The sequence below is a fragment of the Nocardia pseudobrasiliensis NBRC 108224 genome (assembly GCF_001613105.1).
Lineage (GTDB): Bacteria > Actinomycetota > Actinomycetes > Mycobacteriales > Mycobacteriaceae > Nocardia > Nocardia pseudobrasiliensis.
The window spans coordinates 1-56,665 of the sequence record NZ_BDBS01000023.1 but is presented as its reverse complement, the minus strand read 5'-3'; the positions used below and the strand labels follow the sequence as shown (position 1 = coordinate 56,665).

General features: G+C 66.5%; 56 protein-coding genes and 4 tRNA genes (1 of these 60 cut by a window edge). 36 read left to right on the top strand and 24 right to left on the bottom strand.

Annotated elements, in window-relative coordinates; all coding sequences use genetic code 11:
- The 7 genes from NP4_RS18970 to NP4_RS18940 form a co-directional block, all read right to left on the bottom strand.
- Positions 1-929, bottom strand: partial view of an ATP-binding cassette domain-containing protein gene (locus NP4_RS18970; protein WP_067999536.1) — the 5' portion only. The gene continues 82 nt to the left of window position 1, outside the view; only the first 929 of its 1,011 coding nucleotides appear in the window; its start codon is at positions 927-929; its stop codon lies beyond the left edge, outside the window.
- Between the two features lie 100 nt (positions 930-1,029).
- Positions 1,030-2,163 (bottom strand): o-succinylbenzoate--CoA ligase, encoded by a 1,134-nt coding sequence (gene menE, locus NP4_RS18965; RefSeq protein WP_067999535.1) that lies wholly within the window; start codon positions 2,161-2,163, stop codon positions 1,030-1,032.
- Positions 2,164-2,265: 102 nt separating this feature from the next.
- Positions 2,266-2,616, bottom strand: coding sequence for a DUF3349 domain-containing protein (locus NP4_RS18960; protein ID WP_067999533.1), 351 nt, complete (start codon positions 2,614-2,616; stop codon positions 2,266-2,268).
- 18 nt (positions 2,617-2,634) lie between these two features.
- Positions 2,635-2,910: a hypothetical protein gene (locus tag NP4_RS18955; RefSeq protein WP_067999531.1), complete on the bottom strand. Its 276-nt coding sequence runs from the start codon at positions 2,908-2,910 to the stop codon at positions 2,635-2,637.
- On the bottom strand, positions 2,910-4,115 hold the full coding sequence (locus NP4_RS18950) for an inorganic phosphate transporter (protein WP_067999529.1): 1,206 nt from the start codon (positions 4,113-4,115) through the stop codon (positions 2,910-2,912). The genes NP4_RS18955 and NP4_RS18950 overlap by 1 nt, the downstream gene beginning before the upstream one ends.
- A 105-nt stretch (positions 4,116-4,220) precedes the next feature.
- On the bottom strand, positions 4,221-4,619 hold the full coding sequence (locus NP4_RS18945; RefSeq protein WP_067999526.1) for a VOC family protein: 399 nt from the start codon (positions 4,617-4,619) through the stop codon (positions 4,221-4,223).
- A gap of 4 nt (positions 4,620-4,623) precedes the next feature.
- Positions 4,624-5,517, bottom strand: coding sequence for a 1,4-dihydroxy-2-naphthoyl-CoA synthase (locus NP4_RS18940; RefSeq protein WP_067999524.1), 894 nt, complete (start codon positions 5,515-5,517; stop codon positions 4,624-4,626).
- Between the two features lie 147 nt (positions 5,518-5,664).
- On the opposite strand from NP4_RS18940, the gene NP4_RS18935 reads away from it, so the two are divergent.
- Both NP4_RS18935 and NP4_RS18930 read left to right on the top strand, forming a co-directional pair.
- Positions 5,665-6,321, top strand: a complete 657-nt coding sequence (locus NP4_RS18935) for a PaaI family thioesterase (protein ID WP_067999522.1) — start codon at positions 5,665-5,667, stop codon at positions 6,319-6,321.
- Positions 6,322-6,406: 85 nt separating this feature from the next.
- Positions 6,407-6,853 (top strand): DUF6918 family protein, encoded by a 447-nt coding sequence (locus tag NP4_RS18930; protein ID WP_067999520.1) that lies wholly within the window; start codon positions 6,407-6,409, stop codon positions 6,851-6,853.
- 54 nt (positions 6,854-6,907) lie between these two features.
- On the opposite strand, the gene NP4_RS18925 is transcribed toward NP4_RS18930, so the two are convergent.
- Positions 6,908-7,729 (bottom strand): siderophore-interacting protein, encoded by an 822-nt coding sequence (locus NP4_RS18925; protein WP_067999518.1) that lies wholly within the window; start codon positions 7,727-7,729, stop codon positions 6,908-6,910.
- An 89-nt stretch (positions 7,730-7,818) separates the two neighbouring features.
- Between NP4_RS18925 and menD the strand changes: the two genes are divergently transcribed.
- The gene (gene menD, locus NP4_RS18920; RefSeq protein WP_067999516.1) at positions 7,819-9,450 is read left to right on the top strand and encodes a 2-succinyl-5-enolpyruvyl-6-hydroxy-3-cyclohexene-1-carboxylic-acid synthase; all 1,632 of its coding nucleotides are present in this window, start codon (positions 7,819-7,821) and stop codon (positions 9,448-9,450) included.
- On the opposite strand, the gene NP4_RS18915 is transcribed toward menD, so the two are convergent.
- Complete coding sequence (locus NP4_RS18915; protein ID WP_067999515.1) at positions 9,447-9,656, bottom strand: Rv3202a family protein; 210 nt, start codon at positions 9,654-9,656, stop codon at positions 9,447-9,449. The genes menD and NP4_RS18915 overlap by 4 nt on opposite strands.
- Positions 9,657-9,758: 102 nt before the next feature.
- The gene (locus tag NP4_RS18910; protein ID WP_067999513.1) at positions 9,759-9,992 is read right to left on the bottom strand and encodes a DUF8836 family protein; all 234 of its coding nucleotides are present in this window, start codon (positions 9,990-9,992) and stop codon (positions 9,759-9,761) included.
- 120 nt (positions 9,993-10,112) lie between these two features.
- Here NP4_RS18910 and NP4_RS18905 point away from each other — a divergent pair, with 120 nt between their 5' ends.
- The gene (locus NP4_RS18905; RefSeq protein ID WP_067999511.1) at positions 10,113-10,679 is read left to right on the top strand and encodes a TIGR03086 family metal-binding protein; all 567 of its coding nucleotides are present in this window, start codon (positions 10,113-10,115) and stop codon (positions 10,677-10,679) included.
- Here NP4_RS18905 and NP4_RS18900 read toward each other — a convergent pair.
- The gene (locus tag NP4_RS18900) at positions 10,648-11,274 is read right to left on the bottom strand and encodes a TetR/AcrR family transcriptional regulator (protein WP_067999509.1); all 627 of its coding nucleotides are present in this window, start codon (positions 11,272-11,274) and stop codon (positions 10,648-10,650) included. The genes NP4_RS18905 and NP4_RS18900 overlap by 32 nt on opposite strands.
- Positions 11,275-11,357: 83 nt before the next feature.
- Here NP4_RS18900 and NP4_RS18895 point away from each other — a divergent pair, with 83 nt between their 5' ends.
- Positions 11,358-12,392 (top strand): aldo/keto reductase, encoded by a 1,035-nt coding sequence (locus NP4_RS18895; protein WP_067999507.1) that lies wholly within the window; start codon positions 11,358-11,360, stop codon positions 12,390-12,392.
- A gap of 1 nt (position 12,393) precedes the next feature.
- On the opposite strand, the gene NP4_RS18890 is transcribed toward NP4_RS18895, so the two are convergent.
- From NP4_RS18890 to NP4_RS18875, 4 genes are all read right to left on the bottom strand, one after another.
- Positions 12,394-16,479 carry a bifunctional nitrate reductase/sulfite reductase flavoprotein subunit alpha gene (locus tag NP4_RS18890; RefSeq protein WP_067999506.1) on the bottom strand — a complete coding sequence of 1,362 codons (4,086 nt, stop codon included), beginning with the start codon at positions 16,477-16,479 and terminating at the stop codon, positions 12,394-12,396.
- A 111-nt stretch (positions 16,480-16,590) separates the two neighbouring features.
- Positions 16,591-17,295 carry a demethylmenaquinone methyltransferase gene (locus NP4_RS18885; RefSeq protein WP_067999504.1) on the bottom strand — a complete coding sequence of 235 codons (705 nt, stop codon included), beginning with the start codon at positions 17,293-17,295 and terminating at the stop codon, positions 16,591-16,593.
- A gap of 49 nt (positions 17,296-17,344) precedes the next feature.
- Entirely contained in the window at positions 17,345-18,487 is a 1,143-nt protein-coding gene (locus NP4_RS18880; protein ID WP_174556155.1) for a glycosyltransferase family 4 protein, read from the bottom strand.
- A 51-nt stretch (positions 18,488-18,538) separates the two neighbouring features.
- Positions 18,539-18,976, bottom strand: a complete 438-nt coding sequence (locus tag NP4_RS18875; protein ID WP_174556158.1) for a DUF3592 domain-containing protein — start codon at positions 18,974-18,976, stop codon at positions 18,539-18,541.
- Between the two features lie 82 nt (positions 18,977-19,058).
- Between NP4_RS18875 and NP4_RS18870 the strand changes: the two genes are divergently transcribed.
- A complete protein-coding gene (locus NP4_RS18870; RefSeq protein WP_067999502.1) occupies positions 19,059-19,562 on the top strand; it encodes a DUF2505 domain-containing protein in 504 nt (167 codons plus the stop codon).
- A gap of 48 nt (positions 19,563-19,610) precedes the next feature.
- Here NP4_RS18870 and NP4_RS18865 read toward each other — a convergent pair whose 3' ends face one another.
- The 3 genes from NP4_RS18865 to NP4_RS18855 are packed head-to-tail and all read right to left on the bottom strand — an operon-like array spanning position 19,611 to position 21,817.
- Positions 19,611-20,069 carry a VOC family protein gene (locus NP4_RS18865; RefSeq protein WP_067999500.1) on the bottom strand — a complete coding sequence of 153 codons (459 nt, stop codon included), beginning with the start codon at positions 20,067-20,069 and terminating at the stop codon, positions 19,611-19,613.
- 57 nt (positions 20,070-20,126) lie between these two features.
- Entirely contained in the window at positions 20,127-20,543 is a 417-nt protein-coding gene (locus NP4_RS18860) for a helix-turn-helix transcriptional regulator (protein ID WP_067999498.1), read from the bottom strand.
- Complete coding sequence (locus tag NP4_RS18855) at positions 20,543-21,817, bottom strand: geranylgeranyl reductase family protein (protein ID WP_067999496.1); 1,275 nt, start codon at positions 21,815-21,817, stop codon at positions 20,543-20,545. The genes NP4_RS18860 and NP4_RS18855 overlap by 1 nt, the downstream gene beginning before the upstream one ends.
- 138 nt (positions 21,818-21,955) lie before the next feature.
- Between NP4_RS18855 and NP4_RS18850 the strand changes: the two genes are divergently transcribed.
- From NP4_RS18850 to NP4_RS18835, 4 genes are all read left to right on the top strand, one after another.
- Positions 21,956-22,978 carry a polyprenyl synthetase family protein gene (locus tag NP4_RS18850; protein ID WP_067999495.1) on the top strand — a complete coding sequence of 341 codons (1,023 nt, stop codon included), beginning with the start codon at positions 21,956-21,958 and terminating at the stop codon, positions 22,976-22,978.
- Positions 22,979-23,201: 223 nt separating this feature from the next.
- Positions 23,202-24,074, top strand: a complete 873-nt coding sequence (gene htpX, locus NP4_RS18845) for a zinc metalloprotease HtpX (RefSeq protein ID WP_067999493.1) — start codon at positions 23,202-23,204, stop codon at positions 24,072-24,074.
- 114 nt (positions 24,075-24,188) lie between these two features.
- Entirely contained in the window at positions 24,189-25,292 is a 1,104-nt protein-coding gene (locus NP4_RS18840; RefSeq protein ID WP_147287926.1) for a thiopeptide maturation pyridine synthase, read from the top strand.
- Entirely contained in the window at positions 25,293-27,143 is a 1,851-nt protein-coding gene (locus tag NP4_RS18835) for a hypothetical protein (RefSeq protein WP_067999487.1), read from the top strand. It abuts the gene before it with no gap.
- A gap of 20 nt (positions 27,144-27,163) precedes the next feature.
- Here NP4_RS18835 and NP4_RS18830 read toward each other — a convergent pair whose 3' ends face one another.
- The 5 genes from NP4_RS18830 to NP4_RS18810 form a co-directional block, all read right to left on the bottom strand.
- Positions 27,164-27,763 carry a class I SAM-dependent methyltransferase gene (locus NP4_RS18830; protein WP_255285523.1) on the bottom strand — a complete coding sequence of 200 codons (600 nt, stop codon included), beginning with the start codon at positions 27,761-27,763 and terminating at the stop codon, positions 27,164-27,166.
- 48 nt (positions 27,764-27,811) lie between these two features.
- Complete coding sequence (locus NP4_RS41665; protein ID WP_067999484.1) at positions 27,812-28,309, bottom strand: response regulator transcription factor; 498 nt, start codon at positions 28,307-28,309, stop codon at positions 27,812-27,814.
- 242 nt (positions 28,310-28,551) lie between these two features.
- Complete coding sequence (locus NP4_RS18820; protein ID WP_067999483.1) at positions 28,552-29,478, bottom strand: class I SAM-dependent methyltransferase; 927 nt, start codon at positions 29,476-29,478, stop codon at positions 28,552-28,554.
- Complete coding sequence (locus NP4_RS18815; RefSeq protein ID WP_169813766.1) at positions 29,447-30,532, bottom strand: cytochrome P450; 1,086 nt, start codon at positions 30,530-30,532, stop codon at positions 29,447-29,449. The genes NP4_RS18820 and NP4_RS18815 overlap by 32 nt, the downstream gene beginning before the upstream one ends.
- A 215-nt stretch (positions 30,533-30,747) precedes the next feature.
- Positions 30,748-30,927: a thiomuracin/GE37468 family thiazolyl RiPP peptide gene (locus NP4_RS18810; protein ID WP_067999479.1), complete on the bottom strand. Its 180-nt coding sequence runs from the start codon at positions 30,925-30,927 to the stop codon at positions 30,748-30,750.
- A 257-nt stretch (positions 30,928-31,184) separates the two neighbouring features.
- On the opposite strand from NP4_RS18810, the gene NP4_RS18805 reads away from it, so the two are divergent.
- From NP4_RS18805 to NP4_RS18785, 5 genes are read left to right on the top strand one after another with little or no spacing between them, the layout of a single operon-like run.
- Positions 31,185-32,432: a cytochrome P450 gene (locus NP4_RS18805; protein ID WP_211335851.1), complete on the top strand. Its 1,248-nt coding sequence runs from the start codon at positions 31,185-31,187 to the stop codon at positions 32,430-32,432.
- A gap of 3 nt (positions 32,433-32,435) precedes the next feature.
- Positions 32,436-35,087, top strand: a complete 2,652-nt coding sequence (locus NP4_RS18800) for a lantibiotic dehydratase (protein WP_067999477.1) — start codon at positions 32,436-32,438, stop codon at positions 35,085-35,087.
- On the top strand, positions 35,077-36,039 hold the full coding sequence (locus NP4_RS18795) for a lantibiotic dehydratase C-terminal domain-containing protein (protein WP_067999475.1): 963 nt from the start codon (positions 35,077-35,079) through the stop codon (positions 36,037-36,039). Before NP4_RS18800 ends, NP4_RS18795 begins: the two co-directional genes overlap by 11 nt.
- Positions 36,036-37,481, top strand: coding sequence for a SagB family peptide dehydrogenase (locus tag NP4_RS18790; protein ID WP_067999473.1), 1,446 nt, complete (start codon positions 36,036-36,038; stop codon positions 37,479-37,481). The genes NP4_RS18795 and NP4_RS18790 overlap by 4 nt, the downstream gene beginning before the upstream one ends.
- Entirely contained in the window at positions 37,478-39,397 is a 1,920-nt protein-coding gene (locus tag NP4_RS18785) for a TOMM precursor leader peptide-binding protein (protein WP_067999472.1), read from the top strand. The genes NP4_RS18790 and NP4_RS18785 overlap by 4 nt, the downstream gene beginning before the upstream one ends.
- A gap of 8 nt (positions 39,398-39,405) precedes the next feature.
- Here the strand turns inward: NP4_RS18785 and NP4_RS18780 are convergent, their stop codons facing one another.
- The gene (locus NP4_RS18780; RefSeq protein ID WP_067999813.1) at positions 39,406-39,897 is read right to left on the bottom strand and encodes a YajQ family cyclic di-GMP-binding protein; all 492 of its coding nucleotides are present in this window, start codon (positions 39,895-39,897) and stop codon (positions 39,406-39,408) included.
- A 206-nt stretch (positions 39,898-40,103) separates the two neighbouring features.
- On the opposite strand from NP4_RS18780, the gene NP4_RS18775 reads away from it, so the two are divergent.
- The 21 genes from NP4_RS18775 to NP4_RS18675 all read left to right on the top strand — a co-directional run bounded on the left by NP4_RS18775 (position 40,104) and on the right by NP4_RS18675 (position 56,522).
- Positions 40,104-40,184 (top strand) — tRNA-Tyr (locus NP4_RS18775).
- A gap of 165 nt (positions 40,185-40,349) precedes the next feature.
- Positions 40,350-40,422: transfer RNA gene (locus tag NP4_RS18770), tRNA-Thr, on the top strand.
- A 74-nt stretch (positions 40,423-40,496) separates the two neighbouring features.
- Positions 40,497-40,569 (top strand) — tRNA-Met (locus NP4_RS18765).
- A gap of 45 nt (positions 40,570-40,614) precedes the next feature.
- Positions 40,615-40,785 (top strand): 50S ribosomal protein L33, encoded by a 171-nt coding sequence (gene rpmG, locus NP4_RS18760; RefSeq protein WP_011211653.1) that lies wholly within the window; start codon positions 40,615-40,617, stop codon positions 40,783-40,785.
- A 135-nt stretch (positions 40,786-40,920) separates the two neighbouring features.
- Complete coding sequence (locus NP4_RS18755; RefSeq protein ID WP_114755599.1) at positions 40,921-42,000, top strand: fused (3R)-hydroxyacyl-ACP dehydratase subunits HadA/HadB; 1,080 nt, start codon at positions 40,921-40,923, stop codon at positions 41,998-42,000.
- Between the two features lie 161 nt (positions 42,001-42,161).
- Positions 42,162-42,234 (top strand) — tRNA-Trp (locus NP4_RS18750).
- 108 nt (positions 42,235-42,342) lie between these two features.
- The gene (gene secE, locus NP4_RS18745; protein WP_067999809.1) at positions 42,343-42,735 is read left to right on the top strand and encodes a preprotein translocase subunit SecE; all 393 of its coding nucleotides are present in this window, start codon (positions 42,343-42,345) and stop codon (positions 42,733-42,735) included.
- A gap of 157 nt (positions 42,736-42,892) precedes the next feature.
- Positions 42,893-43,585 carry a transcription termination/antitermination protein NusG gene (nusG, locus tag NP4_RS18740; protein ID WP_245997837.1) on the top strand — a complete coding sequence of 231 codons (693 nt, stop codon included), beginning with the start codon at positions 42,893-42,895 and terminating at the stop codon, positions 43,583-43,585.
- A 39-nt stretch (positions 43,586-43,624) separates the two neighbouring features.
- Positions 43,625-44,059, top strand: a complete 435-nt coding sequence (gene rplK / locus NP4_RS18735) for a 50S ribosomal protein L11 (protein WP_067999467.1) — start codon at positions 43,625-43,627, stop codon at positions 44,057-44,059.
- A 132-nt stretch (positions 44,060-44,191) separates the two neighbouring features.
- On the top strand, positions 44,192-44,905 hold the full coding sequence (rplA, locus tag NP4_RS18730) for a 50S ribosomal protein L1 (RefSeq protein ID WP_067999465.1): 714 nt from the start codon (positions 44,192-44,194) through the stop codon (positions 44,903-44,905).
- A 424-nt stretch (positions 44,906-45,329) separates the two neighbouring features.
- On the top strand, positions 45,330-45,884 hold the full coding sequence (rplJ, locus tag NP4_RS18725; protein ID WP_067999463.1) for a 50S ribosomal protein L10: 555 nt from the start codon (positions 45,330-45,332) through the stop codon (positions 45,882-45,884).
- A gap of 62 nt (positions 45,885-45,946) precedes the next feature.
- Positions 45,947-46,327, top strand: a complete 381-nt coding sequence (rplL, locus tag NP4_RS18720; RefSeq protein ID WP_067999461.1) for a 50S ribosomal protein L7/L12 — start codon at positions 45,947-45,949, stop codon at positions 46,325-46,327.
- A gap of 220 nt (positions 46,328-46,547) precedes the next feature.
- Complete coding sequence (locus NP4_RS18715; RefSeq protein ID WP_174556154.1) at positions 46,548-47,624, top strand: ABC transporter ATP-binding protein; 1,077 nt, start codon at positions 46,548-46,550, stop codon at positions 47,622-47,624.
- An 11-nt stretch (positions 47,625-47,635) separates the two neighbouring features.
- Positions 47,636-48,430: an MlaE family ABC transporter permease gene (locus NP4_RS18710; protein WP_067999456.1), complete on the top strand. Its 795-nt coding sequence runs from the start codon at positions 47,636-47,638 to the stop codon at positions 48,428-48,430.
- Positions 48,431-48,432: 2 nt separating this feature from the next.
- A complete protein-coding gene (locus tag NP4_RS18705) occupies positions 48,433-49,287 on the top strand; it encodes an MlaE family ABC transporter permease (RefSeq protein ID WP_067999455.1) in 855 nt (284 codons plus the stop codon).
- 70 nt (positions 49,288-49,357) lie between these two features.
- A complete protein-coding gene (locus NP4_RS18700) occupies positions 49,358-50,710 on the top strand; it encodes an MCE family protein (RefSeq protein ID WP_114755600.1) in 1,353 nt (450 codons plus the stop codon).
- Positions 50,707-51,789 (top strand): MCE family protein, encoded by a 1,083-nt coding sequence (locus tag NP4_RS18695; protein ID WP_174556153.1) that lies wholly within the window; start codon positions 50,707-50,709, stop codon positions 51,787-51,789. The genes NP4_RS18700 and NP4_RS18695 overlap by 4 nt, the downstream gene beginning before the upstream one ends.
- Positions 51,789-52,799 carry an MCE family protein gene (locus NP4_RS18690; RefSeq protein ID WP_067999452.1) on the top strand — a complete coding sequence of 337 codons (1,011 nt, stop codon included), beginning with the start codon at positions 51,789-51,791 and terminating at the stop codon, positions 52,797-52,799. Before NP4_RS18695 ends, NP4_RS18690 begins: the two co-directional genes overlap by 1 nt.
- On the top strand, positions 52,799-54,070 hold the full coding sequence (locus NP4_RS18685) for an MCE family protein (protein ID WP_067999451.1): 1,272 nt from the start codon (positions 52,799-52,801) through the stop codon (positions 54,068-54,070). Before NP4_RS18690 ends, NP4_RS18685 begins: the two co-directional genes overlap by 1 nt.
- Positions 54,067-55,284 (top strand): MCE family protein, encoded by a 1,218-nt coding sequence (locus NP4_RS18680; RefSeq protein ID WP_067999449.1) that lies wholly within the window; start codon positions 54,067-54,069, stop codon positions 55,282-55,284. The genes NP4_RS18685 and NP4_RS18680 overlap by 4 nt, the downstream gene beginning before the upstream one ends.
- Positions 55,281-56,522: an MCE family protein gene (locus NP4_RS18675; protein WP_067999447.1), complete on the top strand. Its 1,242-nt coding sequence runs from the start codon at positions 55,281-55,283 to the stop codon at positions 56,520-56,522. Before NP4_RS18680 ends, NP4_RS18675 begins: the two co-directional genes overlap by 4 nt.
- Positions 56,523-56,665: the final 143 nt, after the last annotated feature.

Genomic DNA, 56,665 nt, shown 5'->3' with positions numbered 1-56,665 from the left:
GGTTTGCTGACGGTGATCTCGTCGACGCGAATATCGTTGTCGCGCAGTCGGATCAGGAGATCCGCGGTCACGCCGGGATCGTCGAGCGGGGCGGTGATCCGCCCGGCCTCGGGGGTGATGGTCGCCTCGACGAACTTCCCGCTCGCCCGGGAGAGGAATTCGCCGATGATTGTGCGGGCCTGTTCGATTCGGCCCGGATCGGCCAGCGTGATCTGGAGCGCGGACATTCCCACCGACGCCTTGAGCTGGTCGGAGGTGCCGTCGGCGATGACCCTGCCGCGGTCGATCACCGCGATCCGGTCGGCCAGCTGGTCGGCCTCGTCCAGGTACTGCGTGGTGAGCAGCACGGTCGCGCCCTCGCGGACCAGTCGCCGGATGGTCTCCCACATCTGGGCCCGCGTGCGCGGATCCAGCCCGGTGGTCGGCTCGTCGAGGAACAGCAGCGGCGGGGTCGCGATCAGGCTGGCGGCCAGATCGAGTCGGCGTCGCATACCGCCGGAGAAGTTCTCCAGGGCCTTGTTCGCGGCCTCGGTCAGCCCGAACTCCTCGAGCAGATCATTGGCCCGCCGACGCGCGTCGGCCCGGCTCAGCCCGAGCAGGCGGGAGAAGATGATCAGATTCTCGGTGGCCGACAGCTTCTCGTCCACGGAGGCGTACTGCCCCGTGACCCCGATCAGCTGCCGGACCGCCGTGGGCTCGCTCACCACGTCGTGCCCGAAGATGCGGGCACTGCCGCCGTCCGGGCGCAGCAGTGTGGCGAGCATGCGAATGGTGGTGGTCTTCCCGGCTCCGTTGGGTCCGAGCACGCCGTAGACAGCGCCCTGCGGCACCGTCAGGCTCACGCCATCGACCGCTCGCTGCTCCCCGAAGACTTTGACCAGCCCGTCCGCCTCGATAGCGAGAGCATCAGCAGGTGCGTAAGAAGTCATGCTCCTACTGTGCCGAGCAGGTCTTGCACCACCCTTGCACGAACATTGCGCCCACCCCCCAAGCCGTCTTGCACACGAGCGGTTACCTCTATAACCAGGGTCAGCGCGCCGATTCGGAGATCAGCAGATCGCGCAGCCTGATCCGGTCCGGCTTGCCCGGACCTCGCATCGGGATCTCATCGATGATGGCCAATTCGCGTGGGGCGGCGATGGCGTCGAGTTCGGCGTTCACATGGTCGCGAAGTTCGTCCAGGGTGGGGACCGTGCCGGGAGTGGGCACCACGGCTACGGCCACGCGCTGGCCCAGGCGATCGTCGGGCAGGCCGAGGACGACCACCTCGCTGACGGAGGGGTGGGTGGCCAGGACGGCCTCGACCACCTGCGGGATCACCAGCAGGCCACCGGTCATGATGGCCTCGTCCAGGCGACCCGTGATGCGTAATCGGCCGTCCTCGAGGATTCCCGCGTCGTCGGTGCGGAACCAGCCGGGTTCGGCGAAGGCGGGATGGTCGGGCAGGCCGCGATAGCCCTTGGCGAGCATCGCGCCGCCGAGTAGCACCCGGCCGTCCTCGATCCGGACCTCGCCGCCCGCGAGCGGAATACCGTCGTAGACGCAGCCGCCGCAGGTCTCGCTCATACCGTAGGTGCGAACCACATTGACTCCGGCCAAGCGCGCCCGCTCGAGTACGGGGGCGGGCGTGGCGGCGCCGCCGACCAGCACCGCGTCCAGGGCGGCCAGGGCCGCCACCCCGGCGGGCTCGTCGAGTGTCTTGATCAACTGCGTGGGCACCAGCGAGGTGTAGCGGCGCGGACCGGTCATTCCGGCCACAGCCGAGGCCAGTCCGCTGGGCAGAAATCCGTCGGAGACATCGAGGACCGCCGGTTCGGTTCCGGCGAGAATGCTGCGCAGCAGCACCTGGATTCCGGCGATGTGATGCGTGGGCAGCGCCAGCAACCACTGGCCGGGTCCGCCCAGCCGCTCGTGGGTGGCCTCGCCGCTGGCCCGCAGCGCGTCGTGGGTGAGCATCGCGCCCTTGGGGATTCCGGTCGTCCCGGAGGTGGTGACCACCAGGGCCACCTCGTCCTCGATCGGCTCGCCCGGGCGCAGCGCGCTCGACAGCCGGTGTGATTCTCGACGGTCACCGGTCGGGATCGGCAGCCAGGCCGGACCGTTGCCGTCCAACGCTTCCCGGAGGTGCGGCAGAACGTCGCCCACCGCGGCACCGGTGGGCATGGGAAGGGTCCGCAGGGTACTGCTCACGTTCGCGATCGTGTCATGTCGAGGTCGGCGACCCGCGCACGGGTCCGTCTCCCTTCGTCGGTCGGGGGATCGGGATCAATCGGACGTCGGTGTCGCCAGCGGCCATCCACCGGCTGCGAGCCGGGAGGCCACCCGAGCGATATCGTCCTCGCCGGGCTGTTCCTTGGCAACTCGGGAGATGGCGTCGGCGATCTCGTGCCGGGCGATCTCGTCGTCGCCGTCGCGCTCGCTGACCAATTCCTCGACGATGATCCGCACCTCGTAGTCGGTGAGGCGGCGATGCAGCACCGCCAGCAGCGCCACATAGTCCGAGCGTGGAATGCCCTGTGGATAACCCGCTTTCAACCAGCCGAGCACCTTGGCCAGCACCGACTGCGACGCCTCGGAGCTGTCGTCGCGCTGGGGTCGATCACGATCGTCGGTCACGGGTAATCCTTTCGGCGGTCACTGTCCGAACAGATGGATGCCGAGCCGGCTCGCCAGAAAGGCCTTGGCGACGAACAGCACTCCCGCGATCACGGCGGCCAGCACCACCGCATAGCAGGCTACGGCGAGGGCGGCGGCCGAGCGACGGCGTACGACCGTACCGTCGGCGAGCTGCTCGCTGCGGGACTGGAAGCGCACGCCCAGCGCGAAGATCGCGGGCAGCCCGGCCCCGAACAGCAGCGCCGCCAGGGTGACCCGCAGCAGTTCCTTCAGATCCGTGACGAGCGTCTGCATCAGGCCCTCCCCGCCGATTCGGTTTCCGGCAGCACCGCGGCCGTGGTGCCGGCCGCGGCGTCCGACGGTTCGGTCCACTCGGCGTTGACATTGGCGGCGTGCACCGGGGTGCGCCGCGAACGCAGATACATCAGGCCCGACAGCACGATCAGCAGCGCGAATACCACCAGCACGCCCGGGAATCCGCCGATGCCGTGGGCCAGCGCCCAGCAGATCGCGCCGACCAGACCGGCCAGCGGCAGCGTGAGCACCCACGCCACGACCATCCGCCCGAGCACGGTCCAGCGCACCTCCGCGCCGGGCCGCCCGAGTCCGGTGCCGAGGATCGCGCCGGTCACGGTCTGGGTGGTCGACAGCGGCAGACCGAAATGCGCCGAGGTGAGAATGATCGCGGCACTGGTCGATTCGGCGGCCAGGCCCTGCGGCGGGGTGATGTCGACCAGGCCCTTGCCCAGCGTGCGGATGATCCGCCAGCCGCCCAGCGAGGTGCCGGCGGCGATCGCGATCGCACAGGCCACGATGACCCACAGCGGCAGCGGATCGGTCGGCTGCCGCGAACCGTAGGCGATCAGGGCCAGGAAGATGATTCCCATGGTCTTCTGGGCGTCGTTGGTGCCGTGCGCGAGCGAGACCAGCGAGGCCGAACCGATCTGACCCCAGCGGAAGCCGCGATCGACCACGCGCTGCTCACTGCCGCGGGTGAGCCGATAGACCAACCAGGTGCCGACCGAGGCGACCAGCGCGGCCACCACCGGCGCCAGCAGCGCGGGCACGATGATCTTGGTCAACACGCCCTTCTGTCCCGCCGACCAGATCACCCCGCTCCAGCCCAGGGCGGCGATGGTCGCGCCGATGAGCCCGCCGAACAGCGCGTGCGAGGAACTCGACGGCAAGCCGAACAGCCAGGTCAGCAGATTCCACAGAATGCCGCCGACCAGTCCGGCGAAGACGATCTCGAGCAGATCCGGCCCGCTGACCTCGTCCAGGCGGACGATGCCCTCGGCGACGGTGGCCGCGACCTCCACGCTGAGGAACGCGCCGATCAGATTCAGCGCACCCGACAGCACGACCGCGGCCCGGGGGCTCAGGGCGCCGGTGGCGATGGAGGTGGCCATCGCGTTGGCCGTGTCGTGGAAGCCGTTGGTGAAGTCGAAGACGAGTGCGGTGACGACAACGATGAGCAGAACCAATAGTTCGGCGGTCACGTCTCCAGTGTGCGTTATGGATCCGTTAACGACATTGCCAGGTGGCCGTTGAGTCCCGTATGTCGGGATGATATTGCGAGTCGGCGATGCTGCCGGTTCGCTGGCTCAGCCGTCGCGGGGCGGTCGGGTATCGCGGCGCAGCGGATGGTCGGCCGGAACCTCTACCAGCACGATCGGCGTGCCGTCGGGGTCGCGCAGCCACATCTCGACCAGTCCCCACGGCTCGCGAACCGGGGTGCGATCGATGGCGATTCCGCGCAGGGCGAGTTCGGCGGCGGTGTCGTGCACGTCACGTACCTGCAGCCACACCGCGCCCGCGAAATCGGCGGGCGCGTCCGGGCGGCGGCCGTGCGCGGCGACCTCGATCAGCGACTGCCCGGCATAGAACACCGTGCCGCCCGGATACTCCCGGGCGATCGCCAAACCCAGTCCGTCGCGGTAGAACTCCAGAGTTCGCTCATAGTTCGCCGGTCGCAGAATGACCCGACTGCTGAGAATCTCCACGCACTCAGAAGTACCAGGGGAAGGGCGACCAGTCCGGCTTTCGCTTCTCCAGGAACGAGTCCCGGCCCTCGATCGCCTCATCGGTCATATAGGCCAGCCGCGTGGCCTCCCCGGCGAACAGCTGCTGGCCGACCAGCCCGTCGTCGGTGAGGTTGAAGGCGTACTTCAGCATGCGCTGGGCCTGCGGTGATTTGGCCAGGATATCGGCGGTCCACTCCAGCGCCTCGTCCTCGAGCCGGTCGTGGTCGACCACGGCGTTCACCGCGCCCATCTGGTGCATCTGCTCGGCGGTGTAGGGGCGGCCGAGGAAGAAGATCTCGCGGGCGAACTTCTGGCCCACCATCTTCGCCAGATACGCGCTGCCGTAGCCGCCGTCGAAACTGCCCACATCGGCATCGGTCTGCTTGAACCGGGCGTGCTCGCGGCTGGCCAGCGTGAGATCGCACACCACGTGCAGACTGTGCCCGCCACCGGCCGCCCAGCCGTTCACCAGCGCGATGACCACCTTGGGCATGAACCGGATCAACCGCTGCACCTCGAGGATGTGCAGCCGCCCCGCCCGCCCCTTCTCGACGGTGTCGGCGGTCTCGCCGCTGGCGTACTGATAACCGTTGCGCCCGCGAATACGCTGATCGCCCCCCGAACAGAACGCCCACACCCCGTCCTTGGGGCTGGGCCCGTTACCGGTGAGCAGTACCGCCCCGACATCCGCACTCATCCGCGCGTGATCGAGCGCGCGATACAACTCGTCCACGGTGTGCGGCCGGAACGCATTGCGCACCTCGGGCCGATCGAACGCGACACGCACGGTCCCCTGCTCGACATGCCGGTGATAGGTGATGTCGGTCAGATCCTCGAACCCCTGAACGGGCTCCCACAGCTTCGGATTGAAGGTCACTGGGCTAGTTTGGCCTCCGCTTCGCTCCGGCGTGTTCGCGGCCCTGAGTCGCGAACGGTCGCTCGAGGCGCGAAAGATCCCCGATTGCCGCGCCAGCTACCGGTCAGTTGCGTTGGACGGCGTAAGAATTCAGGTTAACGTGCAGGTGTGAGTGAGCGAGTGGAACCGGTTATCGACGCGAGCGCAATTGATCCGGATCGCTATGAGAAGCACGGTGGGTTTCCGAAGGTCACCGGGGTCGAGCCGGGGCCGCATTTCGGGCCGTTCGTCGAGGCGATGCGGACGCTGCAGGATCTGGCGGTGTCGGTGGACTGTCCGGATGAGGCGTTCGCGGGGGCGCTGGACAAGGCGCGGGAGCTGATCGAGTTCCTCGAGCCGTATCGGGCGCCGGAATTGCGGGGTCCCGCGGGGCGAGTGGTCTCGCTGCCGGGGCGCGGCAGCCTGCTCATGCCGCCGTGGCACACCGTCGAGGCGGGACCGACCGGAGTGCGGATGCGCGGGCGGTTCCGTCGGTATCACCTCGGCGGCAACGGCGCGGTGCACGGCGGCGTGTTGCCACTGCTTTTCGACGATCTGTTCGGCGCGCTGGTGCACTATGCCGGTCGTCCGATCAGTCGCACCGCATTCCTGCACGTCAACTACCGCAAGATCACTCCGTTGGAGGTTCCGCTCGTGGTAGAGGGCACTGTCGACCGCATCGACGGGCGCAAGACTTTCGTAAGCGCAAGGCTGCGAGACGAATCCGAAACACTGCTCGCCGATTGTGAAGGACTGATGGTGCAATTGCTGCCCTGGCAGCCTTAGCGAGTTGCGGGAGTGTGCCTGGTTCGTCCGGTGCGTATAGTTGCGGGCGCTCGCTCATCGAAAAACTATCCGGAGGAACCTGAAAGTGGTTGCTGCACTGTCTGAATCCCTGCTCGATGACGCCAAGCGCTCGGCCTTCCTCGCCGACGCCCAGCAGGTTCTGGACGCGGAGGTCTCGGACAAGGGTGGCGCGTCCGGCCTCGCCGTGAAAGGTGCGTACGCGGCGGCGAAGAAGGTCAGCCCGACCATCGTGCCGGAGGCGCTGGAGTCGTTCGCGCCCAAGTTCGTCGACAGCCTGGAGCCGTTCTGGGCCGAATTCAAGGCAACGGGTAACGGTCGGTTCGCCGATCTGCTGGTGGCCAAGCAGGACGAGGTTTCCGAAGCGCTGCTCGCGGTGACCGACGCCCGTGCCGACGCCTCCTCGCGCCCCGCCCTGAAGAAGGCCTACTCCGCTATCCGCGGTTCGGCGAAAAAGCATGTCGCCGAGTCCCTCCCGCGGCTGGGTGATCTCATCCAGAAGCACGCCGGCTGATCGGTACTCGGCGGGCGTCATGGCCCGCCGAGACCACCGGGGAATTTCGGACTGTCAGCCCGCGGCCTTGCCCACCCGCCAATATCCGGTGAAGGTGACATCGGCCTTGGGCACCCCGCGCTCGTCGACCAGATGACGGCGCACGCCGGAGGCGAGTTTCTGCTCCCCGGCGACGAAGCCGTACACGCCCTGCGCGGGCAGTTCCGCCCCGCGGACCGCCTCCTGCGCCACGCTGCCGATGGCCGCGGTCGGATCGCTGCGGACCAGCCAATTCACCTGCACCCCTTCCGGTTCGTCCAATTTCTGGGCATCGTCCGGATCGGTGATCTCGATATAGGCCGCGCCCCGCAGATCCCGCGGCGCCGAGCGCAGCACCCCCGCGATCGCGGGCAGCGCGCTCTCGTCCCCGACCAGCAGCGAATACGAACTGTGCTGCGGCGCTTGGTACATGATGCCCTCGTCCAGCAGCCCAACCCGACCGCCCGGGGTGATTCCGGCGGCCCAGCCGCATGCGGGCGTTTCGGTGCCGTGCATCGCGAAATCGATGTCCAGTTCGCCGGATTCGCCGAATTCGCCCGCACCGGCCGGACGCCATTCGCGCACGGTGTAGTTGCGCACCACGGGACGCTGGTCCTTACCCATCATCAGGTACTGCGCGTACCAGAGATTGTTCGCCGCCGATGGCAGCCGCAGGCCGTTGCGACCCGGCATGAACAGTCGGAACCACTGGTCGTAACCCATCGGGGTGAATCCGGCCAGGCCGTCGCCGCCGATGGTGACGCGGACGAAGTTGGGACTGATCTGTTTGCTCGCGAGCACCTCGGCGGTGAGGATCTCCCGCTGCTCGGGCTTGACATATTTGGTGCGCTTGGCCATATGCGTTAGGTTAGCAAAACCTAACTCGCCGAACACGGTGTGAGCGAGCCGACTCCCCACATCCGCCAGCCGTCTGAAAGGCTGGGGTCGTGAATCCATCGACTGCACAGGCGCAGGTCGTCGTCGACGAGCTCGTGCGTGGCGGTGTGCGCGACGTCGTGCTCTGCCCGGGGTCGCGGAACGCGCCACTGGCCTTCGCCCTGGAGGCGGCCGACGCCGCCGGTCGACTGCGATTGCATATGCGCATCGATGAGCGCACCGCCGGATTCCTCGCGATCGGATTGGCCATTTCCAGCGGTCGCCCGGTGCCCGTGGTGATGACCTCCGGGACCGCGGTGGCGAATCTCGGCCCGGCCGTACTCGAGGCCAATTACGCGCGCCAGCCCCTGATCGTGCTCAGCGCCAACCGGCCCTACGAGATGTTGGGCAGCGGCGCGAATCAGACCGTGGAGCAGTTCGGACTGTTCGGCAGTCAGGTGCGCGCGGCGATCAGCCTCGGCCTGGCCGAACGCGAGGAAGGCTACCGCCAGCAGAACAGTGTCTGGCGCGCGGCGGTGTGCCGGGTGCTGGCCGCCGCGCGCGGCAGCCGCTCGGGTAATGCGGGCCCGGTGCAGTTCGACATCCCGCTGCGCGAACCGCTGGTACCCGACGCGCAGCCCGGGGAATCGCAGCCGGCCGGCCGCCCCGGTGGAATCGCCTGGACCGAAACCCAATACGCGAGCCTGGACGTGCCGCTCGAGATCGATCTGACCCCGGATACGGTCGTCATCTCCGGTCACGGCGCGGGCCGCCGCCCCGAACTCGCGGCGCTGCCGACGGTCGCCGAACCCACCGCGCCCATGCACGGTCCGGCCCTGCACCCGATGGCGCTGGCGCTGCTGAAACCCAAGCAGGCCATCATCACCGGACGGCCCACCCTGCATCGGCAGGTCTCGCGGGTCCTGGCCGATCCGGAGATCACGGTCTTCGCGCTCACCACCGGTCCGCGCTGGCCCGATGTCTCGGGCAATGTGGTCGGCACCGGCACCCGCGCGATCATCATCGGCGCGCCGAGTGCGCAATGGCTCGAGCACTGCCACACCGTCGATGCCATGGCCTGCGGGGTCGTGCGCGATCAGCTTGCCCGCCACCCCAAGCCGACGGGTCTGCACGTGGCCGCGGTGGTCATGGACGCCCTGCGCGAGGGTGATCAGCTACTGCTGGGCGCGTCGAATCCGGTGCGGGACGCGGCGCTGGTCTCCCATCCGCGCCCGGGTATCAAGGTGCTGTCCAATCGCGGCGTCGCCGGAATCGACGGCACGGTGTCCACGGCCGTCGGCGCGGCGTTGAGCCATCCCGGTCGCACGATCGCGCTGATCGGCGACCTCACCTTCCTGCACGACGCCTCGGGGCTGCTGATCGGCCCGGGCGAACCGCGGCCCGCGGATCTGACGATCGTCGTGGCCAACGATGACGGCGGCGGCATCTTCGAACTGCTCGAACAAGGCGATCCGCAGTACGCGGGCGTCTTCGAGCGGGTCTTCGGCACCCCGCACGGGATGGATCTGGCCGCGCTCTGCGCAGCCTATCGGGTGCCGCATCGGCAGGTGGATCCGACCGAACTGGCCGTGGAACTGACCGGGCCCGCGCACGGCATCCGGGTCCTCGAGGTGGCCACCGAACGGTCCAGCCTGCGGGAACTGCATGCCGCGGTGAAGACTTCGATCGCGGCCGGCGCCTAGTACTGCGCGTTCGTGTCCTGATATTCCTCGTCGAGGGGGACCGCGATGGACTGTTCGAGCACATCGGCCTCGGCGGCCTCCAGCGTGGGCCCGCCGGTCGGCACACCCGCGTCCTCCTCGTCCACGTCCTGATACGCGGGGACGGTCTGCTCCACATAATCGGCTTCGGGAACTGCGTCGATGGCGTCGATGGCGCGGTCTGTCATCGGGTGCTCCTTTCGCTGTTCGGCCGATTCACCGGTGGTACTACCCCCGGCAGCTTCGAGCATGCGCCTCGCACGCCACCCTGGCAACCGCCGCGTGACCGCTCACTCGCCCGGCAGTGGTCCCGCATCCGCGGGATATTCGACCAGTGCCAGCGTGCGTCCGGCCATGAACCGCGCGGTCCGCACGGCGGTCCCGGTTCGGGTGAGCTCGCTCACTTCCACCACCCCGCGCGCAATACGCACCTCGACCCGCCGCCCCGCCCGAGTCGCGGTCACCTCATATGTGCGAGATCCGTCGCCGGTATCGACAACGATCTCGACTCGATCGCCTTTCATCACCCAATTCTCCCCGCCACCAGCACCTTTCGCCGCTAACAAGTCGGTTGCGGACGGCCGGTGTACTTGCGGGCGATGAGTTTCGCGCGGGCGTGACGTCTACACGGCAGGAGGTATGACATGTTCGAGATGGAATCGGCCGCCGCCGGACTGGAATCGGTGATCGGTGGGATCGGGGACGATCAATTGGCCCTGCTTACTCCCGCCGGGATCACCGTGCGCGAACTGCTGGTGCATGTGGTCGGGTTGACCGAGGCGTTTCGGCAGGCGGCGACCAAGGAGTCGGTGGGTCGCTCGGCGGCGCCGGAGTTCGGGGCGGATACGCCGTTGATCGACGACTGGCGCACGCGGATTCCGATGCAGCTGAAGGCTCTCGCGGCGGCGTGGCGTGAGCCCGGCGCCTGGACGGGTGCGACCGAGGCGGACGGGGTGACGATGCCCGCGGCCGAGATGGCACTGGTCGCTTTCGACGAGGTGATCGTGCACGGCTGGGATCTGGCCCGTGCCACCGGACAGTCCTATGATCCCGCCGCCGCGGACCTGGCCGTACTCCTCGAATTCCTTCCCGCGTTTCCGGCGCAGGGCGTCCCGGGCATGTTCGGTCCGCGGGTCGAGATTCCCGCCGACGCCCCGGCGCTGCACCACGTCCTCGGCCTCACCGGCCGGGATCCGCATTGGACCGCGTGAACAGACCCGAGCGGGCGGCGAGCAGGGCCGCCTCGGCGGCGGTGGCGGCCGCCTGCTCGTCGATCGGATCGCCGGTGGCGAGCAGTCGGTAGTACAGCGGTGCGGAGACTGCGGAAAGTACCGCGCGAGCGTCTGTTTCGGCCGCGAGCTCACCGCGGGCCACGGCGGCCTCGATACAGGGCGACCATTCCGCCAGCCGGGTGTCGTAGAAGTGCCGCAGCGCCTGTGCGGCCTCTGGATCGCAGGTGGCCGCCGCCACAAGGGATTTGAACAGCGGACCCTGCCGCGGGTCGGCGAGGGTCGCGGCGACCAGCCGGGCGTTGGCCAGCAGATCCCCGTGCAGCGTTCCCGTATCGACATGGGGGAGTGAGGTTTCCGCCATATCGGTGAGAACGTCGGCGACCAGTCCGGCGGGTGTGCGCCAGCGCCGGTAGACCGTGGTCTTGCCGACCTCGGCGCGCGTGGCCACCTCGCCCAGATCCAGCCGCGCGAAGCCGTGCTCGGCCAGTAGATCGCCCGCGACCCGCAATACCGCCTCGCGCACACGGGCCGTTCGGCCACCGGGCCGCAGCGAGCCGGGCTTCTCATCGGTCATAACGGGCCTCCAGTTTCATTAACAGTCGATCGAGTGTATCGTCTCTCGTGTTAATGAAACTGTTGTTCCGTTAGGAGTGAGTCATGGAGTATCGGCGACTGGGCGCCTCGGGACTACTGGTTCCCGCATTGAGCTTCGGCGCGGGCACCTTCGGCGGGCGCGGCGAGCTGTTCTCGGCCTGGGGCGATACCGATGCCCAGCAGGCGCGCCGAATGGTCGACATCAGCCTGGACGCGGGGGTGACCATGTTCGACACCGCCGACGTGTACTCCGACGGCGCGTCGGAACAGGTACTGGGCGAGGCGATCCGGGGTCGGCGCGATCGAGTGCTGTTGTCCACCAAGGCCTCCCTGCCCACCGGGCCGGGGCCCGGTGACGCCGGATCGGGTCGCGCGCGTCTGATCGGCGCGGTGGAGGCCGCGCTGCGTCGGCTGGACACCGACTACCTCGACCTGTTCCAGCTGCACGCCTTCGACGCCGCGACACCGGTCGAGGAGGTGCTCTCCGCCCTGGACGATCTGGTGCGCGCGGGCAAGATCCGCTACGTCGGCGCGTCCAATTTCGCGGGGTGGCAGCTGATGAAATCCCTTGCCGCCGCGGACAAGTACGGTCTGCCGCGCTACATCGCCCACCAGGTGTACTACTCACTCGTCGGCCGCGACTACGAATGGGAGCTGATGCCCCTGGGGCGCGATCAGGGCGTGGGCGCGATGGTGTGGAGCCCGCTGGGCTGGGGCAGGTTGACCGGCAAGATCCGTCGCGGCCAGCCCTTGCCGCCGAATTCGCGGCTGCACAAGACCGCCGAAGCGGGCCCGCCCGTGGACGACGAACTGCTCTACGACGTGGTCGACGTGCTCGACGATATCGCCGCCGAAACCGGCCGCACGGTACCGCAGATCGCCCTGAACTGGCTGCTCTCGCGCCCGACCGTGGCCACCGTCATCGTCGGCGCCCGCAACGAGGATCAGCTGCGCCAGAACCTGGGCGCGATCGGCTGGCAGCTGAGCGCCGACCAGATCGCCCGCTTGGACAAGGCCAGCGCGGTCACCCCGCCCTATCCCTACTACCCGTACTACCGGCTGCCCGACTTCGCCCGGCTGAATCCGCCCGCGGTGTAGGTCAGTACACGTCGCGCACGTAGCGCTTCTCGGCGACGAGTTGTTTCCTGAAGGCCAGGGCGGCATCGGCGTCGAGCTTGCCGTGGACGCGGGCGATGCGCAGCAGAGCGTTGTCGACATCGCCCGCCATGCGGGTGGCGTCGCCGCACACGTAGAGATGACCGCCGTCGGCCAGCCAGGACCACAGCTCCGCACCGTGTTCGATCATGCGGTGCTGCACATAGATCCGTTCCCGTTGATCCCGGGAGAAGGCCAGATCCAACCGGGTGAGGAAACCCGTGCGGAACATATCCTCGAGTTCGTCGCGGTAGTAGAAGTTGTCCTCGGCGTGCTGATCGCCGAAGAACAGCCAGTTGCGCCCGCCGCAACCCAGCGCGCGTCGCTCGTGCAGGAATCCGCGGAACGGCGCGATTCCGGTCCCCGGGCCGATCATGATCATCGGGGCGGCCGGATCCAACGGCGGCCGGAAATGCGGTGCGCGCTGCAAAAACACCGGTACCGCGCCCTCGCCGCAACGGTCGGCGAGATAGGTCGAACACACCCCGCCGCGCCGGGCGGCCGGATCGCCGTAGCGCACCACGCCGACGGTCAACTGCACCTCGCACGGATCCACCAGCGGACTCGACGAGATCGAATACTGGCGCGGCTGTAGCTTTTTCAGCACGCCGAGCCAGTCGATCAGATCCGCGCGCACCGGGAAATCGCGCAGCACGTCGACCGCCTGCCGATCCCACAGATAGCGGTCGAGTTCGTTGCGATTGTCGCGGCGCAGCAGTTTGGCCAGGCGCGGATCGGGATTGTGCTCGGCGATGAAGGTCAGCAGATCGTGGCTGACCTTGCTGATGTCGTAATGCGTACGCAGGCCCTGCGCCAACGACAGCTCGCGGCCGTCGAGTTCGATGCTCCGCGTACCGTCCAGACCGCTGACCGCCAACCACTCGGTCACCAGATCCTCGTCGTTGGCGGGCCATACGCCGAGAGAGTCGCCGACCTCGTAGGTGGCGTCGAGGGTGGACAGATCGAAGCCGAACTGCCGCACCTCCTTCGCCGAACCCGGCCGCGACAGCAGTTCATTGCGCACGAGCGGAGCCGCGACGGGGGCGTTGCGGGTGAACGGCGTGGCCGCGCGCCGCGTCGCCGGAGCCTCGGGCCGGGTCAGCAGAATCGTGGCCGCGCCGCCCGAGGGTCGCGATGCGGGCGAATCGACCTGCGCCCCAACGTCCTTCGCGAGCGCGGTGATCACCGCGTCGAGCCACCGCGTGGACAGCGAGTCGTGATCCGGCTCGCTGTCGATCCGGTCGAGCAGTCGCGTCGCCCCGCGTTCGGCGAGCAGCTGATCCAATCGGCGGCCGTGCCCGCAGAAATCCTCGTAGGAGGAATCGCCGAGCGCGAAGACGGCATAGCGCAGCGTGGTGAGCCGAACGGCGCTGTCGTGCAGTCGATCCCAGAAATCCGCCCCATTGTCCGGCGGCCCGCCGTCGCCGAAGGTGCTCGTGACCACCAGCGCGTCGCCGGTGAGTTCGGCGAGTTCACAGGAATTCATATCGAGCAGCCGGGGCGCGAATCCGGATTCGGCGAGCCGCCCGGCCACCGCCGTGGCCAACTCCTCGGCCGTACCGGTCTGCGAGGCCCACAGCACGGTCACCGCGGGCGACGAGATCTCGGCCGCCGCCTCGGGCGTGGTGTCGCGGGAATACATACCCGCCAGTAATCCATTGAGCCACAAACGACTTCGCGACGACAGCGGCGCGGTCTCGGGCAGTACCGGCTGACCCTGTACCGGCAGGGAGTGCAGTGCGGTCAGATAGCCGCCGAAATAGATCCGCTCGGACTCGCTCAGCGTCGGCGCGGTGGCGGTCTCCAGGCCCAGCACGGTGGCCAGCGGATGTGCCGTCCCCTCCGGCGGCGCAACCGGTTCCGGCTGCGGCATCGCCGCCACCTTGCGCAGCGCGACCGCGCACGCCTTGAACTCCGGCTGCAGTGAATCCGGATCGACCGCGTCGTTGGTGACGGCATTGACGGTCAAGTATTCCCCCTGCTCGTCATTCCAGTGGAACGGCGCGAAACAGCATCCGGGCCGCACCCGATCGCTGATCAGCACCGGGAGTACGGCCCGTCCGCGCCGCGAGGCGAGCTCCAGCTGATCGCCCGCACGCACCCCGAGCCGCTCGGCGTCCTCGGGATGCACCTCGAGGAATGGTTCGCCGTTGAGCCGGTTGAGTTTCGGCACGCGGCCGGTCTTGGTCATGGTGTGCCACTGGTGTTGCAGCCGACCGGTGTTCAGCGTGAACGGATAGTCGTCGTCGGGCATCTCCCGCGGGGGCATATGCGGGCGCGGCCAGAACACCGCGCGGCGGCTCGGCGTCGCGAAGGCCAGCCGGGGTCGATGCCCGTCCTCGTCGACGAACAGCGCCTGGCTCATCCCGTCGTTGTGATAGCGGATCGGATTGCGCGGCCGGTCCGGATCCGGGCACGGCCACTGCATCGGCCCCGACCGCAGCCGCTCATAGTCCATGCCGCGTAGGTCGTATCCGGTGGCCGGATTGGCGAAGCGGCGGATCTCGTCGAAAACCTCGGCGCTGGAGGCGAAGTCGAAACCGTCGAAACCCATGGCCGTGGCCACCTGCGCGATGAGCAGCCAGTCCGGCCGGGCCGCGCCGATCGGATCCACCGAGCGCTGCAGCAGGCTGACCGTGCGCTCCGAATTCACCATGGTCGCCTCGGCCTCGGCCCACAGTGCGGCGGGCAGCAGCAGATCGGCGTAGGCGTTGGTGGCGGTCTCGGTGTACACGTCCTGGGCCACCACCAGTTCGGCCGCCTCCAGCCCCGCGATCACGGTCTTCCGATTGGCCACCGTGGCAACGGGATTGGAGCAGATGATCCAGCACGCCTTGATCCGCCCGTCGGCCAGGCCGCGGAACATCTCGATGGTGCCGGGCCCGGATTCTGTTCGGATCGTTCCGGGTTCGAGCCGCCACGCCGTCTCGACGAAGGCGCGATCGGCCGCGTTGAGCACGCTGCGCTGGCCCGGCAGCCCCGCGCCCATATAGCCCATTTCCCTGCCGCCCATGGCATTCGGCTGCCCGGTCAGCGAGAACGGTCCGCTGCCCGGTCGGCAGATCGCCCCGGTGGCCAGGTGCAGATTGCAGAGCGCGTTGGTATTCCAGGTGCCGTGCGTGGATTGGTTGAGGCCCATGGTCCACAGCGACATCCACTCGCCCGCCTCGCCGATCCACCGTGCGGCCGTGCGGATGTCGTCGGCCGCCAGACCGGTGAGCTCGGCCACCCGGTCCGGGGGATAGTCGGCCAGGAACCGTGGCATCGCATCCCAGCCCTCGGTGTGCTCGGCGATGAAATCGGCGTCGATATCGCCATTGGCGACCAGCAGATGTAGCAGGCCGTTCAGCAGGGCCAGATCGGTTCCCGGCCGGATCTGCAGGAAAAGATCGGCGCGCGTGGCGGTTTCGGTCCGACGCGGATCCACCACGATCAGCCGTGCGCCCGCTTTGAGCCGATCGGCCATGCGCAGGAACAGGATCGGATGGCAGTCGGCCATATTCGCGCCGATCACGAAGAACAGATCGGCGTGGTCGAAATCGTCGTAGGAGCCGGGCGGACCGTCGGCGCCGAGGGACTGTTTGTAACCGGTTCCCGCACTGGCCATACACAATCGCGAATTGGCCTCGATATGCACGGTGCGCAGATAGCCCTTGGCCAGTTTGGTGGCCAGATACTGCGCCTCCATCGACATCTGCCCGGAGACGTAGAGCGCGATCGCATCGGGCCCGTGGGTGTCGAGGATCGCGCGCAGCCGATCGGCCGCCTCGCGCACCGCCTCGTCGACCCCGACCGGCTGCGGCGGGCGGCCGCGTTCGGGCCGCCGGAACGCGGTGGTCATCCGCCCGGGCGCGGCCATGAGCTCGGCGTGGGTGGCCCCCTTGGTGCACAGCCGTCCCGCGTTGACCGGATGCAGTTTGTCGCCGCGGATCTTGGCGATGACCGGCGCGCCGCTCTCACCGGGCCGCGTTTCCACGCTGATGCCGCAGCCCACGCCGCAGTAGGAGCACGTGGTGGCGAAGGTGGACATGTGCCGATCATCTCGACCCGCGATTGCGCCGGATTTACCGAAGGTTATCGCCAGGTGACGAAGCTCCACACAGCCCCGAAAAGCGGCTGTGAGGAGTGTTCGACATCACGTTCAGTCCAGCTTGTAGGCCCGATGCAGGGCGACGATCCCCCCGGTCAGATTGCGCCATTTCACCGCCGACCAGCCCGCGTCGGCAATGCGCAAGGCCAACTGCGGCTGATTCGGCCAGGCTCGGATCGACTCGGCCAGATATACATAGGCATCCGGATTGGAGCTGACCGAACGCGCGACCCGCGGCAGCGCCTTCATCAGATACTCCATGTACAGCGTCCGGAACGGGCCGAAGACCGGCGTGGAGAATTCGGCGATCACCAGCCGGCCGCCGGGCTTGGTGACGCGCAGCAATTCGCGCAGCCCGGCGTCCGGATCGGACACATTGCGCAGGCCGTAGGAGATGGTGACCGCGTCGAACACCCCGTCGGCGAACGGCAGCGCCGTGGCGTCCCCGGCGACCATCGGCACCTCGCGGAACCGGCCCGCCGCGAGCATGCCCTGAGAGAAGTCGGTGGCGACACACCAGGCGCCGGATTTGATGAACTCCGCGGTCGACACCCCGGTCCCGGCGGCGAGATCGAGCACCCGCTCCCCGGGCCGCAATGCCAGCGCCTTCCGCGTCGCCCAGCGCCAATATCGATCCTGACCCGCCGAGATCACGGTATTGGTGAGGTCGTACCGCTTGGCCACCCCGTCGAACATCGACGCGACCTCGTGCGGTTGCTTGTCCAACGAGGCCCGAAACGACTCTGTCTTCGCCACGCCTGCGACCCTAACCCGACCGGCCCGTCGGATGCCCGTACAGGGTGCGCTAGGCGGTGCGGCAGGCGCTCACCCGGTCGCCGCCGATCACCTCGGCGTAGTGGCCCATCAGTTCCGTGCAGATGGCGGGCCAGGTGCGGTGCAGGACGGATTTGCGTGCGGCCGTGGCGAAACGGAGACGCGACTGCGGGTCCCGCAGGGCCGCAACGGCACTGGGCAGTAGTTCGGCGAAACGGTCGACCGGTAGCAGATATCCGTTGCGGCAGTGCGCGATCAGATCGCGCGGACCGCCCGCATCCGGGCCGACGACCGGTAGACCCGAGGCCAGCGCCTCCTGCACGCCCTGACAGAACGTCTCGTGCTCACCGGGATGCACCATGACATCCAGGCTCGCGTACGCCGCGGCCAATTCCGCGCCGCCGAGCTCGCCGGTGAAGATCGCCGTCGGCATCAGCTGCGCCAGTCGCGCCCGCTCCGGGCCGTCGCCGACGACGACCAGCTGCACATCCGGATCGTGGGCCAGCGCCGCCAGGCGCTCCACATGCTTCTCCGGTGCGAGCCGACCGACGAATCCGACGACGAGTTTGTGATCGGCGTTCCAGGCCGCGCGCAGTTCGAGGCGACGGGCAGAGGGGGTGAAGCGGGCGATATCCACCCCGCGCGCCCACCGGTGCACACGCGGAATGCCATGCTGCACAAGATCTTCCGCGGCGGCGCTGGATGGGGCGAGGGTGCGCGAGGCGCGTACGTGGATGCGCCGGGTCCAGGCCCAGGCGGCGCGGCGGGCCGGCCCCAGGCCATAACTCTTGGCGAAGCCAGCGACATCGGTCTGATACACAGCCACCGCGGGCAGATCCAGCCGCAGCGCGGCCGCCACCCCGCCCGCACCCAACAGGAACGGCGAGGCCAGATGCACCACATCGGCATCGAATTCGTCGATGGCCGCGGTGATCACCGGCTGCGGCAGTCCGACCGGCAGCGAACTGATCTTGGGCACCATCACCGCGGGCACGCGAACCACCGGAAAGCGGCCGTGCTCACGCGGTGCGGGCGGCAGTCCCCGGGTGGTGTCCGGCGCGATGACCAGCGCGTCGTGACCGTGGCGGTCCAGGTGGTCGAGCACCTGCAGCACGGAATTCACCACACCGTTCATATTCGGCAGGAACGATTCCGCGACTATCGCTACACGCACGGTTCGAGTGTGATCACCGCGCGCCGCACCGCCGTCACGCCCAAATGACACCTATGAGAAGTTCCGGCGAACATTCCTGCGGAGCCGGGCCACCAGCCACAGCACCGGTAGGGCCAGCCCCCACGCCACGACGATCACCGACAGCGCGGGTATCACCGCGACCCGCGCGTCCCGCCCGGCCACCCGCACCAGGTCCGGATCGCTGCGGCTGTATTCGACATTGATGCGCTCGCCGGCGGTGAGCTTGGTCGGGTACAGCACGCCGACCTTCGGATTGCGGGTCACCCCATCGGGAGTGGTGAAGATGACCGCCGAACGCAGTCGCCCGGCCGAGAGCACTTCGGCGCTGGCCACACCCCTGTCGGAGCTGATCAGCAGATCGTCGCGCCAGGCAGCGAGCACCAGCAGGACCGCAAGCACACTCACGACGGTGGCGGCGATGAGCACTCCGATCCGGATGCGCCGCAGGCGAATCGGCCGCCGATCGATCGGATGCGCGCGCCGGTGATCAGACTGCGTGGTTTCCGACACCGCACAAGGCTATTGCATGGCTCGGCTAGCGTGTGCGGGCATGTCCCGAAAATTCAGCTTCACCGTGCCCTACCGCGTCCCGGTCGAAGATCTTCACCGGGCGATCATCAATGACGAACTGTGGCGGGCGAGGTTCTCCGGAGCCCCGACGGCCACCCTGGACCTGTCGCATCCCGACGGGCCGGACACCATCCGCATCCACATGACCGAACGCGCCGCTGCCGACAAGATCCCGTCGATCGTCGGCAAGGTGCTCAAGAGCGAACTCGTCCTCGAGCGCACCGACAACTGGGGTCCGCTCGACGGCGATACCGCCCGCGGCATCTTCGCCGGCTCCACCAAGGGCATCAGCACCGAGATGGAGGGCACCTACCTGCTGCGCCCCACCGCCGAGGGTTCGGAGATCGAGGTGGCCGGCATCGTGACCGTGAAGGTGCCGATCGTGGGCGGGGCCATTGAGCCGCTGGCCGAACAGCTGCAGCACCGAGTGGTCAACAGCGAGCGCAAGTTCATCGAGGAGTGGCTGATCAAGGCCGACGCCTAGTCCCGAAAACGCGAGTCCCGGCTGAATCCGATTCAGCCGGGACACCCCTCAGCCGCGGGTCTCGGTGCCGGGCCCGAAATCACCACCGTCGTACGCGTGCTGTTCGACGATGACCAGCCAGTTCCCGGAGTTGTCGCGAATGATGGCCTCGACGCCGTAGGGCCGATCGGCCGGTGGCTGAACGAATTCGACACCCTTGGCGGTGAGTTCCTCGAAGGTCTTGCGGCAGTCGTCGGTGGCCAGGCCCAGCGCGCCGTGCGTGCCGTTGGCCATGGACCGACGAATGGCCTCGGCCAGATTGTCGTCCAGCGGCGGCCCCGGCACCATGAGGGTGATCTCGAGCTCGCGGTGGTTCGGATGCGAGACGGTCACCCAGCGGAAACCATTGTCGCCCATGGTGATATCGGAGGTCTCGACGAAGCCGAGCTTATCGGTGTAGAAGGCCTTGGCCTCGTCCTGATCGGTCACATACACGGTGACCAGGGAAACGTTGGTGATCGTCGTCATGCGCTCAGCGTATGACCGCCGGTGGCGGCCGAGCTTCTCCGAAATTGCGGAACGCGTTCAGGGCGTTCGGCGGTCCGACAGACCGTGCATGAACACGTAGCAGCCGGGTATGCGCGGCACGCCGTCGCTGGCGAATTTGGCCTGATACGCCGACGGCGACATCCCGACCAGCTCGGTGAACTTCCGGCTGAACGAGCCCAGGCTGCTGTAGCCGACCAGCATGCACGCCTCGGTGACCGTGACATTGCTCGCGCGCAGCAGATCCTGTGCCCGTTCGATCCGCCGCTCGGCCAGATACAGCGCGGGCGTCTTACCGTAGGTCGCGGCGAAACAGCGCAGGAAGTGGTACTTCGACACGCCCGCCGCGGCGGCCAGTCCGTCCAGATCCAGCGGTTCGGCGTAGTGGCGGTCGGCCAGATCCCGCGCCCGCCGCAGATGCGGGAGCAGATCCTCGGGGACCGACCGCGCGTCCATCAGGCGAAGGGGGCGAGTTCGTCGAATCGCATCGAGGCCCGGCCCGCGGCGCGCCACGCGCGGGCCACCAGATCGCTGTCCTCCTCGGTGACCAGATTGCCCATCACCCGAACCGCGGTGTGCTGCAGGAACTTCGAGCGCATCACCGGCGGCCCGCCCGCGGGCACCATGCGCGGATGGGTGGCCAGCGCCGCGATCCGCCGCGCCACCGAGAACGTCCGGCCGTAGCGGGCGCGCAGCAGATCCGGCCACAGCGTGGTCAGATCCGGCTCGTCGAGCAGTCCGGCCAGCAGATGTCCGCCCTCGAGCCCGTAGTCGATACCCTCGCCGTTGAGCGGATTCACACAGCCTGCCGCATCGCCGACCAGCGCCCAGTTGCGCCCGCTCACGCCGGAAACCGCGCCACCCATGGGCAGCAGCGCCGAGGCCACCGCACGGGCCTCGCCCTCGAATTCCCATTCGCCGCGGCGCAGCGAGACATAGTGCTGCAGCAGCGGTTTCAAGGCGATATGCGAGGGCCGCTGTTCGGTGGCCAGCGAGCCGACCCCGATATTGACCTCACCGTTGCCCAGTGGGAAGACCCAGCCGTAACCGGGGACCAGGGTGCCCTCGGCGTCGCGCAGCTCCAGATGCGAGGTGATCCATTCGTCGTCGCTGCGGGCCGAGCGGATGTAGGCCCGGGCCGCGACGCCGAAGGCGTACTGCCGATGCCAGGTGCGACCCAACAGCTTTCCGATCGGGGAGCGCACCCCGTCGGCGACGATCAGGGTGCGACAGGAGATCTCCCGCGATCCGGCGTCGGCGCGCACGGTCACCCCGGTGACGCGGTCGCCGTCGCGGGCCACATCCACCACGCGCGCCGCGTCGACCATGTGGGCGCCCCATTTGATCGCCGTCTCGCGCAATTTGTCGTCGAGCTCGGTCCGGGGGACCGCGCTTCCGTAGGCCGGGAACGAGCCGTCGGGCCAGCGCAGCAGCGCCTCGCGGCCGAATCCGGTCATGCGCAATCCGCGATTGACCGTGTGGGCGCGCACCCACTCACCCAGACCGAGATGTTCCATCTCGGCCGTGGCGCGCGGGGTGAGTCCGTCGCCACAGGTCTTGTCGCGCGGGAAGGACGCGGCGTCGAGCAGCAGGACATCGCGGCCCGACCGGGCGGCCCAGGCCGCGGCGGCCGAACCCGCCGGGCCCGCGCCGACCACGAGAACATCGGCATGGGCGGGCAGCGATTCGGCAGTGCGACCGTGGTCGGACGCGGGATCCGGTGCAACCATGCGATCAATACTTCCAGCCCTCGCCGACGAGTGTCGCCCGGTGTCTGTTTCCTCCCACAGTGACGGTGTTCATGGGGTCTCGGGACTCGACACGCTAGGTTCTTCGGTGTGGGGACGGACGCGGCGTTGGGAGACGAGATGAGTGCATCGGCTGTGCGCGATGAGAGCACCGTGGTCGCCGGGGTGGACCTGGGCGACCCCGAGCTCGCGGCGACGGTGCAGGCCGGCCTGGACGATGTCGAGAAATTGCTGATCAGCGAGCTGTCCGATGGGGAGGAGTTTCTCCAGGAGGCGGCGCTGCATCTGGCCAAGGCCGGGGGCAAGCGATTCCGGCCGCTGTTCACCATCCTCACCGGACAGCTGGGCCCGCGCCCGACCGATCCCGACCTGATCACCGCGGGCACGGTCGTCGAACTGGTCCACCTGGCCACGCTCTACCACGACGACGTCATGGACGAGGCGTCCATGCGCCGCGGCGCGGCCAGTGTGAATTCGCGCTGGGGCAACAGCATCGCCATCCTGGCCGGGGACTATCTGTTCGCGCACGCCTCCCGCCTGGTCTCCACGCTGGGGCCGGACGCGGTGCGCGTCATCGCCGAGACCTTCGCCGAACTGGTCACCGGGCAGATGCGGGAGACCATGGGGGCCAAGCAGTCTCAGGATCCGGTCGAACACTATCTGCGGGTGGTCTGGGAGAAGACCGGATCGCTGATCGCGGCCGCGGGTCGCTTCGGCGGCACCTTCTCCGGCGCCGGCCTCGACCACATCGAGCGGCTGGCCCGCCTCGGCGACGCGGTCGGCACGGCCTTCCAGATTTCCGACGACATCATCGATATCTCCTCGGTCTCCGAACAGTCCGGTAAGACTCCCGGGACCGACCTGCGCGAGGGCGTGCACACCCTGCCGGTCCTGTATGCCCTGCGCGACGAGGGCGCGGAGGGCGACCGCCTGCGCAAGCTGCTGGCCAACCCCCTGCAATCCGACGACGAGGTGGCCGAGGCCCTGGATCTGCTGTCCCGCTCCCGCGGCATGGTCCTGGCCAAGGAAAAGCTCCAGGGCTACGCCGATCTGGCACACGCCGAACTGTCGGCCCTCCCGCCCGGTCCCGCCAACGAGGCCCTGGAGCGACTGGTCCGCTACACGATCGAACGCGTCGGCTGAGATCACATTTCTCCCTGGAACTCGTTCTCGGCTTCTATCGTTGACCTGGTGTAATACGAGCAATGAGATGTGGCCGAGAAGTGTGCGGACGCGACGACCGTTTGCAGGAGTACATGGGTGACTCGCCGGGCACGTCCAGAAGGTGAGTGCCCCTCGGACGTAGGACCTGTGAGCGGGTCTCGCGGCACTGACTTGTATGGCCTGAAGGCCCGGAGAGGCGGTCATGTACGCGAATGGACTGAAGACCTTCGGATTGATGGTCGGGATGTCGGCATTGATCGTCTTCGCCGGCGCGATGTTCCGGAGTCCGACGATCCTGCTGATCGCGATCCTGATCGCCGTGGGCATGAACGCCTACGCGTATTTCAACAGCGACAAGTTGGCGCTGCGGGCCATGCACGCCCAGCCGGTCTCCGAACTGGAGGCGCCGGTCATCTACAAGATCGTGCGCGAGCTGGCGACGGCCGCGCGGCAGCCGATGCCGAGGCTATACATCAGCCCGACCAACGCGCCCAACGCCTTCGCCACCGGCCGCAGCCCGCGCCACGCCGCGGTGTGCTGTACCAGTGGCATCCTGCAGATCCTGGACGAGCGTGAATTACGCGCGGTCCTGGGCCACGAACTGTCGCATGTGTACAACCGCGACATCCTGATCTCCTCGGTGGCCGGCGCACTGGCCGCGGTGATCTCCGGCCTGGCCAACCTGGCCTTCTTCGCGAGTGCGTTCGGCGGCGGCAACCGCGACGGCGAGGGCCCCAATGTCATTGGCGTACTGCTGGTTTCGCTGCTCGGCCCGATCGCCGCGAGCCTGATCAAATTGGCCGTCTCCCGCTCGCGCGAGTACCAGGCCGACCAGGACGGCGCGGCGCTCACCGGCGACCCCCTGGCCCTGGCCTCGGCCCTGCGCAAACTGGAGAGCGGCACCCAGGCCGCCCCGCTGCCGCCCGAGCCGCAGCTGACCGCACAGTCGCATCTGATGATCGCCAACCCCTTCCGCAACGGCGACCGCATGGCGCGCTGGTTCTCCACCCACCCCCCGATGGCCGACCGCATCGCCCGCCTGGAGCAGATGGCGGGCGGCCCGCGGCGGTACTGAGCTGCGCCGACTAGTCGCATATGGTCGGAAACAGGCCATGGTCGGCCGGAAGACCCGTGATTAGCCTGATGGATACGGGCCGAACGTCTTCCGGATTGCGGGGGTGTGATTTCGATGCACTGGCTTTCGACGGATTGGCACAGCGTCCGGGTGTTCTATTACCGGCCGGACAAATCCGATCTGCTACTGCACGGTGTCCGGCCGCTGTTCGATCGGCTGCGCCCCCAGGTCGAGGCGGTCTCGTTCACCAGGCATTGGCGTCAGGGACCCCATGTGCGGCTGAATTTCCTGACCGACGAGACGACCTTCACCGAGACGATCTGGCCGACCGTACAGCGGGATATGCGGGCCTATCTGGCCGAGGCGCCGTCGACCACGGTCCTCGATATCGAGCAGGAGCTGCGCAGACATGTGCGAATGGCGGAGTTGGAGCATGAGCGCGGGCCGCTGACCCCGTGGCATTCCGACAATACGGTTGTCCTGTCCGAATTCGATCCGCGGACCGACATCATGGGCGATGCCGGCCGGGCCGATGCGCTGGCCCGGTTCTATTCCGATACAACCGATCTCGCATTCGACTGTTACGACGCCTGTCGCACTCGATCCGCCCTGTTGTCGCGGGCATTGGACCTGATGATCGCGGCCGGGCATATCGGAGCCGCCGGCGGAATCCGGCAGGGCTTCGTCTCGTTCCGCTCGCATGCGGAGGGGTTTCTGGCCGCCACCGACGACGGTGCGGCGCTGCGCGATCGGTGGGATGCCAACTTCCGCCATTCGTCGGACCGGCTGCGGGACAGGGTGACAGCGCTGGTCGATGCGATCGACCGCGCGCAATTCTCGGAACCCTTTCTCGCGGACTGGGCGCGGATCATGACGTGCTGTCGAGCATTCGCCGAGGAGACCGCCGCCGCGGGCGTGTCGCCGGTTCCGCCGCCGCCACCGCCCGCTCCCGGCGCCACGCGGCGGCTCGGCGAAGCCAGCGCGTTCCATCACCGCCTCTTCGACAATCCGACGTGGGCGACGATGCAGCAGAGCGCCGAATTCGCCGTGTACCGGCTGATCCTCAATTTCACCTATCTGCATCTGACGCAGCTGGGTGTCACGCCGGTCGAGCGCGTCCTGCTGTGCCACCTCGCGGCGGAGGCCGTCGAGGCGGCCTACGGCATCTCGGCCTACGAGATCGTCGGACAGCCCTACACCGAAAAGGCGGTGGGCTGAATGGGACTGCTGCTGTCCGACGACGTCTACTACGCGGAGACGGCGGAGGGTATGACGATCTTGTCGCCCGCGGGCCCGGTGGCATTGATCGGCCGGACCCCGTATCCGATGCTGCGCGCCCTGCATCCACTGCTCGACGGGACGTACACGCTCGACGAATTGGTCGCCGGGCTCCCCGAGGACCGTGCGGCGGCGGTGCGGCGACTGATCACGATGCTGTCCGATACCGGAGTGGTCCGATCGACGGCGGCCGACGGCGATATCGGCGTCGGCGGCAACGCGCTCGTCATCGGAAAGGCCGACTTCTGCACCGAAATGGAACGAACCGTTCGCCGGTCGGGCGGTTCGGTCACCCGGATCGCGACCGACGGTTCCGCGGAGGTGACCGATGCCGTTCGAACGGCCCTGGCGGACATCGACTTCGGATATTGCTGGCTGCCGAGCCTCGATCCGGCGTCCGTCGAGTCGATCGAGACGGCGTTCCGCCTGCGGGGTGTGCCCCTGGCCTGGGTTTCGAGTGTCGGCGAGAATATCTGGTTCGCGTGCGGCGCACCGACGGGGGAGGACACTCCACTGTCGGCCCTGTCCGTCCTGCTCCGACTGGATGCGAACGGCCATGTGACCGAACAGGACCGAGTCGAGCTCGCCGCCCCGGCGGGTACGGCGCTCGCGGTGCGGCTCGAGCGTAGCCGATCCTCGCCGCGGCGAGAAGCCGTGCGATTCGACCCCGATACGCTGGAAAGTTCGGTCGTCAAGACCACCACCGATCATCCATTCGCCGCCCCTGCGGCCACCTGCTCCGCGGACGAATTCGGTGCGCGGATCGTGGAATTGGCGCGGTCGCCACGATTGACCGAGGCCGAGTTCTCCGCGCGTGCCGCCGGTTTCCGGGGTGAGTGGACGGGATTGTTCACCGACCCCGACGAATCCGATTTCGCTCAGATACCGCTGCGGGTATGCCGGGCAACGGTATCCGATCCGGTCGGCCTGCTGCGCCTGCGCGGTGAACCGCGACCGGAGGTGGTCGGATGGGGTGGCGACTTCGCCTTCGCGCGATATCGCGCCGTCGAACAGGCCCTCGCCACATATGCCTCGATCATGGTCGATCCCGCCCGGCTGCAGACGAATTCGGTCCGGGATTCCGATGCGGCGGGCCGGGCGGCGACGCTGCGCGCGCTGCTCACGGGCGCCGTCCGGGGACACACCCACGCCTATCGCCTCGACGATGCCGCCGTCCTGATGGTGGATGCCACCACGGCATTTCCCGTTCTCGCCGCCGCAACGCCCTATCGCCTACCGCCGGGCGTGGCGTTCGGTTACAGCTGGGACGACGCGGTATGCCGTGGGATCCTCGGACAATGCCGTGAGATCGCACTGCGCGGATTGCGGACCGGCGAAAGCGTCGCGACCAGGGTGCGCCCGCCACGCGGCTCAGCGACCGAAAGCGCCACGCTGGCAAGACTGTTCGGCGCGGAGCTCGAACTGTGGCAGGTGCGGTCGGTGCCGGCGGTTCCGGCCGCGGCCTGCACGATCGGCGGGCGGCTGGTCTCCTGCACGAGCGGGCTGACATTCGACGACGCGGCCACCGCCGCCCTGGAGACCGCTCTACTGCGGTGTCAGTCGATGGCCGAACAGCGGCCGGAATACGCTCCCCGCGTTCCGGAAGACATCGTCGTCGGCGGTATCGCCGCCGAGGTGCACGAAGCGGAACCGATGGACCTCGCGGTTTTGACGTCGATGTGGGCCCGCGCGGGCCGACGACCGGTGGTCGTGCCCCTCGACCACGATCCCCGGCTCAGTGCGGCGCTGCCATATCTGGTGCACGTCGTCTGGGCCGGGGAGTGCGGGTGAGGGGCGTCGAGCGGTATCGCTCACTCGCGCAGCTGCATTCGATACCAGAACGGCCCGGCGTCCGGCCATCGGCGAATGCTGCCCGGTTCGGCGGATACCAGATTCCAGTACGGCGCGAAGTCGGTGTGGATCTGTTTGCGGGTGACGCTCTGCGGTCCCCGGGTAAAGGCATAGAGGTACAGCGTGGCTCCCGGCGCCGCGATTCCGGCGGTGGCTTGCGCATAGGCCGCCTTCGCGGTATTTCTCAGATTATGTGCGCAGCCGAAATCGAGCAGGAAATCGAAGCGCCGCTCGGCGAGCTCGCTCGGCATATTCAGCAGATCCGCTTGGATATAATCCACATCCACTCCGGCCTCGGCTGTCCGGGTCCGCGCATGAGTCAAAGCCTGCCCCGAAATATCGACGCCGGTGACTTTCCAGCCCTGCCGCGCCAGATAGATGGACTTCGTTCCGGCGCCGCAACCGAGATCGATCGCCCGGCCCGCCGGGAGGGATTTATCGCCCTCGATGAGATCCACCAGTTCGTCCATGGGCTTCCCGAGATCCCATGGTGAAATTCCGAGACGATAGGCCAGGTCGTACAAAAAGGAAACGACCTTCGACGACTGTTGAGTTTCCACTTCTGATCCTGCCTGTTCGTGGATATGAGTGTATTTCCCGATTGCGGTTCAACCGGCGATCGGGGATGTCGTGTGCCGAGCGGCCGGAAACAAATAGGTTCCGAAGAGATCGGAGCGGCTGGTCAGCTTCATCTTCCGCAGAATCGACGCCACATGATTTTTCACCGTATTGGGGCTGATGCCCAGGAGTCGGGCGATCTGCTGATTGGTGTGCCGTAGCGAGATCAGCTCCAGAATCTCCTTCTCGCGGGCCGTCAAGCTCAGCAGACTCGCCGCCTCGGCATTCGGAGCGGTGGTATCCGTGCTGGACAGCACCCAGAATCGGGTGCCCGACAGGGTGGCCTCGACGCAGGCGGCGAGCTGCTCGGGCGATTCGACAGAGGAGACGAAGCTGTCCACTCCCCAGGCCGTCGCCAGGATCAGATCTCGGTGCTCCGGCGGATTCGAGAATATGAGAATCTTGGAATTGGGTAGAAACTTCTTGAAGGTTTCGCAGGCGGCCAAACCGCCGCAGGCGAATCGATCCTGGAACGGATCTATGATCATCAGATCGAATTGACATCGACCGTGTAGATACCGGCTCAGTGCAGCGATATCGAGCTTTCCGCCACGTGGTGGTTCGAGTTGCTCGAATCGGAAAGAGTCGGGTAGGGTAGATATAATGCCTCGACAGGTTATGGGCGTGAGTCCGGCAAGTAGGACAGATTTCAAATTATCCCCCCGAGTGTTCATTTCAACTCCCCACGCGAGAAACGTAGACCTCACGGTATCTCGCGCTGGTGGGGGTGTCAAGGTTCTGTTCGGGAGTGATCGCCGACGTTTGCGGTATGCTCTAATGGACGCTTGCTGCGTGAGGCGACAACGACATGTGAGTCGTAATTCTCTCCCGTGTATGTAGTTGAATACTTTCTCAGTAGGTCGGTATGTGCGGCGTCCTGAATTGTGTCGAATCCACACGCTCGTAGAATTTCTGCCATATGCCGCCGAGTGAGGAGGGTGAGCCATGGCTCGCCCAATCCCTCGAGAAATGTCATCAGCTCTCTCATGCGCGTACGGCGATCCTCCGGCAGGACGTGCAGCGGCTCGCTGTAGTCGAGGACGATATCGACCGGCGCCCGCTGTTCGGCCACGAAGCGCAGCGTGTCGACCACGGTATCGATCGTCAGATAGGGCACGACGCCGAGCCAGGTGAAGAAGGCCGGCGCGGTTCGATCGAAACCCGCCCGCGCCAGCGCGTCCGCCAGAGTGTCCTGCTCGAAATCTATTGGGACCAGACGCAAGTCGGGTGGCAGCGGTCGCTCGGCCGCCGCGAATCTGTCGAGCTTCCACCGCTGAGTCACCGGATGGTCGAGTTCGAACACCCGGCGACCGCGCTGCGCCGCGCGATAGCCCAGGGTGTCCAATCCGGCGCCCAGGATGACGACCTGGGTTGTCGGCGACCGCGCGGCGAGCGCATCCTCGGCGATGCGCTGGCGTGCGGCGACGAACAGCCTGGCCTCGGGCGGGAACAGGACATCGACGCGGTCGAGATCGTCGAACGCCGATGCGGTCACGCCCGCGAATTCGAGGGCCAGCGTGTCGCGCAGGATCTCCGCGCGATCCACGACCTGATGGGCCGCGCGCGCCAGGGCGGCGGCGAGCGCGGTGCGGCTGACTCCCTTGACCGCGAGTCTCGGCGGTCGGTCACCATCGGACGCGGAGTGCGCGTGGTCCATACATGAACTCTTTCTCTCGCATCGGGACGCTCTCGAGTGGCTGGTCGAGACGCAACCGCGGGAATCGCCGGAAGATCTGGGTCACGCACTGCTGCACCTCGATCCGAGCGAGATGGGAGCCGATGCAGCGATGGATGCCGTAACCGAAACCCACGTGGCGGCCGGGCTCGGCCCGATTCGGTCGCAGCCGCGCCGGGTCGTCGAAGACCGACGGATCGTGATTGGCCGCCGTGAGGGAGACGGCCACCGTTTCCCCCGCGCGCACCAGCACGTCGCCGAGTTCGATATCGGCGGTCGCGGTGCGCGGCGGCATGACGACCTGCGAGACGCTGAGGAACCGCACCAATTCGTCCACGGCGGCATACTCGTTCGACAACGCGTGCAGATATTCGGCCCGCTGTTCGGGCTGCTGCAACAACAGCAGAACCGACGAGAGAATCATATGTGCGGTGGATTCCGTGCCGCCGATGATCAACATCATGCTCATATTGACCAATTCGCCATCGCTGAGATCGGTGTCGGCGACCAGGCGGCCGAGCAGGTCGTCGGAGGGCTCGGCCCGTTTGCGACGGATCAGCTCGCCCAGATAATTCATCGTATCCATGAACACCTGGAAACCCGCGGGACCGTCCACATCGGTAATCTCCGCGGGACTCGAGAATTGTTGATCGTCGGCCGGGATCCCGAGTAGTAGTCCTATTGCGGAAAAGGTGATCGGATGCGCCACGCAGGTCGCCAGATCGACCTCTCCCGAAGGCGTCGACGCCATGATGTCGAGGCGTCGCTCGATGATCTGCTCCAGCCCCGGCCGGAGTTCCTCCATGCGCGGGCGGGTGAAATGCGGCAGGAGCATACGGCGATATCGGGTATGTTCCGGCGCGTCCATATTCGACATCTGCCCGGGAGCGGCGGGAGGCATGGTGAGCCCACCCATGGTCGCCAGCGGAATATGCTGCAATTCGGGGCGCGAACTGAATATCGGATCGCTCAGCACGTGGCGGGCGAGAGTATGTCCGGTGACAAGCCATCCGAGATGCCCGTCCGGAAACACCATTCGAACGATCGGACCGGCCTCCCGTAGTTTCAGAAATTCCGGCGGAGGATCGAGCGGGCGGTCGCGAGGACGTTCGGTCGGTAGCGACTGGAGAATATGTTCTTTTTCAGATGTCGGCATCCGACTCTCCTTTGCGGCCGGGTATTCGGCGGAGGCGCCGGGAGGCGTCGGATGCGACGCGCAGTCGCAGGTCCGGCGCCTCCACGACGTGATTACTAGGTGCAGCAGGAGCAGATGCAAACACAGCTCGTGCAGGATGCGCCGACCTCGGTCATCCCGTGACCATCGGTCAGCGACTCGATGGGCAGGCCGCTGCCGTCCAGCTGGAACACCTCCATCGGAAGTTCCTCGAACCGCCGACGGATCTCATTGGGATCCTTGCCTTGTGCACTCATGACACTATCCTTCCTACGCGAAGAAAATATTCGCGTGATTCAAATGCTTGCATCTCGAAAGGTGGTCATCAATGGCCGCACAATGACTAGGTTCCGTGATTGATTGCTAGTATCGAATAGTTAGTAGTGGACTATAGTGGTCCTTTGTGTGGTTTGGGCATACCGAATAGGACCCCATTTTTCGGGGCAGTAGTGGTAGCGAATAGTCAAGAGTGGACTATGGCAGCCGCGGCGTGGCGTGGATAACCTACGGTCAGATGCGTTCGGCCGTCGGGCAGGAGAACCAGATGCAGGAGCACGCCTCGCTTGCGCCGCTACCGGTAGATCGCCGGGCCGGTTGTCCCTTCGATCCGCCACCCGGATTGAAAGATATGAAACTGTCCGGCCCGATCGTTCGTGCCGTTCATCAGGACGGGTATGTCGGATGGCTGATCACGGATCATTCCCTGGCCCGCGAAATGCTACTCGATCCGCGGTTCAGTGCGCGTTCGGATCTGCGCAGATCGGCGGTCGGTGAAAAAAGCGGAGAGGCGATGTCGCCGCCGCTACCCGGTCAGTTCATCAGCATGGACAAACCGGAGCATTCCCGATATCGGAAGATACTCGCCAAATACTTCACCGTGAATCGGCTCGACCGCATGACCGCCGATATAGAACGGATCGTGAATGCCCAGCTGGAGGTGCTGGCCGCGGACGGCTCTCCGGCCGATCTGGTACGGGCGTTCGCCATGCCGGTGCCCTCGCTCGTGATGGGCGATCTGATCGGGGTACCCCCCGCGCATCGGCAGGCCGTGCAGCAGATCAATACGGATTTCGCGATGGCCGAGGACATCGCCGACCGCAATCGGCAGCTGGGTCGGCTGTGGGCCTATCTGTCCCAGCTGATCGAGTACCGTCGCCACCAACCGGGCCCCGGTCTGGTCAGCTCGTTGATCTCCGAGCATCCCGATCTCACGGACGGTGAACTGCTGCAGCTCACCCTGGGGCTGATCCTCGGCGGCCACGAAACGACCGCGAATATGATCTCGCTCGGCGTCTTCGCGCTGCTGCGGCATCCGGACCAGCTCGATCGGATGATGTCGGATCCGGCGTCCGACGGCGCCGCCGTCACCGAACTGCTGCGCTACCTCACGGTCACCCATCTCGGGCTGCCCTACCGCGCCGCGCTCGAGGATGTCGAACTGGGCGGGGTGCTGATCGGCAAGGGCGAGACGGTGACCATCGCCCTACCGGCGGCGAATCGGGACGAGTCGGTCTTCGCCGCACCGGACACGTTGGCCCTCGATCGCTCGGATGCCCGGCATCACCTCGCCTTCGGCTACGGCGCGCACCGATGTCTCGGGCAGTACCTGGCCGAACTCGAGCTGCGAATCGCCTATCGCGGAATCTTCGAGCGGCTACCGGGGTTACGTCTCGCGGTCGAGGACGTGCCGATGCGTCGTAACGCGACCATCTACGGCCCGAAAAGCCTGATGGTCACCTGGGACGCCCGGGACCGGGGTTAGGCCATGTCGGTGAAACTGCCGTCGGGCGCGCACCTCACCGCGCCGCTCGTGATCCGGATCGCGGGCCTGCCGTCGTCGCGACTGCATCGGCTTCGGTTCGAATCGACCGCCGCTCAGGTCGACGCCGTCGTGCTGCTCACCGACTGGTTGGGCCGCGAGGGCGAGCAGATTTCGGAGGCCCTCTACCCGGTCGTCGGCCATCTGACCGGAAGTCGCAAGGCCCGCGTTGTCGGTTTGCGCCGCACCATATTTCAATGTCGGCTGCCCAGCCCCAGGGAGTGGGACGGCGACACTACGGCCTGCCTGCCCGATCCGCTGGTCGAACGAATCGAATACTGGCTCTCGGAGCGCCGACGGCTCGACGAACTGCGCGCGGCCCTGCCCGCGACACTGGCCGCCGAAGCGCGGGACACGCTCGAGGCGCTGCGGGCCTGCGTCGATGATCCGATGTTCCTCCGGGCACTGTCGCAGTCGAGTCCGGCACTGTTCGACGAACTGGCCAAATGGCTCGCGGGTGGTCGGGCCCCGAAACAGCGCGTCGTCCTGCAGCTGGTTCGGTACCTGTCCCGTGCGGTGGCCAAGACGAGCCCCTACAGCACCTACACCGTCAGCGGATTCGGCGGCTGGAGCCACGACGGACCGGCGGTGGTCTTCACGGCCGGTCGGCCCGCGGTGAGCGGCCGCACCGAACTCAACGGCCTGGTGGTGCAACAGATCATCCGGAATCTGTGTCAGCGACCGCCGCTGTCCGATGCCCTGGCGATCCGCCTGAATCCCAGCCTGACCCGGGTCGACGGGACCGTACTGTTCCTCGGCCCGCCGCCGGACGAATCCTTGATGATGGTGCCGGAGAACGATCTTGTTCGTCGCTGCCTCGACGCCTTCGACGACCACATGTCGTTGCCCACACCCGTATTCCGCGATCACCTCGCCCGCGGTTGCGCGGACCCTGCCGACGCGTGGCGGCAGCTGCGGGAACTGCTCCGGGCGGGCCTGGTCGAGCAGCTGCTGCCGGTGCCCGATCTGTGCCCCGATCCGCTCCGGGCGCTGGCCGATTGGCTCGGGCGGTACGGCGGCGAGTCGGCCGATATCGCCGCGCTGGCCGCGCGGGTGGACGCCGATATCCGCGCGCCCCGCCCGATCGACGATATCGCCGGACATCGCGACTACCGGGGTGCGCTGTTCGACCGGCTCCGAACGCTGGGTGCGCGCGCCGGTGTCGCGGTCGAGGACGCCAAGTCGATCGTGTGCGATAACGCCGTCTTCGACGATCCGGTCGTCGAAGCCCGTTGTGACGCATGGCGACCCGCGCTCGCCGATCTGGATGTCGTCCGATCACTGCTGCCGGTGCTCGACCCGGCCGTGCCGCTTCGCCTGATCCTGGCGGCCTTTTTCGAACAGCGCTGGCCATCGGGAAATACGGTGCCGCTACTGGTCTTTCATCGCGCGGTCGCCCAGGCGCTGGCGGCGGCCCGCGGTGGCGGTGACCCGCTCGCCCGGGAGATGCGCGCGGTGATCGGGGTTCAGGCCTCTCCGATCCCGATCCTCGCGACCAGTTCGGTGCCGCGGGTCCGTGCGCTCGGTGCGATCCAGACGGATATTCGTGCGGCCTTTCGCCTTTCGCCCTCGGACGCGAACGTGCACGGAGCTCGCGCCGAGGAGATCGAGCGCCTGCTGTCCGGGCTACCGGCCTGGGCCGCGCGTTCGCCCTCGTCGATCGGCTGTTATGTGCAGCTGATCTCGGACGCCGATCCGGTGCGCCTGGTGATCAATGCCGTGCACGGCGGACACGGGCGCAGTCGCGCCCGAGTCCAGGCCGTGGCTGGGCAGCAGGCGCCCGGCGATACGCCGATCGGACTGATCGCGCACAGCGATATCACCCTGGCCGAGCTCGGCGGATTGTTCGGATTCACCCCGAACAACCGAGAACCGAGCGTCGTGCGGGAGATCGACTATCCGTTCACCGTGAGCCGCCGCCCCGAATCGGAACGGATTCCGCTCGGCGATCTCGTCGTACGTCTCGACGGCGAGACCGGGCTGCTCACTCTCGCAAGGCAATCGGGTGAGCCCGTGCATCCGCTGCATTTGGGCATGCTCGCCGATGGTCTTCTGCCCCCGGCCGCCCGCCTGCTGATCCAGACCTTCGGCGAGTCCTATTACATTCATCCGAGCCAGCCGGTGCTGATCGCTCCCGAGGAGATGGTGATTCCGGCGGGCGTATTGCGCAGGCCCCGGCTGGAGCTGGGCCGCGTCGTATTGCAGCGGGCCCGCTGGGTGGTTCCCGAGGCGCTGATTCCGGTCCGCCCGGCCGGGATGTCGGACAGCGACTATCTGATCGAGATCGTCGGTTGGCTGCGCGCACACGGGATTCCGTCGACATGCTTCGTCCGCAAATGGTCGAACGGCCTGCGTAATACGGCCGACCGCATCACCGAATGGGTGGCGGACAGCTCCCGCAAACCGGTGTATGTCGACTTCGCGAACTTCTATCTGACCTCGATTTTCGAGCGCATGATGCGCGCGCCCGGACCGGTGGTGATCTTCGAGGAGGCATTGCCGGAGGTGGGAGATTCCCCGGGGCCCGATCGCGCGGACCCGGCCGTTGTCGAATTTCTGATCGAGCTGTCGGGCCAGGAGATCACCTATGGGAATTGAGACCGCGACCGAAACGGACTGGGTAGGCGCGCATATCTACTACTTCGGCGATATGGACGAGGCGATCCGTCGTGTGGTGACTCCGCTGCGGCAGTCGTTCGAGGCCAGCGCGCGGGTGCGCACCAGCTTTTTCCTCCGCTACTGGGACGGCGGCCCACATCTACGCCTGCGGGTGCTGCCGGTCGGGGACGACCAGCGCGAGTGGGTGGAGACGACCGTGGTGACCGCATTCGCGCGGTGGTTCCGCGACTGTCCCGCAACGGCTTCCCTCGATCCGATCGATTACGCACGGGCCGCGCCGGCGCTCGCGGCGGCCGAGGGGTTGCTGTCCTACCGTCCCGAGCTGTCGGCCGACAACACCATCGAATTCATCCCCTATCACCGCGAACACGATCGGTACGGCCACGGGAACTGCCCGGCGATCGTGGAACGGCACTTCGGCGAATCCAGCACGATCGCCCAGCGCATCCTCGCCGGGGAACCGGATCGTCGAACGCTGCTGGTGGGCGCGCAAGCGATGATCCTGCTCGCGTGGTTGTCGGTATTTCCCGATCCGGTCCGGCTGCGTCGTCATCTCGCCGACGCGGCCGAGAAACCGACGGCCGCACCGGCCGAACTGGCCGCGCAGATGCGGGCTCTCGCCGCGGAGGACGCGACGCTCGAAGGAACATTGCCCGAATGGGGTCGCAGTATTCGCCGGCTGGTGCGAGACCTGCGCCAGGAGGCCGCGGGCGGTCACCTCGGCAGCGGTCTACGCGGGTGGGAGGGGCCGGGCGCGGTGCGATCCGGTCCGCACTGTGATTCCGCGTTCGTGGTCGCGGATATGTGTGTTCATCTGCTGTGCAACCGACTCGGGGTCGCCCCGAGTGCGGAAGCGGCGCTGCGCCTGTCGGCGATCGCGGCGATCGATGCGATGAGTTGTGCGCTGACGACGGAAGGGGGCCGAGGATGACCACGATCGACCGGGCGTTGGACTACGAGCTCGTACTGGCACTGCGCCCGGGAGTCTCCCTGGTGGACGACAGCGCCAACGGACGAATCCACCTGCTGCAACGCGGTGTATGGCAGTACAACCAGGCTTTCGAGTACCCGGGCGTGGATTATCGGCGGGTGCTCTCGAGCGCGGCGGCGGGCGAGATCGTCCGGGGCGAGAGCGGAGTCATCGGTATCCGTCACGACGGCGCGATTTCCGAATTGCCCAGGGAGAGCTCCGAATTCGTCGAACACCTCGCGCGCGACGGCTGGCTGACGGTAACGGTGTGCGCGGGATCGCGGCGACTGTACGCGATCCGTCCGCTGCGAGAATTGCCGCCGCAATGCCTGCATCCGGGTCCGGAATCCGGTCCGCCGATTTCGGATACCGAGATCTCACGGTTCGTCGTGGCCCGCCGCGAGATCGGCGTCCTCCTCGAATCACCGCTCGCACCCGCGCATCTGGAGCTGTACGACCCCGATGTGGCGAGTATCTTCGCCCGATTGCTCAGCGGCGCCGACCGAATCGAGGATCCGGTGCCGGGACTGGCCGCACGCCTGGTCCGCGATCTGAGTGTGGTCGGCATGCTCGCCGCGGTCACCGGCGAGCGAACCGAACCGGGTATCCGGCAGTGGCGGCCGCAGGATCTGTGGTTCCATCGCCGCAGCCGTCGAGGTAACGGCGGCTACGACGGACTCGGCTTCGGGCGCACCGGCTGGGGTAAGGAACTGGGCCGAAGCGAACCGGCCCGCCGCGCGAGTCATCCCGGATCGCAGATCGAACTGCCGAGGCCGGATCTGCGGGCACTGTGCACGGCCGATATCCCGCTGGCCCGGGCCGTGGAGGAGCGACGTTCGCATCGCAACTTCGACGATTCGAATCGTGTTCGACTGCAACAGATTTCGGAGATTCTCTACCGATCTGCCCGGGTTCGCTCGCAATATGTACTGGAGGGCACCGAATGTCTGAGCGTGCCGTATCCGTCCGGCGGCGCAGTGTACGAACTGGAAATCTATCTGGTCGCCCGGCTGGTCGACGGACTCGCGCCCGGCTTCTATCACTACGAGAAATATGAGCATCGGCTGCGGCAGTTGCCGGGCGCGAATTCCGCCGCGGCGCAGATGTTGCGCACCGCTGCGGCGGCAGCGGCCGTCCGGCAGATGCCCCAGGCCATGTTCGTGATCACGGCTCGGTTCGGACGCTTGTTGCCGACCTATGAAGAGGTGCCGTACGCGCTGGTTCTGAAGCATGTCGGCGCGTTGTATCAGACCTTGTATTTGGCGGCGACCGCGGTCGGCGTGGGTCTGTGCGGCCTCGGGGCCGGTGACTCCGCCACCTTCGAAACCACGGTCGGACTGGACTTCACCGAGGAGGGCAGCGTGGGGGAGATGATCATCGGCAGCGTCGCGGAGCGGTCATGAGGCGCTCGGTACTCGGGGTCGTCGGCGCGGGCGGTCTGATCGCCGACGCCATCCTCGCCGAGATCCCGAACTCCCGCGCGATCGCCGCCGGAGCGGAGGCGGACGACTGCGCGCTGATCGTCGAGTCGAACGATGGCTGGCACGCCCCGGCTGCTCGCCCCGATCGGGCAAAGCCGTTGCTACCCATACACACCGAGGTCTGGCGGGTGGTGATCGGACCGCTCGACATACCGGGCGTACCGGGTTGTGTGCGGTGCGCCGAAACTCGTCGCGGGCTCGCCGAGACGGATCCGGCGGCCCGGGAAGCGGTGCGCCGGCAGAACGCGGCCGACCTCGCCACCCGCGGGCCCACGGCACTTACCGCCTCCGCGGCCGCGCTGGTCGCCGCCCTGGTCGCCGACGAATGGCGGCGGTTCGACGAGGACTGCCGGACCAGCGGCGCTTTGATATTCGTCGATCTGCGGGATCTGTCCGTATCGAGACATCCGTTCCTACCCGATCCACTGTGCGAGATCTGCGGCGAGCCGGAGATCGATACCGCGGAAGCCGCGCGCTTCGAGATCCGACCGGCGGCCAAACTCGGCCCGCATACCTATCGGGTACGGGACATCCAGACCGAATTCGACCGGCTGCGCGAGCTGTACGTGGATCGAGAATGCGGTGTGATTCGCGAGCTGAGCCGGGGAAATCAGGGTGGTCTCGCGGTCGCCGCCGCGCCGTTCGGCATGCGCACCGGTGGCGTCGAACGCGGTTACGGGCGTACCTCGAGTTACCGGTCGAGCGAGTTGATCGCCGTCCTGGAGGCGCTGGAACGCTACGGCGGGCTCTATCCCGGCGGCAAGCGGACCGCCGTCCGGGCCTGCTATCGCGAGATCGCCGACCACGCACTGGATCCGCGAACCTTGGCCGGACACGCACCGCACAGCTACGACCTCGCCGATTTCGGTTTCGTCCCGTTCCACGACACCCGGGAGTGCGCCTGGGTGTGGGGTTACTCGTTCATGAAGGAGGAGCCCATCCTGGTCCCGGAGTCCTATGCGTACTACCGGGTGCCGCCCCGGCCGGACGAGCCGCAGCGGTCGTTCTACGAGATCTCCAACGGCTGCGCCCTGGGCGGCTGCGCGGAAGAGGCCGTCCTGTACGGGATCCTGGAGACGATCGAACGCGATGCCTTCCTGTTGACCTGGTACGCAAGGCTTTCGGTACCGCGGATCGATCCGGGTAGCGTCTCGCCCGCGACCGCGATTCTGACCGCCACCATCGAGCGCGAGTTCGGTTACGAGATCCAGCTGTTCGATACCACGATGGAACACGGGATTCCGTCGGTGTGGGCGATGGCGGTGGATCCGTCGGAGGATCCCGATCGGCCGAAAGTGGTCTGTGCGGCCGGATCCCATCTGGAAGCCGAGCCCGCGCTGCGCAGTGCGCTGAGCGAACTCGGCCCGATTCTGTCCGGGCTGGTCCGCGGGTACCCCGCCGAGGCAGAGCGGGCCGCGGTGATGGCGGCCGATCCCGACGCGGTGCGCGCGATGTCGGATCATTCGGTGCTCTACGGCCATCGCGGCGTGGTCGACCGGCTCGACTTCCTGTTGAAACACTCCGGGACGGCCGCGATGCGGGCGAGCGGACCGTCCCCGACGGGAGATCTGGGCGAGGATCTGCGCAATGTCATCGAGCGGCTGAGCCGGTGCGGACTCGATGTCATCGTGGTCGACCAGACCACTCCCGAGCACCGGGCCGGTGATCTGGCGTGCGTCAAGGTGATCATCCCGGGCACGCTGCCGATGACCTTCGGCCATCGGTTCCGCCGGATCGAGGGGGTGTCGCGGTTACTGACGGTTCCGGCTCAGCTCGGGTATGCCCGGGGGGAACTGTCCATGGCGGAGCTGAACCCGCATCCGCATCCGTTCCCCTGACGACCGGGCTACCGGTAGTTCACGAACTGCAGCGCGGCGTCGAAATCGGCGCCCTTCAGCAGCGAGATCACCTGCTGCAGATCGTCGCGGCTCTTACCGCTGACCCGCAGTTCCTCGCCCTGGATCTGCGCCTTCACACCCTTGGGGCCCTCGTCGCGAATCTTCTTGGCGATCTTCTTCGCGGTCTCCTGGGAGATGCCCTGCTTGACCGTGCCTGTGATTTTGTACACCTTTCCGGAGGCCTGCGGATCACCGGTCTCGAAGGCCTTGAGCGAGATGTCGCGGCGAATCAGCTTCTCCCGGAAGACTTCCAGCGCGGCCTTGACCCGGTCCTCCGACTCGGCCGTCAGCACGATCTTCTCCTCACCGGACCATTCGATGCTCGCGCCGGTGCCGCGGAAGTCGTAGCGGGTGCTCAGCTCCTTCACCGTCTGGTTGAGGGCATTGTCGACCTCCTGGCGATCGACCTTGCTCACGACATCGAATGACGAATCGGCCACACTGCGCTCCTGTCTCACGGGCTCGGGTTCGTAGCAGAATTTCTACCCCGACCGATCGACGCTAGTCGCCCGGCGCGCGGGAGTCGATCCGGGCTTCCCGCCGGTCATCCCGCGCGCTCGCGCCCCCTATCGGCCGCTGGCCAGCCGGTTTGCGTTGGCGGGCACCCTTCGATGTATCCTCGTCAACGCGCTCAACGGCGCAACCTGGCGGATTGCCCGAGCGGCCAAAGGGAGCTGACTGTAAATCAGCCGCGCAAGCTACGGAGGTTCGAATCCTTCATCCGCCACCTCGAGACCCTCACGGAACCCCGTGGGGGTCTTTTACTTTCGCGAACGTTTCAAAACCGGTTCTGACCACACGGTTTGGCGCTTGGGCGGGTGTATGTGTAACCTCGTTCAAGGCTTCAGCGCCCCGGGTGCGAGCGATCGTCACGCGGAGCGCCCAAAGCTGTGCCCCCTTAGCTCAGTCGGCAGAGCGTTTCCATGGTAAGGAAAAGGTCAACGGTTCGATTCCGTTAGGGGGCTCGCCGGATTGCCGGTGGTAACCCAACTCGGCACTCCAAGCGCCGGGCGGCGACTCCACTGCAATACCGTGTAATGGCGGTGTAGCTCAGGTGGTAGAGCAAACGACTCATAATCGTTGTGTCGCCGGTTCGAGTCCGGCCATCGCTACCCATACTGATTAACCCCTAGGTTGACCGGAAAGAAGGCATAACCGTGGCCGCGAAGTCCACCGATGTCCGGCCAAAGATCACCTTGGCCTGCGAGCAGTGCAAGCACCGCAACTACATCACCAAGAAGAACCGGCGTAACGACCCGGACCGCCTCGAGCTGAAGAAGTTCTGCCCGAACTGCGGCACCCACCGGGCGCACCGCGAATCTCGCTAACTTCACCACGCGTGCGAGCTGCCGCGTAGGTAATGTGCCGGAGCAGGCTTTCGACCCGCTCCGGCACTTGGTGTAAGTGCGGTAGTGAGCGCTCCGCCGACTCCGGTAGCGGGGTCAGATAGGGATCAGCCTTCCGTGACAATCAACACCGATACCGCGGTCGAGACGGACGCCACCACCGAGCCGTTCGACCCCGCCGCGCATGCGGCCACCATGGTCGGCCACCACTACCGCGTCGACGACTTCTACGAGGTCGGTCGGGAGAAGGTGCGCGAGTACGCGCGGGCCGTTCAGGACTATCACCCGGTGCACTGGGACGACGAGGCCGCGCGCGAACATGGCTACGACTCGCTGGTCGCCCCGCTGACCTTCATCTCCCTCGTCGGAATCCTGGCGCAGAGCAAGCTGTTCGAACAGGTCGTCACCGGTTACGACCTCAGCCAGATCATGCAGGCCGATCAGACGCTGGAGTTCCACCGCCCGATCCGGGTCGGCGACCGGCTCGTCTGCGATGTGTATCTGCACTCCTTCCGCCAGGCGCCGGGCGGCGCCGACATGATCGTCACCAAGAACATCGTCACCTCGCGCGACGAGTTGGTGCTCACCACCTACACCACCCTGGCCGGGCGCAGCGGCGCCGATATCGATCCGAATCTGCGCGACATCGCCCGCAATGTGCTGATGCAGGGCGGCAGTATCGATCCGGCCGAGCGCCCCGCGGATATTCCGGTTCCGCCGGTCACCGCGCCCCCTACCCCTATCGCCAGCGTGCCCGAGGTCGCGGCGAGTACGCACGCGCTGCGTTTCGAGGATGTCGCCGAGGGCGATGAACTGCCCTCGCGCGTCTTCAAACTCACCCGCGGCGATCTGGTGAACTACGCCGGCGTCTCGGGCGATCCGAATCCGATCCACTGGAGCGACGAGGTCGTCAAGCGCGTCGGCCTGGACAACGTGGTCGCGCACGGCATGCTCACCATGGGCCTGGGCGGCGGTTTCGTCACCTCCTGGCTGGGTGATCCCGGCGCGGTCAAGGAGTACAACGTGCGCTTCACGAGCATGGTGTACGTGCCCGCGGACGCACCCGCCGAGATCGAGTACACCGGCAAGGTGAAGTCTGTCGACCCCGAGACCCGTACCGCCGTCGTGGCGATCACCGCGAAGTCGGAGGGGCGCCGGATCTTCGGGCGCGCGACCGCCACGGTTCAGCTGTCCTGACAGGCCGATTGGCGATTCGACGGGCCGGTAACGTAGACTCGGGATTCTGGGGTCGCCAGTCGCTGCGCGCTGCTCTGCAAGGGGCGGCGCGCGTATTGTGTGGCTCCCGGAACACAACTGAATAGCACGGGTGCTGGATAACCTAGAGGACGTCCAGCCGAAGGGGCGTAGCTCAATTGGCAGAGCAGCGGTCTCCAAAACCGCAGGTTGCAGGTTCAAGTCCTGTCGCCCCTGCACCGGATGCCAGCGACGAGAGAGGATCGGCGTGAGCGAGCGCAGCGAGCGAGCCATAGGCACAGCGCGCGTCGCGCACGCACACGCCGAGCGGAGCGAGGAGTGGGCGTGAGCGACGAGCGGGATATTCGCGCTGACGACGACACCGCGGTGAATCGGCCGAGTGGTAAGCGGTCGGCTCGCCGGTCCCGTACCTCCTCGAGCGATACCGGTTCGATCGCCACGATCGACCGCAACGGGAGTGGTCCCGCCGGTACGGCATCGCGTAAGGCGTCCAAGCCGGCCGACAAGAAGGCCGGCCGCGGTACGGGCAATCCGTTCAAGCGCCTGGTGAAGTTCCTGCGTGAGGTGATCGCGGAACTGCGCAAGGTGATCTGGCCCAACCGTAAGCAGATGGTCACCTATACGAGCGTGGTGTTGGTGTTCGTGGTCTTCATGGTCGCGTTCATCTACGGAATGGATCTGGCGTTCTTCAAGGGCGTCGACTGGCTGTTCGGCTAGCTGACCGGCGGCGCCGGTCACCGTCCCTCGTCGGACGGTGCCATTCGCCGGACGTTCCGTCCGGCACGCAGAGGAAGTTAGTGACGACACAGGAAGCGAGTGCCCAGTGAGCACCCCGGAGAACGGCACATACGAAGAGTCCTCGGTCGAGGAGGCGGTGGCGGAGTCCGCCGTCGACACGACCGTCGAGGACTCCGCGCCGCCCGCGGAGGTTGCCGACGCACCCGCCGATCCGATCGCGGAGATGAAGGCCGCGCTGCGGCGCGCTCCCGGCGACTGGTACGTCGTGCACTCCTACGCCGGCTACGAGAACAAGGTCAAGGCCAACCTCGAGACCCGCGTGCAGAACCTGGGTCTGGAGGACTACATCTTCCAGGTCGAGGTCCCCACCAAGCAGGTCACCCAGATCAAGAACGGTCAGCGCAAAAACGTTCAGGAGAAGGTGTTGCCGGGTTACATCCTGGTGCGCATGGATCTGAACGACGAGTCGTGGGGCGCGGTGCGAAACACCCCGGGCGTCACCGGATTCGTCGGCGCGACCTCGCAGCCCTCGCCGCTGTCCATCAATGATGTGGCGAAGTTCCTGCTGCCCGAAGAGGAGCAGCAGAAGAAGCCGGCCGCCGCTGCCGCGACCGCCACCGAGACCGAGACGGCTGTCGCCCCGAAGCCGACCATCGAGGTCGATTTCGAGGTGGGCGAGTCGGTCACCGTCATGGACGGTCCGTTCGCGACGCTGCCGGCCAGCATCTCCGAGATCAACACCGAACAGCAGAAGCTCAAGGTGCTGGTGTCGATCTTCGGTCGCGAGACCCCGGTGGAGCTCGGCTTCAACCAGGTCGCGAAGATCTAAAGACTTGCAATAACGCAAGAACTCAACCAAGGAAGAAAGATGCCCCCCAAGAAGAAGAAGGTCGCTGGGCTCATCAAGCTCCAGATCCAGGCCGGCCAGGCGACCCCCGCCCCGCCGGTGGGTCCCGCGCTGGGTCAGCACAGCGTCAACATCATGGAGTTCTGCAAGGCGTACAACGCGGCGACCGAGTCGCAGCGTGGCAACGTCATCCCGGTCGAGATCACGGTCTACGAAGACCGCTCGTTCGACTTCAAGCTGAAGACGCCGCCCGCCGCCAAGCTGCTGCTCAAGGCCGCCGGTGTGCAGAAGGGTTCGCCCGAGCCGCACCGCAACAAGGTCGCCCAGGTCACCATGGATCAGATCCGCGAGATCGCCAAGACCAAGCAGGAAGACCTGAACGCCAACGACATCGACGCCGCGGCGAAGATCATCGCGGGCACCGCTCGTTCGATGGGTATCACCATCGCCGAGTGATCCGAGTTCCAGCGGATCTCCTTTGTTCATCCGAGTTCCAGCGGATCTCCTCTGTTCCCGAGCTTGCGAGGGACTACGTGGGAGGGACGGCCAGTCCCGCACCACTTCTGACTTAGACAAGGACAGACAAAAATGGCAAAACGCAGCAAGGCTTATATCGAGGCGGCCGCCAAGGTCGACCGCGATCAGCTGTACTCCCCGCTGGCCGCCGCGCGGCTGGCGAAGGAGACCTCCACCACCAAGACCGACGCCACCGTCGAGGTCGCCGTGCGTCTGGGCGTCGACCCGCGCAAGGCCGATCAGATGGTCCGCGGCACCGTGAACCTGCCGCACGGCACCGGTAAGACCGCCCGCGTCATCGTGTTCGCGGTCGGCGACAAGGCCGCCGAGGCCGAGGCCGCCGGTGCGGATGCCGTGGGCGCCGAGGATCTGATCGAGCGCATCCAGGGCGGCTGGCTGGACTTCGACGCCGCGATCGCCACCCCGGACCAGATGGCCAAGGTCGGTCGCATCGCGCGTGTGCTGGGCCCCCGCGGCCTGATGCCGAACCCGAAGACCGGCACCGTCACCCCCGATGTGACCAAGGCCGTCAACGACATCAAGGGCGGCAAGATCAACTTCCGCGTCGACAAGCAGGCCAACCTTCACTTCGTGATCGGCAAGGCCTCCTTCGACGACAAGAAGCTGGTGGAGAACTACGGCGCCGCCATCGACGAGATCCTGCGCCTCAAGCCCTCGACCGCGAAGGGCCGCTACGTCAAGAAGGTGACGATTTCGACCAACACCGGTCCGGGCATCCCGGTGGATCCGAACCGCACCCGCAACCTCACCGATGAGGACGCGTAGCAGATAGATCTCGAAGGGCCGGTACGAAATTCGTACCGGCCCTTTGTGTTTGGTGAGTCCGGCGCAAAGAGCGCGCCGGGAAAGTGGAGAGGGGCGCGTGCTGGAGATGGGTAAGTAGGGCCGTTTTGGCAGATGAGCCCCCATCCGCTATCCTGAACAACGGTCGTCGGCGAGTTCGGCGATCACCCCAATCGTTCTACCGAAGACCGTTGGTCGCTGCCCTCGGGCAGTCGAAGGTCCGGCGACATTGCCGGCGGCCCACGCAGGGAGAGCCGAGGTCGGGAAATCTGTGCGAGCCAGCTCGCCCGTGTTTTCTTCTGCGCCCCGGGACGCCCTGCGTCCGGGGCGTTTGTTTTGTCGCCGGACAGCCTCCGGAGTCGGTAGGGGAACATCGAGAACCGACCATCCAGAGAGGAGGCGAAGTATGGCGAAATCCGAGAAGGTCACCGCGGTCGCGGAGATCACCGAGCAGTTCAAGGGCTCGACCGCCGCTGTGATCACGGAATACCGTGGTCTGTCGGTCGGGAAGCTCACCGAGCTGCGCCGGGCGCTTGGTGCGAATGCCACCTACTCCGTCGCCAAGAACACCCTGGTCAAGCGCGCTGCCGCCGAGGCGGGCGTGGAAGGCCTGGATGACTTGTTCGTCGGTCCGACCGCGATCACCTTCATTGCCGGTGAGCCGGTCGACGCCGCCAAGGCGCTGAAGGCGTTCGCCAAGGACAACAAGGCCCTGATCATCAAGGGCGGCTACATGGACGGCGCCGCGCTGTCCGTGTCCGAGGTCGAGCGCATCGCCGACCTGGAGTCGCGCGAGGTGCTGCTGGCCAAGCTGGCCGGCGCCATGAAGGGCAACCTGCACAAGGCGGCCGGCCTGTTCGCCGCGCCCGCCGGTCAGGTCGTTCGCCTGTTCGCTGCGCTCGAGGAGAAGCAGCGCAACGCCGGTGGGGCCGCCGAGGCTCCCGCCGCGGACGCCGAATAAGTCGAAATACCAACACTTTTCCCGTCCCCGCGGGATGAAGCCTCATATCGAAAGGAAACACAATGGCCAACGTTGACGAGCTGCTCGAGACCATCGGTGGAATGACCCTGCTGGAGCTGTCGGACTTCGTCAAGAAGTTCGAGGAGAAGTTCGAGGTCACCGCCGCCGCTCCGGTCGCCGTCGCCGCCGTCGCCGGCGCTGCTGCCCCGGCCGAGGCCGTCGAGGAGCAGGACGAGTTCGACGTCGTCCTCGAGGGTGCGGGCGACAAGAAGATCCAGGTCATCAAGGTGGTCCGCGAGATCGTCTCCGGCCTGGGCCTGAAGGAGGCCAAGGATCTGGTCGAGGGCGCCCCGAAGCCGATCCTGGAGAAGGTCGCCAAGGATGCCGCCGAGGCCGCCAAGGCCAAGCTGGAAGAGGCCGGCGCCAAGGTCTCCGTCAAGTAATTTGCGGTAATTTACTGCTCGAAAAGGGCGGTCCCGTAACGGGGCCGCCCTTTTCGCTATGTTCGCGACAACTTTTCTACTCGTGAGTCAGGTAGGGTGTGCTGCGCCAGCGGCATGCGATACAGTGGCCCAACCAGTGTGATGCGCCACACCGGCGCTGGAAATTGCTCTGTGGTGCGGCCAGTTGGGCGCTCGTCGAAAGAAATTGTTGGAGGTTGGCGTGGGCGTCGAGGTCAGGACCGAAGGTGTCACGAAGTCTTTCGGTTCGCAGCGGATTTGGCAGGATGTCACCCTGACCTTGCCGCCGGGAGAAGTCAGCGCACTGCTCGGCCCATCCGGTACCGGTAAATCCGTCTTTTTGAAGTCGCTGATCGGACTGCTACGTCCCGAGCGCGGCCACATCTACATCGACGGTCACGACATCACCACCTGCTCGAACAAGGATCTCTACGAGATCCGCAAGCTGTTCGGCGTGCTGTTCCAGGACGGCGCGCTGTTCGGCTCGATGAATCTGTTCGACAACGTGGCCTTCCCGTTGCGCGAGCATACGAAGAAGAGTGAATCCGAGATCAAGAAGATCGTCATGGAGAAGCTCGAGCTCACCGGTCTGCTGGGCGCGGAGGGCAAACTTCCCGGCGAGATCTCCGGCGGTATGCGCAAGCGCGCCGGTCTGGCCCGCGCCCTGGTGCTCGACCCGCAGATCATTCTCGTCGACGAGCCCGACTCCGGTCTGGACCCGGTTCGCACGACCTATCTGTCGCAGCTGCTCATCGACATCAACGCGCAGATCGACGCCACGATCCTGATCGTGACCCACAACATCAACCTGGCCCGGACCGTGCCCGACAACATCGGCATGCTGTTCCGCCGTCAGCTGGTCATGTTCGGCCCGCGCGAGGTGCTGCTGACCTCGGAGGAGCCGGTGGTCAAGCAGTTCCTCAACGGCCGCATGATCGGCCCGATCGGTATGTCCGAGGAGAAGGACGAGGCCCAGATGGCGCGCGAGCAGGCGCTCGCCGACGCCGGGCACTACGACAACGGCACCGACGAGGTCGAGGGCATCATCCCGCAGATGAAGGCCACACCCGGCATGCCGGTGCGCCAGGCCGTCGAGCGGCGTCGCGGCCGGGTCCTCGAGATCATGCATACGCTGCCGCATGCGGCGCAGACCGCCATTCGCGAGTCCATGGAGCAGAACGGCGATACACAAGTTCTGCCCGCCTATACCGGCAATGCTCCGGAATACCAGGGCGGCGCGTATGACACCACCGTGCGCCACAACACAACCAACGGGTAACATCCACGACCGTGAATCAAACCCTGGCACGGCTGCGCACCCCGGTCGAGTCGGGTTTTGCACAGGCCGGCAATATCTTCGCGCTATTACTCGACGTAGCGCGTAAGACATTCCGTCGTCCTTTCCAGTGGCGTGAGTTCGTCGGACAGTCGTGGTTCATCGCGAGTGTTTCGATTCTTCCCGCGGCACTGGTCGCAATCCCGTTCGGCGCTGTGGTGGCGTTGCAGACCGGTTCACTCATCAAGCAGTTGGGCGCCGAATCATTCACCGGCGCGACCAGTGTGCTGGCAACCGTCCAGCAGGCCGCTCCCATCGTCACCGCGCTGATCATCGCGGGCGCGGCGGGTTCCGCCGTCGCCGCGGATCTGGGCTCGCGAACCATTCGCGAGGAGATCGATGCGATGGAGGTGCTCGGCATCGATCCGGTGCAGCGGCTCGTGGTCCCGCGCGTGCTCGGCATGATGCTGGTGGCGGTACTGCTCAACGGCCTGGTCGCGGTCGTCGGCATCTGCGGCGGCTATTTCTTCAACGTGCTGCTGCAGGGCGGTACGCCGGGTGCGTACCTGGCCTCGTTCTCCGCCCTGGCGCAACTCCCCGACCTGTGGATCGGCGAGATCAAGGCACTCATCTTCGGCGTGATCGCGGGCGTGATCGCCGCGTACAAGGGCCTCAACCCGAAGGGTGGCCCGAAAGGAGTGGGTGAGGCCGTGAACCAGTCGGTGGTGATCACCTTCCTGGTGCTGTTCTTCGTCAATCTCATTCTGACGTTGGTGTACCTGCAGGTCGTCCCGTCCAAGGGATCCTGAATATGGTTGTCGCACAGCGCTCTCCCGCCCTACGCCGCCTCGGTAACGCCCTGCGCGGTCCGATCAACGTCATCGATCGCGCCGGCGACCAGATGTCGTTCTACTCCAAGGCGATCGCCTGGATTCCGCGCACGATCGTGCACTTCCGCAAGGAGGTCATGCGGCTGCTGGCCGAGGTGACCTTCGGTTCGGGCGCCCTCGCGGTGATCGGCGGCACCATCGGCGTGGTCGTGATGATGTCGGCCTCGGTCGGCGTGGTCGTGGGTCTGCAGGGTTTCAAGGCCCTCGACGCCCTGGGCTCCTCGGTGCTCACGGGCTTCCTGACCGGCTATATCAACACCCGCGAGCTGGCCCCGCTGGTCGCGGCGATCGCGCTGTCGGCCACGGTCGGCTGCGGCTTCACCGCGCAGCTCGGCGCGATGCGGATCTCCGAGGAGATCGACGCGCTCGAGGTGATGGCGGTGCCCGGCGTGCCGTTCCTGGTGACCACGCGCGTCATCGCGGGCTTCGTCGCGGTGATCCCGCTCTACATCGTCGGCCTGATGGGCACATTCCTGGCATCCCGTCAGATCAGCGTGTGGTTCAACGGGCAGTCATCGGGCTCATACGACCACTATTTCAATTTGTTCCTGCCACCCGAGGACGTGCTCTATTCGTTCCTCAAGGTGCTCGTCTTCGCATTCGTGGTCATCCTGATCCACTGCTATTACGGATACACCGCGACGGGCGGCCCGGCCGGAGTCGGTGTGGCCGTGGGTCGCGCGGTGCGAGCCTCGCTGGTTCTGATCAATATCCTCGATTTCTTTCTCAGCCTTGCTATCTGGGGAACGACCACGACGGTGCGGGTGGCGGGATGAACGGTCAAGGGCCGGAGGCGGTAGCTTGCGTAACCACGCAGGCCCTCCGTTCATCCCGGGAGGTGACTGCATGAGCGAGCGCAGCGTTCTCATGTGGCGCAGGACCGAGAAGTTGCGCAAGCGCACTCTCGGCGTGCTGTTCTTCGTCGTCATGGCCCTGTTCCTCTCGACGACGATTGCCGCATACAACAAGGTGTGGGTCAAGGTTGTGAAGGTCGACCTGATAACCGACACCGTCGGAAACGCGTTGACCCGCAATGCGGATGTGAAGGTCCGCGGCGTCACCGTCGGCGAGGTCCGCTCCAGCGAATCCGGCGGCGGCAAGGTCACGCTGCATCTGGCGCTGGACCCCGACAAGGCCGATGAGATCCCGTCCAATGTGACCGCGCGACTGCTGCCCAAGACGCTGTTCGGTGAGCGCTATGTGGATCTGGTCTGGCCGCAGCAGCCCAGCGGGCAGTACCTGAAGGCCGGGGCGACCCTGCAGCAGGACGCCAGCGGTAATGCCGTCGAGGTCAGTCAGCTGCTCGACAGCGTTCTGCCGCTGCTGCAGGCGATTCCGCCGCAGTATCTGGCCTCCACCCTCGGCGCGCTGTCGCAGGCGCTGGGCGGTCAGGGCCAGGAGCTGGGCAACACCATCGACCGGCTCGACCACATCTTCCGCGATCTCAACGGCGTGATGCCGACGCTGCAGGACGACATCCGCACCTTCGCCACGGTCGCCGACACCTACTCCGACGCGCTGCCGCAGCTGGTCGACACCTTCGACAATCTGCGCACCACCAATGCCACCATCGTGCAGAAGCGTTCGCAGATCGACACCCTCTACTCGGTGCTGACCCCGTCCTCGTCGCATACCGCCGACTTCCTGATCGCCAACCGCGACAACATCATCGACGTCGCGGCGAATTCGCGGGAGGCGCTGGAACTGCTGGCCACCTACTCGCCGAGCTATGCCTGCACGATGAAGAACTTCGCCGCGCTGGCCCCGCGCATCACGGCGCTGTTCGGACCGGATACCGAATCGCCCGGCGTGCACACCAATATCCAGATCGTGAATCCGCGCGGCCGCTACCTGCCCAATCAGGACGAACCGCGCTGGCTCGACAACGGCGGGCCGGTCTGTCTGCCGGAGGGTGCGCTGGGAACCGATCTCGGTCAGTACCCGACCGGCGTGTACAACGACGGTTCCTACCCGGTGCCGAGCCGCAATCCGGGTGATCAGAACGCGGGACATCTGCCGCCCGCGCAGTTCTCGGTGTACGGGGCGGGCACGCCGACGCTGGCCGGTTCCCCGGCCGAGCAGAAGGCCGTCGGCGCGGTGATGGGTGCGGCCAGTGGAACATCCCCGGAGCAGGTGCCCGGCTGGATCAGCCGGATCGCGGCCCCGGCCATGCGCGGCAGCGAGGTGAGTGTGCGATGAGGCAACAACTGCGCGGTATGGCCGGGCCGTTGACCAAACTGCTCATCTTCGTCGCGGTGACGCTGTTCGCGACGGCCATGCTCGGCCTGACCATCGCCAACTACTCCGGCGGCGGTAAGACGTTCAAGGCCCGCTTCTCCGATGTGACCTCGCTCAATACCGGCGATGAGATCCGCATCGCGGGCGTGCGCGTCGGCAAGGTCACCAAGGTGGCCGTCGTGGACCACGATCAGGCCGAGGTCAGCTTCCAGCTCAAAGATCGCGACTGGCTGCCCGCCTCGACCACCGCCGCCATCCGCTACCGGAACCTGGTCGGCCAGCGCTACATCGCGCTCGAACAGGGCAGCGGACAGCAGGGCCACAAGCTGAATCCGGGCGGCACGATCCCGCTCGAGCGCACCCGCCCGGCATTGAATCTGACCACGCTGTTCAACGGTTTCCGGCCGCTGTTCCAGACGCTGTCGGCCGATGACGTGAACAAGCTGTCCTACGAGATCATCCAGGTGTTCCAGGGTGAGTCGGGCACGATCACCGAACTGGTGGCCAATACCGCGAGCCTGACCAACAAGATCGCCGACAAGGATCAGGTGATCGGCGAGATCGTGAAGAACCTCAATGACGTCCTGGCCGCGGTCAATTCGCGCGACGGACAGCTCAACGACTTGATCGTCAATACCGAGGCGCTGGTCAGTGGGCTCAACGCCGAACGCGGCACGATCGGCTCGGCGGTGCAGTCGCTGGGTAATCTCGCCTCGTCGACCTCGGATCTGCTGGTGCCGGTCCGCCCCACGCTGCAGGGCTCCATCGCGGGTCTCAATCAGCTGACGGGTGAACTGAATTCGCGTAAGGACGAGGTCAATCAGGCGCTGGCGAATCTGCCGGTCAAGATGGAGAAGCTGGGCCGGGCGGGCAGTTACGGCTCCTGGTTCCAGTTCTATCTGTGCGGCATCGATATCGTCGCCGGGCCGGGTGATCCGAATCTGACACCGGAGTTCAGCATTCCCGCCGGACTTCCCACCGTGAATCAACCCATCTACACCAACCCGGCGCCGCGGTGCCACGGGCAGGGGGGTCGCTGATGGACGAGCGCATCCTGCTGGGCAAGCGCAGCCCGGCCTTCATGGGCGGGCTGGGACTGTTCCTTGTCCTGCTGATCACCGCCTCGGCGTTCTCGCTGGACAAGCTGCCGATCATCGGCGCGGGCACCAAATACACCGCGGAGTTCTCCGAGGCGGCGGGGCTGAAGAAGGGCAACGAGGTTCGCATCGCCGGTGTGAAGGTCGGCGATGTGTCCGATGTCCGGCTCGACGGTGACCGGGTGCTGGTCGACTTCCGCACCAAGGACGCCTGGGTCGGCGATCAGACCACCGCGTCCATCCAGATCAAAACCCTGCTCGGGCAGAAGTATCTGGCGCTGGATCCGAAGGGTTCGCGCGCGGCCGATCCGGATAAGCGAATCCCGTTGTCGCGCACGGTATCCCCATACGACGTGGTGGACGCCTTCAGCGACGCCGCCAAACAGATCCAGCAGACCGACACCGCCCAGCTGGCCACCAGCTTCAAGGTGCTCTCGGAGGCGTTCTCGGGCACCCCGCCGGAGATCCGCGGCTCGATCGACGGTGTGGCGCGGCTGTCGGAGACGCTGGCCAAACGCGATGAGCAGCTCAAGCAGCTGTTCGCGGCGACCAACAAGACCACCAAGGTGCTGGCCGACCGCAATGCCGAATTCGAACGCCTGCTGGCCAACGGCGGTCAATTGCTGGCGGAGCTGAATGTTCGCCAGGTCGCGATCCAGCAGTTGCTCACCGGCGCCAAATCCGTTGCGGCCGAACTGAGCGCGCTGGTGCACGACAACGAGCAGCAGATCGGTCCGGCGCTGACCAATCTGCGCAAGTCGATCGACCTGCTCAACGACAATCAGGCGAATATCTCCAAGACGCTGACGCTGGCCGCGCCGTTCTACAACATCTACGCCAATGTGCTCGGCACCGGTCGCTGGTTCGACGCGGTCGTCGTCAACCTTCTTCCCCCGGCCCTGCCGGACGTCCCCGGTAACCGCCCGCCGGTCCGGCACCTGGGAGGCAACTGATGGAAGCCGCTCGTCGGGATCCGCTGACCGCGCTGCGTGAATCCAGCCGCGGCACCAAGATTCTCATCACCCTGGTCACCGTGGCCGCGGTGGTGCTGGCCGGTGTGCTGTGGTGGCTGTTCGCGCAGTTCAACAACACCAGGATCACCGCGTACTTCGACAAGTCGATCGGTATCTACACGGGTTCGGATGTGCGGATCCTCGGCGTGCCGGTGGGTTCGGTCGATTCGGTCGAGCCGGTGGGTGACCAGGTGAAGGTCACCATGCACGTCGCGCGCAAATACGACATCCCCGCCGACGCGCGGGCCGCGCAGATCACCCCGTCGGTGGTGTCGGACCGGTTCATCCAGCTCACCCCGGTGTACAAGGGCGGGCCGAAGATGGGCCACGACGCCACGATTCCCAAGGACCGCACCGCGACTCCGGTCGAGGTCGATCGGCTGTACAAGAGCATTTCGCAGCTGTCGGACGCGCTCGGTCCCGACGGCGCCAACAAGGACGGCGCGGTCAACGAACTGGTGCGCACCTCCGCGGCGAATCTGGCTGGTAACGGTGACGCGCTGGCCAATAGTTTCACGCAGCTGTCCGGCGCGGCGCGGTATCTGTCCGACGCCCGCGGCGACATCTTCGACACCATCAAGAACCTGCAGGTTTTCGTGCGCACGCTGGCCGATAACGATGCGCAGGTCCGCCAATTCAATTCGCAGCTGGCGGATCTGGCGAGCTTCCTCGCGGGGGAGCGGCAGGATCTGGGTCAGGCGCTGAATCTGCTGTCGGTGGCCCTCGGCGATGTCGCGCGGTTCATCGACGACAACCGGGATCTGGTGGCGCAGAACGCCGATTCGCTGACCAAACTCACCCAGACGCTCGCCGATCAGCGTGACGATCTGGCCCGGGTGCTGCCGGTGATTCCGGTCGCGCTGAGCAACCTCATCAACGCGCACAACGGCGAAGCCGGAACCCTGGACATGCGCACCAACTTCACCGATCTGCAGGATCCGGCGGGCGCGCTGTGCAAGATGATCGACCTGAGCAAGCTGCGCCCCGGCGATCCGCAGTTCGATGCGATCGGCCGCCAGTTGCGCCCGATCCTGGACCACTGCAAGACGATCACCGATCAGATCACCGCGGGTGTGAAGACGCCGACGCTGATCCTGCCCTTCGGCATCATGTCCGGCGACAACGAGCAGCGCGCCCCGGTACCCGGCACCGTGCCCGGGACGCCGTCGGATCGCCAGCCCCCCTCGCAGCAGGAAGGCGGCCAGCGATGAGCCGGTTGATGCGAACCCTCGCCGCCACAACGGTTCTGGGTATGTCGGCGGTGCTGGTGACCTCGTGCGCCTCCGACGGCATCTACAGCATTCCGCTGCCCGGCGGCGCCGACACCGGTGAGCATCCGTTGCACATCGATGTCCGCTTCGACGACGTTCTGGATCTGGTACCGCAGTCGGCGGTGAAGGTCGAGGGTGTGGCCGTGGGCCGGGTCGACAAGATCGATGTGGCGCCGGACGGCTGGACCGCGAGCGTGCATACCGTGATCAACTCCTCGGTGAAACTGCCCGCCAACGCGCACGCCGAGGTGAAGCAGTCCAATCTGCTGGGCGAGAAGTTCATCGAATTGACCGCTCCCGCAAAGGAGCCCGCGTCGGGTCAGCTGAAGGACGGCGCGGTCATCCCCGTCGAGCGCACCCGGCACGCCACCGAGGTCGAACAGGTACTCGGCGCATTGTCGTTGCTGCTCAACGGCGGTGGCGTGGCGCAGTTGCAGCCGGTCGTGGTCGAGTTGAACAAGGCGCTGTCCGGTCGTGAGGACAAGGTGCGCTCACTGCTGGATCAGGCCAACACCCTGATCGATGGGCTCAACAAGCAGGTCGACGATATCCAGCGGGCGCTGGACGGATTGGGCGCGCTGTCGAGCCGGGTCGGTCAGCAAACCCAGCAGATCGGCAAGATCCTCGACGAATTGCCCGCGGGCATCAAAATTCTCGACGAGCAGCGGCCGCAGCTGATCGAGTTGCTGAAGCAGCTGGATCGGGTGGGTCAGGCGGGGTTCGACGTCCTGGATCACTCCAAGGAGAATCTGATCCGCGATCTGACCTCGCTGCGGCCGACGCTGCAGGAGCTGGGCCGTTCGGCGCCGGATCTGGTCACCGCGTTCCCACTGATCCCGACCTATCCGTTTCCGGACGCCTCCATCAAGGCGGCCTTCGGCGGTTCGGTCAACACCTTCCTGGTGGTGGATCTGCAGATCGCCAATACGCTGTCCAATCTCGGTGCGGGCAAACCGAATCCGGTGTTCATCCAGCCGAATCCGCCGATCAATGTCGACCCCGCCAACCCGTGGGTCAACGGCAACGGCCCGCGTCCGGGCTGGCCGACGATCTCACTGCTGCCGCTGCCCCCGGCCGTCGTGCCGCCGCCGCCCGCGCCGAACAACCCCATCGCGGGGATTCTCGATCAGTTGGGAGTGGGTGGTCCTAGATGAGTCGGCTCGTCAGGTATCAGCTCATCGGGTTCGTCGTGATCGCGGTGCTCGGCGTGGTCTTCGTGGGCGCGAAGTACGTTCACCTCGATCACATGCTCGGCTTCGGGGAGTACCGGGTGACGGTCAAGGCCAAGGAGACCGGCAATCTGTCCAAGGGGGCGGAGGTCACCTACCGCGGTGTGCCGGTGGGCCGGGTGGACAGTATGAATGTCACGCCCGACGGCGTGGTCATCTATCTCGAGATGGATTCCGGGAAGCCCAAGGTGCCGGCGAGCGCGAAGGCCGTGGTGGCCAACCGTTCGGCCATCGGTGAGCAGTACGTGGATCTGATGCCGAACGGTTCGGGCGGCCCGTATCTGCACGACGGTTCGGTCATCGACGGCGCCGAGACCCCGATCCGGGTCGAGGACCTGCTGGCCAGCGTCGACCATTTCGCCTCGACGACCGATCTGCAGGCGTTGTCGACGACGGTCACCGAGCTCGGCAAGGCGTTCGACGGCCAGGGCGACAATCTGCGCGTACTGGTCGACTCGCTGAACAAGTTCAGCCAGGCCGGTGTCGAAAACCTGCAGCCCACCATCGATCTGATCAACAACGCCAAGACCGTGCTGTCGACGCAGGCGGATCAGTCCAGCGCGATTCGGCAGTTCAGCGACGGCCTGGACAAGCTCAGCCTGCAGTTGAAGGCCAACGATCCCGATATCCGCCGTCTGATCGGCACCGGGACCGACGCGGGCAGTTCGATCGATGCGCTGCTGAAGCAGAGCGCCGATCCGCTCACCCGCGATCTGGCGAATCTGCGCCTGCTGACGCTGTCGATCTCGCCGAAGTACTACGCGCTCAAGCCGTTGCTGCAGATGCTGCCGATGCTGTCGTGGGGTGGTTCGGCGACCGCGCCGGGCGACGGCACCACGCATTTCGGTCTGGTGCTCGAGACCAACAATCCGCCGGCCTGTACCCAGGGCTACGAGGGCACCAAGCGCATTCTCGAGGAGATGAAGGCGCAGAACCCGAACTTCGACGACACGCGCGACGACTTCCCGCTCAATATGGACGCCAAATGCACTGTGCCCTTTGGTAATCCGACCGACGTCCGCGGCGGCGCTCGGGCCGAGCTGGCCGATCCGAGTATTCATCAGCCCTGGGACGACAAGCCCAAGGTCGATCCGGACCGGCTGGACCTGTCCCCGGTGGCCGTGCAGTTGGCGACCCTCATGGGAGTGACTCCGAAGCGGTGAATTCCGACGACGCTAGGGTGGCGCTGTGAGTTCCGACCCGATCACCGCAACGCCGCCCGCCGCGCCCGAAGCGCCCGTGCCCGTCGAGAGATCGGGTTCGCGCGTGCGCACCGCGCTGACCGCCGTCGCCGCGGCCGCCGCCG

Bases quoted from the DNA above. Each gene is read 5' to 3' on its own strand.
- NP4_RS18835 (WP_067999487.1), top strand. From the start codon at position 25,293: ATGGGACTGCTGCTGTCCGACGACGTCTACTACGCGGAGACGGCGGAG.
- NP4_RS18870 (WP_067999502.1), top strand. From the start codon at position 19,059: ATGTCCCGAAAATTCAGCTTCACCGTGCCCTACCGCGTCCCGGTCGAA.
- NP4_RS18840 (WP_147287926.1), top strand. From the start codon at position 24,189: ATGCACTGGCTTTCGACGGATTGGCACAGCGTCCGGGTGTTCTATTAC.
- NP4_RS18820 (WP_067999483.1), bottom strand. From the start codon at position 29,478: ATGGACCACGCGCACTCCGCGTCCGATGGTGACCGACCGCCGAGACTC.
- NP4_RS18905 (WP_067999511.1), top strand. From the start codon at position 10,113: ATGTTCGAGATGGAATCGGCCGCCGCCGGACTGGAATCGGTGATCGGT.
- NP4_RS18675 (WP_067999447.1), top strand. From the start codon at position 55,281: ATGAGTCGGCTCGTCAGGTATCAGCTCATCGGGTTCGTCGTGATCGCG.
- NP4_RS18785 (WP_067999472.1), top strand. From the start codon at position 37,478: ATGAGGCGCTCGGTACTCGGGGTCGTCGGCGCGGGCGGTCTGATCGCC.
- NP4_RS18900 (WP_067999509.1), bottom strand. From the start codon at position 11,274: ATGACCGATGAGAAGCCCGGCTCGCTGCGGCCCGGTGGCCGAACGGCC.
- menE (WP_067999535.1), bottom strand. From the start codon at position 2,163: ATGCCCACCGGTGCCGCGGTGGGCGACGTTCTGCCGCACCTCCGGGAA.
- rplL (WP_067999461.1), top strand. From the start codon at position 45,947: ATGGCCAACGTTGACGAGCTGCTCGAGACCATCGGTGGAATGACCCTG.
- htpX (WP_067999493.1), top strand. From the start codon at position 23,202: ATGTACGCGAATGGACTGAAGACCTTCGGATTGATGGTCGGGATGTCG.
- NP4_RS18790 (WP_067999473.1), top strand. From the start codon at position 36,036: ATGACCACGATCGACCGGGCGTTGGACTACGAGCTCGTACTGGCACTG.
- NP4_RS18860 (WP_067999498.1), bottom strand. From the start codon at position 20,543: ATGGACGCGCGGTCGGTCCCCGAGGATCTGCTCCCGCATCTGCGGCGG.
- NP4_RS18685 (WP_067999451.1), top strand. From the start codon at position 52,799: ATGGAAGCCGCTCGTCGGGATCCGCTGACCGCGCTGCGTGAATCCAGC.
- NP4_RS18850 (WP_067999495.1), top strand. From the start codon at position 21,956: ATGAGTGCATCGGCTGTGCGCGATGAGAGCACCGTGGTCGCCGGGGTG.
- NP4_RS18925 (WP_067999518.1), bottom strand. From the start codon at position 7,729: ATGGCCAAGCGCACCAAATATGTCAAGCCCGAGCAGCGGGAGATCCTC.
- NP4_RS18855 (WP_067999496.1), bottom strand. From the start codon at position 21,817: ATGGTTGCACCGGATCCCGCGTCCGACCACGGTCGCACTGCCGAATCG.
- NP4_RS41665 (WP_067999484.1), bottom strand. From the start codon at position 28,309: ATGATCATAGATCCGTTCCAGGATCGATTCGCCTGCGGCGGTTTGGCC.
- NP4_RS18815 (WP_169813766.1), bottom strand. From the start codon at position 30,532: ATGGTGTTTCCGGACGGGCATCTCGGATGGCTTGTCACCGGACATACT.
- NP4_RS18690 (WP_067999452.1), top strand. From the start codon at position 51,789: ATGGACGAGCGCATCCTGCTGGGCAAGCGCAGCCCGGCCTTCATGGGC.
- NP4_RS18700 (WP_114755600.1), top strand. From the start codon at position 49,358: ATGAGCGAGCGCAGCGTTCTCATGTGGCGCAGGACCGAGAAGTTGCGC.
- rplJ (WP_067999463.1), top strand. From the start codon at position 45,330: ATGGCGAAATCCGAGAAGGTCACCGCGGTCGCGGAGATCACCGAGCAG.
- rplK (WP_067999467.1), top strand. From the start codon at position 43,625: ATGCCCCCCAAGAAGAAGAAGGTCGCTGGGCTCATCAAGCTCCAGATC.
- NP4_RS18705 (WP_067999455.1), top strand. From the start codon at position 48,433: ATGGTTGTCGCACAGCGCTCTCCCGCCCTACGCCGCCTCGGTAACGCC.
- NP4_RS18910 (WP_067999513.1), bottom strand. From the start codon at position 9,992: ATGAAAGGCGATCGAGTCGAGATCGTTGTCGATACCGGCGACGGATCT.
- NP4_RS18955 (WP_067999531.1), bottom strand. From the start codon at position 2,910: ATGCAGACGCTCGTCACGGATCTGAAGGAACTGCTGCGGGTCACCCTG.
- rplA (WP_067999465.1), top strand. From the start codon at position 44,192: ATGGCAAAACGCAGCAAGGCTTATATCGAGGCGGCCGCCAAGGTCGAC.
- NP4_RS18795 (WP_067999475.1), top strand. From the start codon at position 35,077: ATGGGAATTGAGACCGCGACCGAAACGGACTGGGTAGGCGCGCATATC.
- NP4_RS18810 (WP_067999479.1), bottom strand. From the start codon at position 30,927: ATGAGTGCACAAGGCAAGGATCCCAATGAGATCCGTCGGCGGTTCGAG.
- NP4_RS18800 (WP_067999477.1), top strand. From the start codon at position 32,436: ATGTCGGTGAAACTGCCGTCGGGCGCGCACCTCACCGCGCCGCTCGTG.
- NP4_RS18890 (WP_067999506.1), bottom strand. From the start codon at position 16,479: ATGTCCACCTTCGCCACCACGTGCTCCTACTGCGGCGTGGGCTGCGGC.
- NP4_RS18895 (WP_067999507.1), top strand. From the start codon at position 11,358: ATGGAGTATCGGCGACTGGGCGCCTCGGGACTACTGGTTCCCGCATTG.
- NP4_RS18695 (WP_174556153.1), top strand. From the start codon at position 50,707: ATGAGGCAACAACTGCGCGGTATGGCCGGGCCGTTGACCAAACTGCTC.
- NP4_RS18680 (WP_067999449.1), top strand. From the start codon at position 54,067: ATGAGCCGGTTGATGCGAACCCTCGCCGCCACAACGGTTCTGGGTATG.
- NP4_RS18805 (WP_211335851.1), top strand. From the start codon at position 31,185: ATGCGTTCGGCCGTCGGGCAGGAGAACCAGATGCAGGAGCACGCCTCG.
- NP4_RS18915 (WP_067999515.1), bottom strand. From the start codon at position 9,656: ATGACAGACCGCGCCATCGACGCCATCGACGCAGTTCCCGAAGCCGAT.
- NP4_RS18865 (WP_067999500.1), bottom strand. From the start codon at position 20,069: ATGACGACGATCACCAACGTTTCCCTGGTCACCGTGTATGTGACCGAT.